Source organism: Streptomyces sp. NPDC101776 (assembly GCF_044766845.1).
Taxonomy (GTDB): Bacteria; Actinomycetota; Actinomycetes; order Streptomycetales; family Streptomycetaceae; genus Streptomyces.
In genome coordinates, this window is record NZ_JBIWMV010000004.1 from 237594 (window position 1) to 294731 (window position 57138).

Annotated in this window: 50 protein-coding genes and 1 riboswitch; of the genes, 29 read left to right on the top strand and 21 right to left on the bottom strand. The window is 68.1% G+C overall.

From position 1 onward, the window contains the following. Positions 1-2269: 2269 nt before the first annotated feature. Positions 2270-3385, top strand: a complete 1116-nt coding sequence (locus ACIRRY_RS16290) for a metallophosphoesterase (RefSeq protein WP_403972720.1) — start codon at positions 2270-2272, stop codon at positions 3383-3385. 192 nt (positions 3386-3577) lie between these two features. After that, entirely contained in the window at positions 3578-4438 is an 861-nt protein-coding gene (locus ACIRRY_RS16295) for a hypothetical protein (protein WP_403972722.1), read from the top strand. Positions 4439-4764: 326 nt separating this feature from the next. Here ACIRRY_RS16295 and ACIRRY_RS16300 read toward each other — a convergent pair whose 3' ends face one another. Beyond that, the gene (locus ACIRRY_RS16300; RefSeq protein WP_403972724.1) at positions 4765-4935 is read right to left on the bottom strand and encodes a hypothetical protein; all 171 of its coding nucleotides are present in this window, start codon (positions 4933-4935) and stop codon (positions 4765-4767) included. Positions 4936-5189: 254 nt separating this feature from the next. Between ACIRRY_RS16300 and ACIRRY_RS16305 the strand changes: the two genes are divergently transcribed. Then, on the top strand, positions 5190-6434 hold the full coding sequence (locus ACIRRY_RS16305; RefSeq protein WP_403972726.1) for a serine hydrolase domain-containing protein: 1245 nt from the start codon (positions 5190-5192) through the stop codon (positions 6432-6434). Here ACIRRY_RS16305 and ACIRRY_RS16310 read toward each other — a convergent pair. Both ACIRRY_RS16310 and thiC read right to left on the bottom strand, forming a co-directional pair. Then, complete coding sequence (locus ACIRRY_RS16310; RefSeq protein ID WP_403972728.1) at positions 6412-7455, bottom strand: hypothetical protein; 1044 nt, start codon at positions 7453-7455, stop codon at positions 6412-6414. The two genes, ACIRRY_RS16305 and ACIRRY_RS16310, sit on opposite strands and share 23 nt — an antisense overlap. 104 nt (positions 7456-7559) lie before the next feature. After that, entirely contained in the window at positions 7560-9452 is a 1893-nt protein-coding gene (thiC, locus tag ACIRRY_RS16315; protein WP_403972730.1) for a phosphomethylpyrimidine synthase ThiC, read from the bottom strand. Then, positions 9445-9634: riboswitch (TPP riboswitch) on the bottom strand. (Overlaps the previous gene by 8 nt.) A gap of 71 nt (positions 9635-9705) precedes the next feature. On the opposite strand from thiC, the gene ACIRRY_RS16320 reads away from it, so the two are divergent. Continuing rightward, positions 9706-11244, top strand: a complete 1539-nt coding sequence (locus ACIRRY_RS16320) for a YibE/F family protein (protein ID WP_403972732.1) — start codon at positions 9706-9708, stop codon at positions 11242-11244. Between the two features lie 220 nt (positions 11245-11464). Here the strand turns inward: ACIRRY_RS16320 and ACIRRY_RS16325 are convergent, their stop codons facing one another. The 4 genes from ACIRRY_RS16325 to ACIRRY_RS16340 all read right to left on the bottom strand — a co-directional run bounded on the left by ACIRRY_RS16325 (position 11465) and on the right by ACIRRY_RS16340 (position 14060). Further along, positions 11465-11902 carry an SsgA family sporulation/cell division regulator gene (locus tag ACIRRY_RS16325; RefSeq protein WP_403972735.1) on the bottom strand — a complete coding sequence of 146 codons (438 nt, stop codon included), beginning with the start codon at positions 11900-11902 and terminating at the stop codon, positions 11465-11467. Between the two features lie 99 nt (positions 11903-12001). Continuing rightward, positions 12002-12736, bottom strand: coding sequence for an IclR family transcriptional regulator (locus tag ACIRRY_RS16330; protein ID WP_403973608.1), 735 nt, complete (start codon positions 12734-12736; stop codon positions 12002-12004). A gap of 585 nt (positions 12737-13321) precedes the next feature. Further along, positions 13322-13534, bottom strand: coding sequence for a DUF5326 family protein (locus tag ACIRRY_RS16335; RefSeq protein WP_019055111.1), 213 nt, complete (start codon positions 13532-13534; stop codon positions 13322-13324). 208 nt (positions 13535-13742) lie between these two features. Continuing rightward, on the bottom strand, positions 13743-14060 hold the full coding sequence (locus ACIRRY_RS16340) for a cupin domain-containing protein (protein ID WP_262060822.1): 318 nt from the start codon (positions 14058-14060) through the stop codon (positions 13743-13745). Between the two features lie 48 nt (positions 14061-14108). Between ACIRRY_RS16340 and ACIRRY_RS16345 the strand changes: the two genes are divergently transcribed. The 5 genes from ACIRRY_RS16345 to ACIRRY_RS16365 all read left to right on the top strand — a co-directional run bounded on the left by ACIRRY_RS16345 (position 14109) and on the right by ACIRRY_RS16365 (position 17867). Next, positions 14109-14486: a phage holin family protein gene (locus tag ACIRRY_RS16345; RefSeq protein WP_403972738.1), complete on the top strand. Its 378-nt coding sequence runs from the start codon at positions 14109-14111 to the stop codon at positions 14484-14486. Between the two features lie 7 nt (positions 14487-14493). Continuing rightward, on the top strand, positions 14494-14985 hold the full coding sequence (locus ACIRRY_RS16350) for a low molecular weight protein-tyrosine-phosphatase (protein WP_403972740.1): 492 nt from the start codon (positions 14494-14496) through the stop codon (positions 14983-14985). Continuing rightward, positions 14982-16139, top strand: a complete 1158-nt coding sequence (locus ACIRRY_RS16355; RefSeq protein ID WP_403972742.1) for a cystathionine gamma-lyase — start codon at positions 14982-14984, stop codon at positions 16137-16139. The genes ACIRRY_RS16350 and ACIRRY_RS16355 overlap by 4 nt, the downstream gene beginning before the upstream one ends. Before the next feature lie 228 nt (positions 16140-16367). Beyond that, positions 16368-17273 (top strand): LysR family transcriptional regulator, encoded by a 906-nt coding sequence (locus tag ACIRRY_RS16360; RefSeq protein ID WP_403972744.1) that lies wholly within the window; start codon positions 16368-16370, stop codon positions 17271-17273. A gap of 111 nt (positions 17274-17384) precedes the next feature. Then, positions 17385-17867: an NUDIX domain-containing protein gene (locus ACIRRY_RS16365; protein ID WP_403972747.1), complete on the top strand. Its 483-nt coding sequence runs from the start codon at positions 17385-17387 to the stop codon at positions 17865-17867. Between the two features lie 16 nt (positions 17868-17883). Here the strand turns inward: ACIRRY_RS16365 and ACIRRY_RS16370 are convergent, their stop codons facing one another. Together ACIRRY_RS16370 and ACIRRY_RS16375 are read right to left on the bottom strand one after the other, a co-directional pair. Further along, on the bottom strand, positions 17884-19542 hold the full coding sequence (locus ACIRRY_RS16370; RefSeq protein WP_403972750.1) for a globin domain-containing protein: 1659 nt from the start codon (positions 19540-19542) through the stop codon (positions 17884-17886). 304 nt (positions 19543-19846) lie between these two features. Continuing rightward, positions 19847-20482 carry an HAD family hydrolase gene (locus ACIRRY_RS16375; protein ID WP_403972753.1) on the bottom strand — a complete coding sequence of 212 codons (636 nt, stop codon included), beginning with the start codon at positions 20480-20482 and terminating at the stop codon, positions 19847-19849. Between the two features lie 194 nt (positions 20483-20676). Between ACIRRY_RS16375 and ACIRRY_RS16380 the strand changes: the two genes are divergently transcribed. Further along, entirely contained in the window at positions 20677-21543 is an 867-nt protein-coding gene (locus ACIRRY_RS16380) for a GNAT family N-acetyltransferase (protein WP_403972756.1), read from the top strand. Positions 21544-21613: 70 nt separating this feature from the next. Here ACIRRY_RS16380 and ACIRRY_RS16385 read toward each other — a convergent pair whose 3' ends face one another. After that, positions 21614-22036 carry a heme-binding protein gene (locus ACIRRY_RS16385; protein ID WP_317770432.1) on the bottom strand — a complete coding sequence of 141 codons (423 nt, stop codon included), beginning with the start codon at positions 22034-22036 and terminating at the stop codon, positions 21614-21616. Positions 22037-22169: 133 nt separating this feature from the next. After that, complete coding sequence (locus ACIRRY_RS16390; protein ID WP_403972760.1) at positions 22170-23378, bottom strand: MFS transporter; 1209 nt, start codon at positions 23376-23378, stop codon at positions 22170-22172. Between the two features lie 141 nt (positions 23379-23519). On the opposite strand from ACIRRY_RS16390, the gene ACIRRY_RS16395 reads away from it, so the two are divergent. Both ACIRRY_RS16395 and ACIRRY_RS16400 read left to right on the top strand, forming a co-directional pair. Next, on the top strand, positions 23520-23978 hold the full coding sequence (locus ACIRRY_RS16395) for a MarR family winged helix-turn-helix transcriptional regulator (RefSeq protein ID WP_403972762.1): 459 nt from the start codon (positions 23520-23522) through the stop codon (positions 23976-23978). A 51-nt stretch (positions 23979-24029) separates the two neighbouring features. After that, positions 24030-24482, top strand: coding sequence for a GNAT family N-acetyltransferase (locus tag ACIRRY_RS16400; RefSeq protein WP_403972764.1), 453 nt, complete (start codon positions 24030-24032; stop codon positions 24480-24482). A 123-nt stretch (positions 24483-24605) separates the two neighbouring features. Here ACIRRY_RS16400 and ACIRRY_RS16405 read toward each other — a convergent pair whose 3' ends face one another. Continuing rightward, complete coding sequence (locus ACIRRY_RS16405; protein WP_403972767.1) at positions 24606-25991, bottom strand: serine hydrolase domain-containing protein; 1386 nt, start codon at positions 25989-25991, stop codon at positions 24606-24608. 149 nt (positions 25992-26140) lie between these two features. Here ACIRRY_RS16405 and ACIRRY_RS16410 point away from each other — a divergent pair, with 149 nt between their 5' ends. Beyond that, positions 26141-26707 carry a dihydrofolate reductase family protein gene (locus tag ACIRRY_RS16410; RefSeq protein ID WP_403972770.1) on the top strand — a complete coding sequence of 189 codons (567 nt, stop codon included), beginning with the start codon at positions 26141-26143 and terminating at the stop codon, positions 26705-26707. Positions 26708-26733: 26 nt separating this feature from the next. On the opposite strand, the gene dnaB is transcribed toward ACIRRY_RS16410, so the two are convergent. Further along, on the bottom strand, positions 26734-28212 hold the full coding sequence (gene dnaB, locus ACIRRY_RS16415) for a replicative DNA helicase (RefSeq protein WP_200683159.1): 1479 nt from the start codon (positions 28210-28212) through the stop codon (positions 26734-26736). A 460-nt stretch (positions 28213-28672) separates the two neighbouring features. On the opposite strand from dnaB, the gene ACIRRY_RS16420 reads away from it, so the two are divergent. Next, positions 28673-30010 carry an MATE family efflux transporter gene (locus ACIRRY_RS16420; RefSeq protein WP_403972773.1) on the top strand — a complete coding sequence of 446 codons (1338 nt, stop codon included), beginning with the start codon at positions 28673-28675 and terminating at the stop codon, positions 30008-30010. 202 nt (positions 30011-30212) lie between these two features. Here ACIRRY_RS16420 and rplI read toward each other — a convergent pair whose 3' ends face one another. The 4 genes from rplI to rpsF form a co-directional block, all read right to left on the bottom strand. Continuing rightward, positions 30213-30659, bottom strand: a complete 447-nt coding sequence (rplI, locus tag ACIRRY_RS16425; protein WP_200683155.1) for a 50S ribosomal protein L9 — start codon at positions 30657-30659, stop codon at positions 30213-30215. Positions 30660-30677: 18 nt separating this feature from the next. Then, positions 30678-30914, bottom strand: coding sequence for a 30S ribosomal protein S18 (gene rpsR, locus ACIRRY_RS16430; RefSeq protein WP_006381652.1), 237 nt, complete (start codon positions 30912-30914; stop codon positions 30678-30680). 57 nt (positions 30915-30971) lie between these two features. Next, complete coding sequence (locus ACIRRY_RS16435) at positions 30972-31586, bottom strand: single-stranded DNA-binding protein (RefSeq protein WP_403972776.1); 615 nt, start codon at positions 31584-31586, stop codon at positions 30972-30974. 77 nt (positions 31587-31663) lie between these two features. Then, positions 31664-31954: a 30S ribosomal protein S6 gene (gene rpsF, locus ACIRRY_RS16440; RefSeq protein WP_006604399.1), complete on the bottom strand. Its 291-nt coding sequence runs from the start codon at positions 31952-31954 to the stop codon at positions 31664-31666. A 276-nt stretch (positions 31955-32230) separates the two neighbouring features. Between rpsF and ACIRRY_RS16445 the strand changes: the two genes are divergently transcribed. From ACIRRY_RS16445 to ACIRRY_RS16455, 3 genes are all read left to right on the top strand, one after another. After that, complete coding sequence (locus tag ACIRRY_RS16445; protein ID WP_403972779.1) at positions 32231-32545, top strand: hypothetical protein; 315 nt, start codon at positions 32231-32233, stop codon at positions 32543-32545. A 194-nt stretch (positions 32546-32739) separates the two neighbouring features. After that, on the top strand, positions 32740-33861 hold the full coding sequence (locus ACIRRY_RS16450) for a lipid II:glycine glycyltransferase FemX (RefSeq protein ID WP_403972781.1): 1122 nt from the start codon (positions 32740-32742) through the stop codon (positions 33859-33861). Positions 33862-33944: 83 nt separating this feature from the next. Next, positions 33945-34976 (top strand): alanine racemase, encoded by a 1032-nt coding sequence (locus ACIRRY_RS16455; protein ID WP_403972783.1) that lies wholly within the window; start codon positions 33945-33947, stop codon positions 34974-34976. Positions 34977-35076: 100 nt separating this feature from the next. Here the strand turns inward: ACIRRY_RS16455 and ACIRRY_RS16460 are convergent, their stop codons facing one another. Then, positions 35077-36585, bottom strand: a complete 1509-nt coding sequence (locus ACIRRY_RS16460) for a glycosyltransferase family 87 protein (RefSeq protein ID WP_403972785.1) — start codon at positions 36583-36585, stop codon at positions 35077-35079. A 90-nt stretch (positions 36586-36675) separates the two neighbouring features. Between ACIRRY_RS16460 and ACIRRY_RS16465 the strand changes: the two genes are divergently transcribed. Continuing rightward, positions 36676-37248, top strand: coding sequence for an SMI1/KNR4 family protein (locus ACIRRY_RS16465; RefSeq protein WP_403972788.1), 573 nt, complete (start codon positions 36676-36678; stop codon positions 37246-37248). A gap of 154 nt (positions 37249-37402) precedes the next feature. Here ACIRRY_RS16465 and ACIRRY_RS16470 read toward each other — a convergent pair whose 3' ends face one another. Continuing rightward, positions 37403-39649 (bottom strand): transglycosylase domain-containing protein, encoded by a 2247-nt coding sequence (locus tag ACIRRY_RS16470; protein ID WP_403972790.1) that lies wholly within the window; start codon positions 39647-39649, stop codon positions 37403-37405. 735 nt (positions 39650-40384) lie between these two features. Between ACIRRY_RS16470 and ACIRRY_RS16475 the strand changes: the two genes are divergently transcribed. The 4 genes from ACIRRY_RS16475 to ACIRRY_RS16490 all read left to right on the top strand — a co-directional run bounded on the left by ACIRRY_RS16475 (position 40385) and on the right by ACIRRY_RS16490 (position 44263). Then, complete coding sequence (locus ACIRRY_RS16475) at positions 40385-41071, top strand: PadR family transcriptional regulator (RefSeq protein WP_403972792.1); 687 nt, start codon at positions 40385-40387, stop codon at positions 41069-41071. A gap of 44 nt (positions 41072-41115) precedes the next feature. Then, a complete protein-coding gene (locus ACIRRY_RS16480; RefSeq protein WP_403972794.1) occupies positions 41116-42198 on the top strand; it encodes an inositol-3-phosphate synthase in 1083 nt (360 codons plus the stop codon). 73 nt (positions 42199-42271) lie between these two features. Then, positions 42272-43549, top strand: coding sequence for an MFS transporter (locus tag ACIRRY_RS16485; protein ID WP_403972797.1), 1278 nt, complete (start codon positions 42272-42274; stop codon positions 43547-43549). Between the two features lie 120 nt (positions 43550-43669). Further along, on the top strand, positions 43670-44263 hold the full coding sequence (locus ACIRRY_RS16490) for a hypothetical protein (protein ID WP_403972799.1): 594 nt from the start codon (positions 43670-43672) through the stop codon (positions 44261-44263). 103 nt (positions 44264-44366) lie between these two features. Here the strand turns inward: ACIRRY_RS16490 and ACIRRY_RS16495 are convergent, their stop codons facing one another. Further along, entirely contained in the window at positions 44367-45833 is a 1467-nt protein-coding gene (locus tag ACIRRY_RS16495) for a CCA tRNA nucleotidyltransferase (RefSeq protein ID WP_403972802.1), read from the bottom strand. A gap of 258 nt (positions 45834-46091) precedes the next feature. Here ACIRRY_RS16495 and ACIRRY_RS16500 point away from each other — a divergent pair, with 258 nt between their 5' ends. The 3 genes from ACIRRY_RS16500 to ACIRRY_RS16510 all read left to right on the top strand — a co-directional run bounded on the left by ACIRRY_RS16500 (position 46092) and on the right by ACIRRY_RS16510 (position 52624). Continuing rightward, a complete protein-coding gene (locus tag ACIRRY_RS16500) occupies positions 46092-48494 on the top strand; it encodes a DUF6049 family protein (RefSeq protein WP_403972805.1) in 2403 nt (800 codons plus the stop codon). 46 nt (positions 48495-48540) lie between these two features. After that, positions 48541-50793 (top strand): murein biosynthesis integral membrane protein MurJ, encoded by a 2253-nt coding sequence (gene murJ / locus ACIRRY_RS16505; protein WP_403972807.1) that lies wholly within the window; start codon positions 48541-48543, stop codon positions 50791-50793. Positions 50794-50911: 118 nt separating this feature from the next. Beyond that, complete coding sequence (locus tag ACIRRY_RS16510; RefSeq protein WP_403972810.1) at positions 50912-52624, top strand: serine/threonine protein kinase; 1713 nt, start codon at positions 50912-50914, stop codon at positions 52622-52624. 80 nt (positions 52625-52704) lie between these two features. Here ACIRRY_RS16510 and ACIRRY_RS16515 read toward each other — a convergent pair whose 3' ends face one another. Continuing rightward, complete coding sequence (locus ACIRRY_RS16515) at positions 52705-53124, bottom strand: hypothetical protein (protein ID WP_403972812.1); 420 nt, start codon at positions 53122-53124, stop codon at positions 52705-52707. Between the two features lie 759 nt (positions 53125-53883). Between ACIRRY_RS16515 and sigM the strand changes: the two genes are divergently transcribed. From sigM to trxA, 4 genes are all read left to right on the top strand, one after another. Continuing rightward, positions 53884-54600 carry an RNA polymerase sigma factor SigM gene (sigM, locus tag ACIRRY_RS16520; protein ID WP_403972815.1) on the top strand — a complete coding sequence of 239 codons (717 nt, stop codon included), beginning with the start codon at positions 53884-53886 and terminating at the stop codon, positions 54598-54600. After that, positions 54597-55568, top strand: coding sequence for an anti-sigma factor family protein (locus ACIRRY_RS16525; protein ID WP_403972817.1), 972 nt, complete (start codon positions 54597-54599; stop codon positions 55566-55568). Before sigM ends, ACIRRY_RS16525 begins: the two co-directional genes overlap by 4 nt. A 171-nt stretch (positions 55569-55739) precedes the next feature. Next, positions 55740-56708: a thioredoxin-disulfide reductase gene (gene trxB, locus ACIRRY_RS16530; RefSeq protein WP_403972820.1), complete on the top strand. Its 969-nt coding sequence runs from the start codon at positions 55740-55742 to the stop codon at positions 56706-56708. Between the two features lie 42 nt (positions 56709-56750). Then, positions 56751-57086: a thioredoxin gene (trxA, locus tag ACIRRY_RS16535; RefSeq protein ID WP_403972822.1), complete on the top strand. Its 336-nt coding sequence runs from the start codon at positions 56751-56753 to the stop codon at positions 57084-57086. Positions 57087-57138: the final 52 nt, after the last annotated feature.

The following is a 57138-nucleotide window of genomic DNA, read 5'->3' on the forward strand; positions in this document are numbered from 1 at the left end:
CGGGGTTGGTCTCGGGGCGGGGTTGGTCTCGGGGCGGGGTTGGTCTCGGGGCGGGGTTGGTCTCGGGGCGGGGTTGGTCTCGGGGCGGGGTTGGTCTCGGGGCGGGGTTGGTCCTGGGGCGGGGTTGGTCCTGGGGCGGAGTTGAGGTCGGGGTCAGCGTTGAGGTCGAGCTGAGACGTAAGCCGGGTTCGCTGTGGGTGCCTTGGGACAGGTGGGCGGTACCGGGCACGCTCCGTAAATTGGCGGTGGGCTGGGTGGTGTTCGGGCTCTCACCGGGTGCGGGGACGGGCGGCGGCGGGGGTCGGGCTTGTTCTCGGTGCCGTTGACCAGGTGGAGCAGGGCCGGATTTGCTCCGGGTGGCGTGGACTGGGTGGAGCAGGGGCCAGGCTTGTTCTGAGGGCCGTGGGACGAGGGGCGGTGGGACGGGGCCAGGCTTGTTCCAGGGGCCCTTGGGTTCAGTGCCGAGGGTGCCGTCCAGTGCCGATGAGGGTTGCTCGCTTCGAAACTCGCCTCGGCGACCGTCAAAGGCAGGGACAGCGCCGGGACTTCCCTCGGGGCGTGGTGGCGGGCGATGCGGTGCTCGGACTCCCAACGGGTGCCGTAGTCCGGCGGGGCAGGGCGCGGACTCGTGCTCTGCCCCCGTGAGGGCTGCTCGGTGTTGAGGCTCGCGGCGAGGCCCATGGGGAGCGGCTCGGGGTCGTAGACCGTGCGCGGTGCCCGTAACGAGGTGCTCCGGGTCGAGCACTTCCTTCGGTGCCGTGGGTGCCGTGGGTGCCGTGGGTGCCGTGATGGGCTGGGACGGCGTCCGGACTCCCACTGGGTGCCGTGGCCGGGCACAGACGAGCGAAGGCCGGATCAGTTCCGGGTGTCCGTGAGGCTCGGTGCGGGGGCTGTCGTCGCGTGCTGCCGGGTGCGCGGGGGCGGGACTCGCCTCGGGCCGTAGTGAGCGGAACGGTGCCGGGATTCCCACCCTCCGTTCCTGGAACTCCCCCCTCCGTTCCTGGAACTCCCCCCTCCGTTCCTGGAACTCCCCCCGCCATTCCCGGAACTCCCACCCCCGCCGTTCCGTTCAGGTCGAGGCAACGCCCTGCGTACTCGCGCCGGGTGCCATGGGCGTGGCCAGGGCGGTGCCTCCAGGCGCCATGAGGGTGGCCGGGGCCGCGCACGGGGACCCCCCTCGGCCCGCAGCGCGCAGGGCACCGCTCAGGCGCCCGTGGCGGGCCGAACAGCGCCGGGACTCCCACCCGGGTGCCGGGGCGGCAGGGCGGGCGGTGAGACCGGCACCATGGCGGGCAGAGCGGGCAGGGTGGGCGGTGAGGACCGGAACCCGGTGCCCTGGTGGGCAAAGCGGCGACAGGAACCGGCAGCAGTGCGAGCGAGGGCGGCTGCCACCAACTCAGGGACAGACGCCCCGCATCGGCGCCAGAGCCGACAGAACGGACCGTAGGGCAAGTGTCGTAGCGCGCAGGCTGTGCAGAGCGCGACCGGCACCAGGCCAGGCAGGACAGTCCGTACGGCCGGACGCGAAGCGGCAACCCGCGCCGAAGCAGGGAACCGCTATCAGCACCGGGATGAGCACCGGGATGAGCGACCAAGGCCGGCGGCGGCCAGGAGGCCGGCACGGGGTCGGGGTCGGTGCCGGGGTCGGGATCAGCGCCCGGTCAGAGTCGGCAAGGCGGCCTGTGGAAACCAGCCCCCGGCCCCACAGGACAAACAACAGAGGCCAACACGACCCCAACCACCCGAGCCGTACACCCAACCCACATCGGCACCGGAGTGATCAACCAGCACCAGCGCCGGACAGACAGCCCGTAACCGAGGCCAAGTCCAAGTCCAAGAACGACAAGGCGGGCAATGAAAACCGCCCCCTGACCGACAGGTCGAGCGCAGCGGAGACCGACGCGACGCAAGTCCCGAACCCCAACCCCCGAAACTCAAACACCGAGCACCGAACCCCAAGCCCCGAAACAACCAACCGGCACCACAGCGATCGTCGCCCCCACGCCGAACAGCCGCCCCACACCCACCCCACCCCCACGCCCCCACAGGCGAAATCCAGCCGCCCTCAAGGCGCGAACCAACCCCCGTCAAGCAGACGGCGACCGACCGAAGCCCGGCCCAATCGGGGCGAAAGCCGCGGTGAAGTGGAGTCCTGCTCTGATTCACCACCCCTGGGTCATCACATGGCGCGATCCGCATTCCTATGATGGGCCCACGACACCGCGGGCCGCTGCGACCAGGCAGTCCGACGCGGTGCAGACGCGGCGCGATGGTGGAGGGGTCGATGACTCAGGGGGCCGGTCAGGGACCCGAGATGGAGCGGACGGCGACGTTGCGCGACTTCCGGGTACCGGCGTATGTCCACGAGACCGGTCCGTACGCCGACAGCGCGCAGCCCGGCGAGACCGTACGACCAGACGAGGAGGCCTTCGAGGAGGCCTTCGACGAGGTCTATCCGGAGGGCTACACACCCACTCAGCGCGATCTCCCCGTCATCAATCGGGGTGACACGCTCCAGGTCGCGGTGGACCCGGCGTCGGTGGCCGCCCCGCAGCAGACGGAGGGCCCCGGTCCGCTGTTCGTCGTAGGGGATGTGCACGGCTACCTCGACGAACTGGTGGCCGCGCTGCGGGAGAAGGGCCTGATCGACGCGGCCGGAAGCTGGTGCGCGGGCACCGCGCGGCTCTGGTTCCTCGGCGACTTCACCGACCGCGGGCCCGACGGCATCGGCGTCATCGACCTGGTGATGCGGCTGTCCGCCGAGGCGGCCGCGGCCGGCGGCTACTGCAAGGCGCTCATGGGCAACCACGAACTGCTGCTGCTCGGCGCCAAGCGGTTCGGCGACACCCCCGTCAACTCCGGCGCGGGCACCGCCACCTTCCAGGCGGCCTGGCTGCTCAACGGCGGCCAGAAGACCGACATGGACCGCCTCCAGGACGTCCACCTGCAGTGGATGGCCCGGCTTGACGCCATGGAGCAGGTCGACGGCCATCTGCTCGTGCACTCCGACACCACCGCCTACCTCGACTACGGCGACTCGATCGAGGCGGTCAACGACAACGTCCGCGAGACCCTCACGCGCAACGACGCGGACGAGGTGTGGGACGTGTTCCGCAAGCTCACCAAGCGCTTTTCCTTCCGTGACGAGGGTGGTGCCGACCATGTCCGCTCATTGCTCGACATGTACGGCGGGACCCGGATCGTGCACGGCCACAGTCCGATTCCCTATCTCCTGGGCGATGTCGGCTCCGAGGACGGCGAGGACAGTTCCGGTCCCGTGGTCGAGGGACCGCACGTCTACGCCGAGGGACTCGCCATCGCGATGGACGGCGGGGTGACCATGGCCGGAAAACTGCTGGTCCAGCGACTGCCCCTGAATATCTGAGCGTTCAGCGGGCAGACGTCCCCCTCGGCGGACCGGCGAGCGACAGCGCTGACCAGGGGCCAATTTCTGGAAACCCCCTGTCACCGTGTGCCGTCGCCGCTCTACCATCGGCTTATCCGTAGCAGGCTCCCCTCCGTTTCTGCCCGACGGCTCGTTGGCATGCGAGCCCCAAGCCCTACGGAGCATCGGGGGATGCACATGAACAGCGTTCCGCAGCACCTGCACAGCGAGGACCGCCAGGAGTACGAGCGGATCCTCGACGAGGCGCTGCGCTCCGCCCCTACCCGCCCGGAACTGGCCGCTGTCGGTAAGCGGCTGAACCCCGAACAGCTGCGCACCATGGCGCTGAACGCCACCGCGCTCATCACGGCGGCCGCGGCGACCGAGTACCAGCACTACGTGAAGGTCCGCGAGGAACTGCGCCAGCCGGCGTCGTCCACCCCGTCGTCCGTCCACGAGACCGACTCCATGGAGCCGGGCGGCGTGGGCGCGATGGGGCTCGCCACCACCCTGGGGGAAGCGGCCGAGGGCGCGGGCGCCGTCGCCGTCGCCGCCGTCCTCACCCCCGTCCTCGCCGGCACGGCCGCGGCGATATTCCTGCTCGTGGGTTACATCCTCAAGATGCTCACCCCCGAGCCCGCGTTCGCGCAGACCATGCTCACCGCCGGCTGGGTGTTCGGCGCGATGACCGCCGCGGCGATCCTCGTCGCCGCCGTCGGCCTGCTGCTCACCGCCCTGCGCAACAGGCCCACGCTCGACACCGGCCCCTACGGCGAGGCGGGCGGCGAGGTGGCCCGCGCCAGGGACGCCTGGCACGACGCCCTTCTGGAACGCGGCATCCTGCCGTTCCTCCAGGAGGCGCTCGCCGCTCCGGGCACGGCGGCACTGCGCCGTACGGCACCACCGGCACCGAGTCGCATGCCGCACCTCGGCTACGACCGCCCGGGCTTCTCCAGCCCCGACGAGGGCCCGAAACCGGGCCACCGCCCGAGCTTCAGCAGTCCGGACTTCTCCAGCCCGGACTTCGGGGGGCCCGAACACCAGCCGGAGTAGCCCCTCGGCTTGCGCCCCCACCCAGGGGAGCGCAAGCCGAATTGCTGCTGCGGAATTCCTATTACCGAATACATATTGCCGAATGCATATTGCCGAATTCTCGGCATTCGGTGAAGTATCTGCACCACGGCCCTTTCCACCGGCCAGTTCCTTCCGCATAGCGCGCCGCGCGACCGCGTACAGGTCCGGGGCGTTCCTGCCGGAGGAGTCGATGTGCCGTGACGTGCCCTCGTTGACGGAAGAGTTCCAGACGTCCGGGGCCATGCGTACCTGGTCACTGTGTTGACTGACGATCAGCATGCCGTCGGCCGTCACGACCGCGATATTCACGCCGAAACCGCATTGCAGAAAATGCCGACCGCCTCCACCGCATATCGCGGTCCGTTCCACAGCGGTGCTCGGCCCTCTGCTTGCAGGCACGTGCTTTCTTCCTCGATCTCGGCCCGCCAGTCGACCATATCGGCGGGCAGCTCGATTTCCTGGTCCAGTATCTGCATGTGGACGGACTGCGCCGATATGGACGACTCCCCGTCACCTTCGACGATCAGAGCGGCCGGGCGACCTTGATCGCGGCACACGTGATCGCGCCTCTTCCGTTACAACGTCCAGCGGGGGCCCCGGCGACGGACTTCCAGGAGGCTACCTCGACCCCTCATGCGGAGGGCAGCCCCATCCTCCCCCGCGCCCGGATCCGGTTGGCTGGTGATCGTCACCGATCAGGACCGGACCAGGAGCAACGGGGGATTCCGCCATGCAGATGCCGTCGTCGAGGAAGACCGGCGCCGCCGTACTGGCAGCAGCACTGCTCGCACTGTGCTCACCCATCGCCGCGACCGCCACCACCGGACACCCGGCGCCGAGCCACCCCTCCCACACGTACGACGAGGCCACACTCCGGCAGGACCTGGCAGCCGTACGGAAGGCCGGCGGCGGCGATGTGAACGTGCTGGCCCGGGTCGACGGACCGAACGGCGCACCCCTCATGGCCCGCATCGGCACCCGCACGGCCGACTCCACCGCCCCGATCCCCTGGAACGCGCACTTCCGCGTCGCGAGCACGACGAAGACGTTCGTGGCGACCGTCGTCCTCCAACTCGTGGCGGAGAAGCGGCTGTCGCTCGACGACACCGTCGAGCACTGGCTCCCTGGAGTCGTCACCGGCAACGACGGCACCCGCATCACCGTCCGCGACCTGCTCCGCCAGACCAGCGGCCTCTACGACTACATCGACGACCCGGAGATCCAGGACCGCCTGATCAACCACTTCGACGAGATCCGCTACGACGCCACCCCGGCGGCCGACCTGGTCGCGGTCGCCATGAAGCACCGCCCGCTGTTCGTACCGCAGCCGGGCGGGGCCACTCAGTGGGCGTACTCCAACACCAACTACCTGCTGGCCGGGATGATCGCCGAGCAGGCCGGGGGCGCGAGCTGGCAGGACCTGGTCGCGCACCGGATCATCGCGAAGCTCGGACTGCGCGACACCTCCATCCCGGGGCTCAACCCGTTCCTCCCCGACCCGCACGTGAACGCCTACCTGACGACCGCCGACGGTCAGCGTCTCGACGTCACCGATCACAGCCTCCAGCACACCGCGGACTCCGGTGTGGTGAGCACCACCGCCGACCTGAACACCTTCTTCCGCGCCCTGGCCGACGGCAGGTTGCTCCCCGCCGCCCAGTGGCGCGAGATGCGGCAGACCGTCGAGCGGACCGACGACCCGGAGGACGTGGCCGAGATGCCCGAGGGCACCTACGGCCTCGGTCTGCGCAGGATCCCGCTCTCCTGCGGCGGTTTCTACTACACCCACGAGGGCGACGGAGCGGGCATCAACACGCGCCCCGCGGTGAGCGCGGACGGCAGCCGCGCGGTGACCGTCTCCCTCACGACCACCACCGCACCGCCGGACCTCGCCGCCCTCAACCGCGCGACAGGCACTCTCGTCGACCACGCCCTGTGCGCGAGGCCCACCATCAAGGACTCACCGCAGAGCTAGGCCACATCCGGTCGCCGTCAGCAGTCGGCAGTTCCGCTTCCTCCCCTTCCGGGAGGGCGATGATCGCGATGCTCTCCGGCTGGGCCACAGCGAGGCGGGTGCCGTCCGGGTGCAGGGCCGCAACGGGCGTCGGAATGTGGGTGACCCCGTAACTGCCTTCTCTCTGTGGCACCTCCACGGTGGGCCATTCCGCCACCACGGCACCCGTCGTGACATCGATCAGCCGCGGATGCCCGTACAGCGAGACGACCGTGTCGCCCCGCGCGATCAGAGTGCCGACGGGGAAATCGACCTTGCCGTGATGGATCCACCGCCTCGCGGAGAACGACCACACGCCCAACCGCCGTGGGCCCAGCGCAGGGCTCTCCTCGTCGTCGACGAGCCCGTCCCCGGTCGCCACGACCAGGCGGTCGTCGTCGAGCCAGCAGGCCGAGACGACCTCCGCATTGACGCCCGGTTCCGAGGGCAGCACGCCATGGCCGTCGAGCACGGCAGGGTCCGTCAACGCACTGGCCAGGTCGAAGACTTCGACAACCCCGTACGGATGCCACAACCAGCCGGCCGACAGTAGATGCGTCCCGCCCGGGCTCATCTCCAGCCGCGAGTGGAAGACGTCCCTCGGATGACGTTCGCCACCGGTGAGCCACTCTCCCGACTCCGCGTCCTCGATCTCGAGGACGTTGTACTCCTCCGGGCAGTGCACCAGAACCTCGCGGCCGTCCCGCAACACCCCGAGTGCCACCGCATAGTCGAAGACCTCGGCGTAGTCGTAGCTGCGGTCCAGCTCGCGGACGATCCGGTCACCGTCGAGCAGCAGCGCCTCGGTGCCACGCTCGGCATAGACAACGCAGTAGCGACCGGACGAGGAGACGACGCTCCGGTCGAAGGGCTCTCCGCGGACGACCGAGGCACCCTGCTCCACACCGTCAGGACCCCACCGGCGGCCACCCACCACATCGACCAGGTCATCGCCGTTCCACACCAGCGACTGCGCCTCGGCCGTCACCTTCAGAACGATCAAGACTCCACCCCCCTCATCCCCGTTATCCCCGTAATCCCCCTACGCACGATGGCGCCGCCGTGCCGAAGCCCCCCGGCCTCCGGCACGGCGCCAACCTACGGACGTCAGTGCGCCAGCGGCAGGTACACCCGGTTCCCGCTCTCCGCGAACTCCTTCGACTTCTGCAGCATCCCCTCGGCGACCTCCTCGGCCGTCGCCCCCGCGGCCGCCGTACCGCCGAACTGCGCCGTGATGCTTTGGCTGATCTTCATCGAGCAGAACTTCGGCCCGCACATGGAGCAGAAGTGTGCCGTCTTGGCCGGCTCCGCCGGGAGCGTCTCGTCATGGAACTCCCGTGCCGTGTCCGGGTCGAGGGCCAGGTTGAACTGGTCCTCCCAGCGGAACTCGAAGCGGGCGTCGGACAGCGCGTCGTCCCACTCCTGCGCACCTGGGTGCCCCTTGGCGAGGTCGGCTGCGTGGGCGGCGATCTTGTAGGTGATGACGCCGGTCTTGACGTCGTCACGATTGGGCAGGCCCAAGTGCTCCTTGGGCGTGACATAGCAGAGCATGGCCGTGCCCCACCAGGCGATCATCGCGGCACCGATGCCGGAAGTGATGTGGTCGTACGCAGGCGCGACGTCCGTCGTCAGCGGGCCGAGCGTATAGAACGGGGCTTCATCACAGATCTCCTGCTGAAGGTCGATGTTCTCCTTGATCTTGTGCATCGGGACATGTCCCGGGCCCTCGATCATGGTCTGTACGTTGAAACGCTTCGCGATCGTGTTGAGTTCCCCGAGCGTCCTCAACTCGGCGAACTGCGCCTCGTCGTTGGCGTCCGCGATCGAACCCGGCCGCAGACCGTCGCCCAGCGAGTACGTGACGTCGTAGGCGGCGAGGATCTCGCACAGCTCCTCGAAGTTCTCGTAGAGGAACGACTCCTTGTGGTGGGCCAGGCACCAGGCCGCCATGATCGAGCCGCCGCGCGAGACGATGCCCGTCTTGCGGTTCGCCGTCAGCGGTACGAAGGGCAGCCGTACGCCCGCGTGGACGGTCATGTAGTCCACGCCCTGTTCGGCCTGTTCGAGGACCGTGTCCTTGTAGATCTCCCAGGTCAGCTCCTCGGCGCGGCCGTCGACCTTTTCGAGCGCCTGGTAGAGCGGCACCGTGCCGATGGGGACGGGGGAGTTGCGCAGCACCCACTCGCGGGTGGTGTGGATGTTGCGGCCGGTGGACAGGTCCATGACCGTGTCGGCGCCCCAACGGGTCGCCCAGGTCATCTTCTCGACCTCCTCCTCGATCGAGGAAGTGACCGCGGAATTGCCGATGTTGGCGTTGACCTTCACCAGGAACCGCTTGCCGATGATCATCGGTTCGATTTCCGGATGGTTCACATTGACCGGCAACACCGCCCGCCCTGCCGCGATCTCCTCACGGACCACTTCGGGCGAAACGTTCTCCCGTACGGCCACGAACTCCATCTCGGGCGTGATCTCACCCCGTCGCGCGTAGGCGAGTTGCGTGACCGCCACGCCGTCCCGTCCACGCCGCGGCTGCCGTGGCCGCCCGGGGAAGACCGCGTCGAGGTTGCGCAGTCCACCGCGCGGCGAGGTGTGCTTGATCCCGTCGTCCTCGGGGCGGACGGGCCGGCCCGCGTACTCCTCGGTGTCGCCGCGAGCGATGATCCAGTTCTCCCGGAGGGGTGGCAGCCCCCTGCGGACCTCGGTGTCGACGAGCGGATCGGTGTACGGGCCGGAGGTGTCGTACAGCGTCACGGACTGCCCGTTGGTGAGGTGCACCTGACGGACCGGCACCCGCAGATCGGGGCGCGAGCCCGCGACGTACCCCTTGTGCCAGCCGATGGACTTCCCGGCATCCGCGGGCTCGGCCGCCTCCGTGGGCTGCTCGGCCGCCGCGGACTCCTCGGCCCTCGTCGGCTGCTCGGCCCGCGCCAATCCCTCGCCCGAAATGAGGCATTCGTCCTGGCTGAAGGCAGACGTGTGTGCGTCCTTGTTGGTCATGAGACCTACTCCCTACGCCGGCATTACCCGGTAACAGGTTCGGCGGTCGACGCAGCGGCTTCCGTCAGCCGATGTTTCATGTGAAACATCACTCGATTCAGGTGACGTTTCCCGTGAAACATCGCAGAGACGAAGGTCAGCGCCCTCTCAGCCCGGTGCTCCGAGCTCCCGCGTGTGCAAAGGTGCCTCCACGCTAGCGCCATAAGTGGCGCGGTGAACAGTGGGCCTCCGGCGTTCTTGCGATGATCGGGCGGTGACCACGACACAGCAGCCCCCGTACCCGCCGACCGGGCCGCCGCATGGCCACGATCACGGTCACGGCTCCGGAGGCGACCAAGGCCCCGGGTCCGGGTCCGGCGACGACCACGGTTCCCATGGGGACGGCGGGCACGGTTCCGGTGCGGGCGGCGGACACGGTCACTCACACAGCCATGGCCCCGCCGCCCCCGTCTCCCGTCACCTCCGGAAGGTCATCGCGGCGATCCTGATCCCGTTCACCGTGGCGGTCGTGGTCGGCATGGTGGTCCTCTGGCCCGGCGGCGCCCCCTCGCACAAGCGCACCGGAGTCGGCTTCGACCGGCAGACCCAACAGGCGACGGTGACCAAGGTCGTCAGCGTGAGCTGCGCGTCGGTGAACGCCTCGGGCGGCAGCGCGACCAGCGACACCTCCACCGCCGAGGGCTCCTCCGCGCAGCAGGAGGCGGGCGGCACCTGCAAGAAGGCCACGGTCACGGTCAGCACCGGCAAGGACAAGGGCCGTACGTTCACGGAGATCGTGCAGCCCGACCAGTCACGGCAGTTGCACCAGGGCGAGAAGGTCGTGGTCGCCTACGAGCCCTCCGCGCCCAGGGATCTCCAGTACTCGGTCACCGATGTGAACCGCAAGTTCCCGATGGCCCTGCTCGCTGGGATCTTCGCACTGGCCGTCGTGGTGGTGGGCCGGCTGCGCGGTGTCATGGCGCTGGTCGCGCTGGCCATCAGCTTCATGATCCTGAATTTCTTCATCCTGCCCGCGATCCTGCACGGCTCGAACCCGCTGATCGTGGCGGTGGTCGGATCGAGCGCCATCATGCTGATCGCCCTCTACATGTGCCACGGGCTGTCGGCCCGTACGTCCGTGGCGGTGCTCGGCACCCTGATGTCGCTGGTGCTGATCGGTGTCCTGGGCTCGGTGTTCATCGGCTGGGCCGCGCTGACCGGCAACACGGACGACAACACGGGCCTGATCCACGGGCTGTACCCGTCGATCGACATGAGCGGTCTGCTGCTCGCCGGCGTCATCATCGGCTCCCTCGGCGTGCTCGACGATGTGACGGTCACCCAGACCTCGGCGGTCTGGGAGCTGCACGAGGCCAACCCCTCGATGGGCTGGCGCGGGCTGTACCGCGCCGGCATCCGCATCGGCCGCGACCACATCGCCTCCGTGGTCAACACGCTCGTCCTCGCCTACGCGGGCGCCGCGCTGCCGCTGCTGCTGCTCTTCTCCATCGCGCAGAGCAGCGTGGGGGCGGTCGCCAACAGCGAGTTGGTCGCGGAGGAGATCGTGCGCACGCTGGTGGGCTCGATCGGCCTGGTCGCGTCGGTGCCGGTCACCACGGCCCTCGCGGCCCTGGTGGTCTCGGCGGACCGACCGGGACGGGAGGCGGTTCCGGCGGGCGCCGGTGCCAGTGCGGGTGCGACGGGTGCCGGTGCGGCTGCGGGGGGTTCGGCCACGTCGAGTACGGCCACGCCGGCGCCGGGCGCCAAGCCCGGCGCGGCGCGAGGCGGGAAGGGCCGTCGCCGCAAACACTGAGGCGGGCGGCGGGAGCGCCGTCGCCTCACAGGCTGAGGAGCGCTGTGGAAGGGCCGTCGCCGCACGGACTGAGACAGGCTGCGGGAGGCGTCGTCCTCCGAAAGCGCTGAGACAGACCCTGGGGAAAGGCCGCCGCACCGAGGCAGACCCGCGAGAACCGCCGTACAGAGCCGCGCAGAAGCGTTACGCCAGCCTCCCACCTCACACTCACGGCATCGCCTCAGCCCGCGCTCTGCTCCTCCGCCAGGATGCGGTCCAACGCCTCGTCGAGGTGGGTGTCGAAGTCCGCGAGGGCGCCCTCCTGACCGAGCGGAACCAGCCGGTCGGTGCGGTCGAGGAACGCCACGAGCGGTGCCGCGCCGGTGCGGAACAGCGCCTGGTCGCCGCCCACCTGAAGCCGGATCAGCACCTCGCCCAGCATCTCGGGATCGACCGGCTCGATCCGGACATCACCTTCCCCGCACGCGATACCCACCCCGTCGATCAGCAGCTCCCGGCCGAAGGTCCAGGTCACCGGGGCGTCTCCCGGCAAATGGAAGGTCAGCCGCACGGCGTACGGATCGCATGTCTCGTAGCCCAGCTCGACCGGGATACGGAAGGAGAGCTCCTCGGAAACGAGGAAGCTCATCATGACCTCTGCCTGTACGGACTCACGCATCGCCTATCCCGTCAACTGCCGTCGTATGGCCGGGAATGATCCCCGTGACACTGAAGGAATATTGCTGAACGTACACGTTAGATCACAAGGAGTAAGTTTTCAGATACTGATAGAGAGTGCGAGCGACCCCAGAAGCCTGCCGACCTCGGTCTCCAACTGCCGCGCCGCGGCCGGCAGCCGATCGGCCTGATGCGCGGGCAGGGAGATGGCCATCGTGGCCGCCATGGCGCCGAGCGTGATCGGAATCGCCGCGCAGACCGTCCCCAGCGCGTACTCCTGACGCTCCACAACCTGCTCCGTCCGCCCCATCCGGTCCAGGCGCCGCACCAGGGAATGGCTGTCGCGCACGGTGTACGGCGTGAGGGACCCCACGGGGTAGCGGTCGAGGTGGTCGCGGCGGACGTCCTCGTCCAACTGGGCCAGCAGACACTGGCCGATCGCGTGCGCGTGCCCCGTCTCACGGAAGTCCGCCCACTCCTCGACCGCCGGATTGCCGGGGGTGTCGGAGACGCACAGGACCTCGATCTCGCCGTCGCGGTACATCGCGTAGTACACCGGCGCACCGATCAGATCCCGCCACTGCGCCAGCGCGTCGACGATCGTGCTGCGACGTTTCTCCCGCGCTCCGCTGCTGCTCAGCCGCTCGGCCGCCTCGCCGAGGAAGAACAGCCCCTTGTCGCGGCGGAGATAGCCCTCGTGCACCAGGGTGCGCAGCAGGTGGTACGCCGTGGGGAGGGCGAGGCCGGTCTCGCGGGCCAGTTGCTTGGCGGGGGCTCCGTGCCCGTGCCCGGCGACGGACTCCAGCAGGCGCATGGCCCGTTGGACGGAGCCGATGAGGGTGGCGGCGGGCTGCTGCGGGTCGGGGGCCGACGCGTTGCGCTGCGGGTCAGGGGCTGCGGTGAAGCGAGGCTGGTCGGTGACCGTAGCCGAAGGCTGATGGTCGGTGACCGTCTCGGAACCCTGATGGGCAATGGCCGTTGCGGAACGCTGCCGCGGCGGGGTCGCCACCGGGCGCTGCTCTGTCACCGGCCGCTGCTGCGCCACCGAACTCGACTGTGACACCGGGTCTACCGGCGCCACCGGCCCCGGCTGTGCGACCGGCCGCAGTTGCGCGGGGACCGCCACCGATCGCGGCCATGTGGACGGAATGGGCAGGACGGGCGGGACGGGCAGGGTCGGGCGTGCGTGTGGTTCTACGGGTGCGGTGTCAACCGTGGCCAAGGGTCACTTCCGGAGCGCGAGGGGGCAGCCCGTGCGGGGAACACGGGGAGGGGGTGCGCCGCCCGCGGGGTTCGTCCCCGCGTCGAATTCCGGACTTTAACCGCCCGCCACCGCCCGCAGACGGCCTGTCCGGAAAACTTCCCCCGCCCGAGGGAACCGGTGATTCCTGTTACCGATCACCGGTTGCCCGACAGGCCCTCACCAGTCGCCGCGTGAGGAGGAGCTCGACGTGAACTTCCGCACCACGTAGATGACTCCGCCGACCAGAGCCACGAAGACAAGCAGCTTGAAGAGCAGTCCGATGACGATGCTCACGACGGTCGCTATCAGCCCGCCGAACACGACCAGGGCGATGACCGGCACCGCGACCCACTTCACCCACCACGGCAGTCCCGCGAAGATCTCTCGCATTGTCCTCGTCCTGTACCTCTCCGCCCGTCGCTCTTACCGGGTTCTGTCGGTGTCCGGCACCCGCCGGATCTCTGATGTCCTGCACTCGATGCTAGAGCGGGCGAAGGCCGAACGGGGGCCCCGCATCCCTTGTCCTCCCCTGACCGTTCCCCTAGGGAACCCTGAGACGCGGCTCGGACTTCGGGTGGAGACGCAGGCCTCCGGAAACTCAGGCCTCCGGAGGCGAGAACACAACCAGCACGCGCAGGTCCTCGCTGATGTGGTGGAACTTGTGGGCCACCCCGGCCGGCACGTAGACGACGCTGCCGCGCGCCACCTGGGTGGTCTCCATGCCGACGGTGATCGCGGCACGGCCGCTCACGACGAAGTACACCTCGTCCTGGTTGTGCGGCTGCTGTCGGTCGTGTTCGCCGGAGTCGAGCGCGTACAGGCCGACCGACATGTTCTTCTCGCGTAGAAACTGCAGGTACGCACCGTCGTTGGCGGCACGCTCCGCCTCCAGTTCATCCAACCGGAATGCCTTCATCGCCCTCGTCCACGCTCGGATTCGATCTCTTCTGTCACGATCAGACACATGAAGAATTTCCTAGTCAAGACGATCGCCAACGCGGGTGCCCTGGCGGTCGCCGTGTGGCTGCTCGACAAGATCACTCTGACCGGTGACAGCACCTTCAAGAAGGTCTGGACACTGCTCCTCGTCGCCCTGGTCTTCGGCCTGGTGAACTTCCTGGTCAAGCCGATCGTCAAGGTGCTGACCTTCCCGCTGTTCATCCTGACGCTCGGTCTGATCACCCTGGTGGTCAACGCGCTGATGCTGATGCTCACCTCGTGGCTGTCCGACAAGCTCGACCTGAGTTTCCATGTCGACGGCTTCTGGACCGCCGTCCTGGGCGGCCTCATCATCTCGGTCGTCTCCTGGGCGCTCAACGTCGTCCTGCCCGAAGGGGACTGAGCGCCCGATGACGTACCGCGTCAGCTTCGTCTGCACCGGCAACATCTGCCGCTCACCGATGGCCGAATCGGTCCTCCGCGTGCGGGTGGCGGAGGCCGGGCTCGACGGCCTGGTCGAGGTCGACAGCGCGGGCACGGACGGCTGGCACGAGGGCGACGGCGCGGACCCGCGCGCCGTCGCCGTCCTGGAGGAGCACGGCTACGGGACCGACCACGCCGCCCGCCGCTTCCAAGCCTCCTGGTTCCCCCGCCTGGACCTCGTCATCGCCCTCGACTCCGGCCACCGCAAGACCCTGCGCCGCCTGGCACCCACCGAACAGGACGCCCGCAAGGTCCACCTGCTCCGCTCCTACGACCCCGCCGCCGGCGACGACCTCGACGTACCGGACCCGTACTACGGGGGCCTGGACGGCTTCGAGGAATGTCTTGAGATGGTGGAGGCGGCGAGTGTAGGGCTGCTCGCCGCGGTACGGGACGAAGTGGAAGGACGAGCGGTATGAGTGATTCCGCTACAGCGGGAGGTATCGGGAGCGGCGCGGGGGACGGCACGCGCGCGGTGCGGGCCGGTCTGCCCGAGCCGGTCAAGTACGAACCGACGCTCCCCGGGCCGGTGTTCGCCGCGCACTTCCACCTCCCGGGCGAGGCGACGGGCCCGTACAAGTACGGCCGTGACGAGAACCCGACCTGGACCCACCTGGAGCGCGCCATCGGCGAGCTGGAGGCGCCCGGGCAGGAGGACGTCGAGACGCTCGTGTTCGCCTCGGGTATGGCCGCCATCTCGTCGGTGCTCTTCTCCCAGCTGCGCGCCGGCGACGTGGTGGTCCTGCCCGACGACGGCTACCAGGTACTGCCTCTGGTACGCGAGCAGTTGGCGGCGTACGACATCGAGGTGCGCACCGCGCCGACCGGCGGGGACGCCCAGCTCGACCTCCTCGACGGCGCGAAGCTGCTGTGGCTGGAGACCCCTTCGAACCCCGGGCTCGACGTGTGCGACATACGACGGCTCGCCGACGCGGCACACGCGCGTGGCGCCCTCGTGGCCGTCGACAACACCCTCGCTTCACCCCTGGGGCAGCGCCCGCTGGAACTCGGCGCCGACTTCACCGTGGCGAGCGGCACCAAGCAGCTCACCGGGCACGGGGACGTCCTCCTCGGGTACGTCGCCGGGACCGACGCCTCCGCGATGGCCGCCGTACGCCGGTGGCGCAAGGTCGTCGGCGCGATTCCCGGGCCCATGGAGGCCTGGCTCGCGCACCGCTCGATCGCCACGCTCCAGTTGCGGGTCGACCGGCAGAACGCCACCGCGCTGATCGTCGCGAAGGCCCTGCGCGAACGGGCCGAGGTGACCGGGCTGCGCTATCCAGGACTGCCCGACGACCCCTCGTACAAGATCGCCTCGCAGCAGATGCGGCGCTACGGGTGCGTGGTTTCGTTCACGCTGCCCACGCGCGCGCATGCCGATCGTTTTCTCGACGCGCTGCGGCTCGTGGACGACGCGACGAGCTTCGGCGGGGTGCGGTCCACGGCCGAACGGCGTGGCCGCTGGGGAGGGGACGCGGTACCGGAGGGCTTTGTTCGTCTCTCGGTCGGTGCCGAGGACCCCGAGGACCTGGTGGCCGATGTGCTGCGTGCGCTGGACGAGTCGGCGCGGTGACCGCTTTACGGACCTGCGACCTGTGTCCGGATACACACAACGGACGGTCCGAGCCTCCCCCCTCGTGGCTCGGACCGTCCTCGGTTCTGCGCGCGAAGAACCGCCCGCACAAGGCTAGTTGACTCTGTGTCAGTGTCCAATCACAGTAGCGACAGCCGCCTATCGACTTATTTATAGTTGGGCCCTGCCCGGGGCCGGAGGAAGGCCGGGGAAAGGAGCGTGCGTGCCATGGATCTGGCCTTGCTGCGCACCTTCGTGACCGTGCACCGGGCCGGCTCCTTCACCCGTGCCGCAGCCCTGCTCGGCCTCTCCCAGCCGGCGGTGACGTCCCAGATCCGCACCCTGGAACGGCAGTTGGGCCGCCCTCTCTTCCTGCGCCAGGCCCGTGGGGTCACCCCCACGACCATGGGCGACGAACTCGCGCACAAGGCCGCACCCCATCTCGACGCCCTCGTGGAGATAGCCGAGACCGGACCCGACAGCGACGCCTCGCTGCGCACCCTGCATCTCGCCGGTCCCCCCGAGTTCACCGCCGAGCGGGCGCTGCCCGCGCTCACGGAGCTGACCGGGGAGGACGGCCAGGGCTTCGCACTGCGCGCGTCCTTCGGGAACGCCGAGGAGACACTGGAGGGACTGGCCGCCGGACATCATGATCTGGCCATCAGCACGGCCCGTCCGCGAGGCGCTCTGCTCACCGCGACGACGCTCTGCGACGAGGAGCACGTCCTGGTCGCCGCCCCGCACCGGGCCGAGCAGCTCGACCCGGAGAAACTCGGCCCCAAGGACGCGCCCGCCCTGGACGACCTCCCCGTGATCGAGGTCCACGAGTCGCTGCCCTTCGTCTCCCGCTACTGGGCCTCCGTCTTCGACTCCCGCCCGGCCGCCCCGGGCACGGTGATCGTGCCGGACCTCCGCGCGGTCCTCGCCTGTGCGATCGCGGGCGCCGGCCTCGCGGTACTGCCCCGCTATCTGTGCGCCCTGGCTCTGGAGCGCGGTGAGGTCGTCGCGCTCCATGAACCCGCGATACCGCCGCTGCGGACGTATTTCCTCGTGGTGCGCACCGGCACTCTCGCGATGCCGCACATCGCCCGGGCCCACGAGTGGCTGCACCGTGCCGCCGCCATCTGGGGCTGACCAGGGATTTTGTCGTCGCTGCGCGGCGAATTCGCCGAATGTCACGCGCTGATTCGCCAAGGTCACGTTTCGCGATGTTTCACGTGGAACCAGCCGGGCCACATTTCTCCCATGACCGTCCGACCCGTGGTCAAGCGAACCGCACGTGCCGTTCTCCTCGACGGCGACGCCCTGATCTTGATCAAGCGCACCAAGCCCGGTGTGGATCCCTACTGGGTCACGCCCGGTGGCGGGGTCGAACCCGGGGACAGCACCGTCGTCGACGCCCTGCATCGGGAGGTGTACGAGGAGCTCGGCGCCAAGATCGCCGACGTGGTGCCCTGCTTCGTGGACACCGTCGAGCACATCGGCGTGGACGCGGCCTCGACCGGCGTGAAGGTGCAGCACTTCTTCGTCTGCCACCTGGAGTCCATGGACCCGGCGCTCCGACACGGCCCCGAAGTGGACGAGCCCCTCGGCGAGTACGAGATCGTCAGAGTGCCGTTCACCCGGGTCGGCATCGCGTCCGTCCACCTCGTACCGCTGTCCTTGCGGCACTACCTGGACGGCAACATCGAAGGGGTCCGCGCGATGCACGCCCCCGACCTGGGCTGATGTCTCCGGCACGGGGTCAGTCCCCGGCGGCCACCAACTCCTCGACCGAGTCGTGCCGTATGCGCTCCGCCGGGATGCCGACGTCCTTCAGGACATCGACACCGCTGCGGATCATTCCGGGCGGCCCCGAGACATAGGCGTCGTACCCGCCCCATGGCCCGTACGTCCGTATGGCGTCCGGGAGTTGGAGATGTGCCTGCTGGTCGACGACCGGCCGGACCGTGAGCCATGGATACGACTGCTGGAGCCGGAGCATCGTGTCGATGTCATAGAGGTCGTGGTCGGTACGGGCTCCGTAGAACACCTCCACCGGTCGCCGCTCGCCGCGTTCGGCGACATCCTCGACCAGGGCCTTGATCGGCGCTATGCCGGTGCCGCCGCCGACGCAGAGCAGTCCGCTGTCGGTGGTGTGGTCCACGGTCATCGAACCGGCCGGCGGCCCGAGCCGGATGACGTCGCCGGGGCGGGCGCGGTGCACCAGCGCGTTCGAGACCCAGCCCGCCGGGACGGCCTTCACATGGAAGGTCAGCAGCCCGTCCGAGCGGGGCGCCGAGGCGAAGGAGTAGTGCCGCCAGATCCGCGGCCACCAGGGCGTCTCCAGGCTCGTGTATTGCCCGGCGAGAAAGGGATAGGGCTGGTCCGGGCGGAGGGTGACCACGGCGACGTCCCGGGTCCTGAGGTCATGGGTGACAACCTCCGCGTGCCACCACGCCGGGGCGCGCAGTTCGTCGGCCGCCGCCGCGTCGATCATGACCTGCGAGATCGTCGTGTACGCCCGCACCCAGGCCGCCTCCGTCTCGGCGCCCCAGACGGCGGAGGCGTACTTGTTCAGCGCGCCGATGAGGCACTCGCCGACGGCCGGGTAGTGCTCGGCCCGGGTGCCGTACTTGCGGTGGCCGCGGCCGAGGTTCTGCAGATACGCGACGAGGACCTCGGTGTTGTCGATGTGCTCGGCGGCGGTGAGCAGCGCCTTGAGCAAGCGGTCCCGCTGGGTGTCCATCGCCGCCGGGAAGAGCGACCGCAGCTCGGGGTGGCGCACGAAGAGCAGCGCGTAGAAGTACGAGGTGACCTTGTCGGCCACCGGGCCGACCTCGGCCATGGTCCGGCGGATGAGTACGGCGTCCGGAGAGGCGGCCTGCTCAGTGCCGGGGCCGGAGGAGCGCTGGGCGGGCACACGCACGGGGGCGAGCGGGGCGACCGGGGCAGCCTCGGCGACAGCCGGAGCGGGGGCGACGGGCACCGGGACGGCGGGCTGCGGTGCGAGAGGCGGGGGCGCTGTCTGCGCGGGTGCGGGAGCCATGGGCCCGGCGGGGGCCGAGGGCTGCGGCACGGTCACGGGCGGCGGTATTCGCTGCTGTGCGGGCGCTACGTCCTGCTGAGCGAGGTACGGGTTCGGATCGGACGCGGCGTCGTCACCATCCTGAACCGGCGGGGTGAATGGCGGCGGCGAGGTGGGTGAGGCCGAACTCTCCCTGGGCGGAAGCTCTTTGCTCGCGGCCGGCGCGGTCCTGCGGACCGGACGCAGCACGGCCGGGCGCCGTCCGCGTCCCTCCCGTGTCCCGCGCTCTTCGCCAGGAGGCACCTCCGGCTGCTTGCGCGGAGTGAACCAGCCGCCTCCGCCGTTGCCGCCGCCGGACGTGCCGTTGTCGGCCGACGCGGTGGTCGGAGCGTCCATGCTGTGCCTCGCCTCGAACATCTTTCGGTCGGTCTGCGCGCTTCCTCAGCCGGAAGCTGTCTGCTTTCCGCGCGGACGGCTTCCTTCTCCCCATTCGATCAAGCTGCCGATACAGCCATATCCAACCCACATTCCCACTGCGTACGGACAAGTAAGGCGAGAGTGTGACATTGCCCGCAGTACTCTCACGCGGTGTCCGGCGCCGGACAAGAACCGGAGTCGACCCTACCGGCCCGCGCTTTGCAGCCAAGTGCCGCCTCGCTTCCCCACGGAGAGGGGAGGGGCGAACCGTCGGTTCCCTCAACTACCGTGCGCCGCGCACCAATTCGTAGGCATCCCACAGATCCCGCCCCGCATAGGAGTGGGTCGCGAGGCCCGCCAGATGCCGATCCGCATTGACCGCGACGGAGACGGGCACGGCGCCGAACAGGTCCTTGTCCGACATCGAGTCTCCGTAGGCGACGCAGTCCGCCCTCGTCACCCCGAACTCCTCACACAGTCGATCCGCGATCACCACTTTGGCGGCGGCGTTGAGAACTCCGGTCAGGTCCATGGACGGCGCGGTGAAAGGCACGGCGGGAAAGAGCGATCCGTGTGCCGCGTGGGCGCCCCAGCCTGTGAGCCGTTCCACAAAGAAGGAAGGCGAGAGCGATACGACGGCGCAGTATTCACCGGCGTTCCTGATCTCGGCCCAGACCTCACGGATCCGCGCCAGCCATGGGGCCCCGTCGAAAGCCGCCGCCACATGCGCCTCCGTGAGATCCGCCCACAGCGTGTAGACACCGGTCGCGTACTCCGGCGGCCCGATCAAGCCCGCCGAGATCTCCTGCTCGAGTTCCACCGTCTCGGATTCCAGGCCGAGTTGACGGGAGATCTCCAGGGGTGCGCTGGTTCCGTGCAGCAAAGTGCCGTCGAGGTCGAAGAGGTGAAGTCTCGCCATGAGCCTGAGGTTAGTCGGAGGACCTGTGGCGCCTTCGGCGAGCCTGCCGGATGCTCGCCGTTCGCCGGTGTTTCACGTGAAACATCCGGCTTCTGCCGATGCGTTGCGCTGTTGATCACGAGATGGCCAAAAGCACGTACGTCTCGCCGGAAACAGGTGGACGCCGACAACGCGTGTCAGACAGCCTGACCTGCGTGCCGACTCCTTCCCTCGCCGCTCTGCCCATCCGCCGGCTGACGCTCCGCGATCGCCTCGCCTGCGCCGACCTGTCCGAGGACCGGGGGTGGCCACGCGAGGAACACAAGTGGGGCTTCCTCCTGAGCGCCGGGAAGGGTTACGGCATCGACGCCCCCGACGGCGGCCTCCTCGCGGCCTGCGTCACCACGGAGTACGGCCCACAGGACCGCCCGGATCTCGTGGCCATCGGCATGGTCCTGGTCGCCGAGCGGTACGCCCGGCAGGGCGTGGGACGCCGGCTGATGCGCCATCTGATCTCAGCGATGAGCACCACACCGCTGACTCTGCACGCGACGCCGAACGGCCGCCCGCTCTACGAGGAGCTCGGCTTCAAGGTCATCGGCCGTGCCGAGATACTGCGCGGCCATTTCACACCTGCCGGACCGGAGTCCCGGATCGCCACCCGCGCGGCGACGGCCGAGGACCTCACCGGCATCCTGCGCCTCGACGAGGCAGTGTTCGGCGCCGATCGCACACCCTTCATCACACGACTGCCCGCCTTCACCGACCAGTTGAGGGTGGCGGAGGAGAACGGCCGGATCATCGGCTACGCGGCCGCCTGGCCCAACATGGACACCCAGGTCGTGGGCCCACTGATCGCACAGGACCCGGAGACGGCGAAGGCCCTCCTGGGCTCACTCGCCGCCCGCACCGACCGTCGGCTGCGCACCGACATCGACGTACGCCACGAAGACCTGCTGTCCTGGGCGAAGGAACGCGGACTCGCCCCCATCGCCTTCAACTCCGTGATGACGTACGGCATCCCGGAACTTCCCGGCGACTGGACCCGGCGGTTCGCTCCCTTGACGGTCGCGGCCGGCTGACCATCCCCGTACACGGAGAACACCGGCTCCCGACCTCATCGGGAAGTGGCGTCTCCATCCCCCTCAGAGGTCAGACGAGTGCCTCTACGGCGGCCTGGGCGAAGCCGTGGTCCTGCGTCGGCGCGCCGCCACCGACGCCGATCGCCCCGATCAGCCGGCCGTCACGGTGCACCGGGATGCCGCCCGCAATGAACAGCAGCGGCCGGTCGAGCGCGGTGGGCAGGGTGTGGAAGAGGCCTCCGGGCTGGACTGCGTCGACCAGGTCGGCGGTGGGCGCGTTGAGCTGGAGCGCGGTATAGGCCTTGCGGGTGCTGGTCTCGCCGGAGATCAGCACGGCCTGGTCGTCCCGCCGGAAGGCGAGCAGATGACCGCCGGCGTCCAGCACGGTGATACTCACGGTGACCCCGGCGGCCTCCGCGGCTCGGCGGGCCTCGGCGACGAGCGCTTCGGCGTCCTGGATGGTCAGCGGGGCTACGGCGGTGGTGGTGCTCATCAGGGTTTCTCCTTGCGGGTGTTGCTGTTACTAGTGTTGGTCGGAGGGTCTGGCATTGGTCGGACGGTGGGAGCCGGCCGGGATGCACGGGGACGGCCCTGGCCCCGCGTCTCCCCGTTCCGGCCCGGCGGGGTCAGTGGTGGACGGCGGCCCGCTGCGCGGTCGGTGTGCCGCCCGCCACGACGGCGCCGTGTGCGCTGGTACGGCGTTCCAGGGCGGCCGAGAGGATCGCGAGGACCAGGGCGGCCGCGGCGAGGACGGCGCCGACCCAGTTCGGGGCGGTGTAGCCGAAGCCGGCCGCGATGACGATGCCGCCGAGCCAGGCGGAGAGCGCGTTGCCGAGGTTGAAGGCGCCGATGTTCACGGCCGAGGCCAGCGTCGGGGCGCCGTGTGCCTGGTCGAGGACCCGCTTCTGCAGCGGCGGCACGGTGGCGAAGCCCAGGGCACCGATGAGGGCGATGGTGACGGCTGCCGCGACCTTGTTGTGCGCGGTGACCGTGAAGAGCGCGAGCACGACGGCCAGGGCGCCGAGCGAGACGTAGAGCATGGGCATCAGGGCGCGGTCGGCGAACTTGCCGCCGACGAGGTTGCCGCCGACCATGCCGAGGCCGAAGAGGACGAGCAGCCAGGTGACGGAGCCGTCGGCGAAGCCGGCGACGTGGGTCATCATCGGCGCGATGTAGGTGATGGCCGCGAAGACGCCACCGAAGCCGAGGACGGTCATCGCCATGGCGAGCAGGACCTGGGTGTTCTTGAAGGCGGCCAGTTCGTGCCGCAGCCGTACGCCCTCCGGCTTGGGCAGGTCGGGCACGAGCTTGGCGATGCCGGCCAGGCCGATCACGCCGAGGCCCGCGACGATGGCGAAGGTGACCCGCCAGCCGACGGACTGCCCGACGAGGGTGCCCAGCGGGACGCCGATGACATTGGCGACGGTCAGTCCGGTGAACATCATCGCGATGGCTCCGGCCTTCTTGTCGGGGGCGACCAGCTCGGCCGCGACGACCGAGCCGATGCCGAAGAAGGCGCCGTGGGCGAGCGAGGCGACCACGCGGCCGATCAGCATCACCGAGAAGCTGGGAGCGACGGCGGAGAGCAGGTTGCCGAGGATGAACAGGCCCATCAGCAGCATCAGCATCCGCTTGCGGGGGACCTTGGTGCCGAGCACCGTCATCAGCGGGGCGCCGATCACCACACCCAGCGCGTAACCCGTGACCAGCAGTCCCGCGGTAGGGATGGAGACCCCGAAGTCGCCCGCGACCTGGGGCAGCAAGCCCATGATCACGAACTCGGTCGTGCCGATTCCGAAGGCCCCGATCGCGAGGGCCAGAAGCGCGAGAGGCATGTGGAGGTACCCTTCCCAGAAGATTGCAGGAGCGCTTTACGTGCCTTCACAATAGTTGCAGACGCGGGCTATTGGCAAGCGCGGACTATTTCATCTGTGCTCTATCCTGGGTTCAGCCGCTCCTGGACGGAGGAAACGTCAATGACAGCGACGGACCCCGCACTCACCGCCCTGGCCCAGGGCTGGTGCGCCCTCTCCTTGCTGCACGGGAGGATCGAGGCGCACATCGAGCGCGCCCTGTCGGCCAAGCACGACCTGAGCATGCGCGAGTACTCGCTGCTCGACGTGCTCAGCCGACAGCACGACGGCGAGGGAGGGCATCTGCAGATGCGGCAGGTCGCCGACGCGGTCGTCCTCAGCCAGAGCGCCACCACCCGGCTGGTCACCCGGCTCGAGGACCGCGGTCTGCTCGCGCGGTATCTGTGCCCGACCGATCGCCGGGGCATCTACACGAACGTCTCCGAGGCAGGCCTCACACTGCTCGAAGAGGCACGCCCGACCAACGACACCGCACTGCGCGAAGCCCTCGACGCGGCGGCCGCGAACCCCGAACTGGCGCCACTGGTCCGGGTCGTGGAGTCGATGAACGTGCCCGCGTAGGTTCCCGTGCAGGTCCGTCCCGCACCGCGCGCCGCTGCCTAAGGTGTGGCCATGGGAGATCTTGAGATACGAGCCGCGGTCACCGAGGACGTCCCCGCCATCGTCGGCATGCTCGCCGACGACCCCCTGGGCGCCCAACGCGAGTCACCGGACGACCTGACGCCCTACCTCGCCGCGCTGGACCGCCTGACCGCCGACCCGAACCAGCACCTCGTCGTCGCCGTCCGCGAGGGCCGCGTCGTCGGCACCCTCCAGCTCACGGTCGTTCCGGGGCTGTCCCGCAAGGGCGCCACGCGCTCGATCATCGAGGCCGTCCGCATCCACGCGGACGAGCGGGGCAGCGGCCTGGGCACACAGCTCATCGAGTGGGCGATCGCCGAGTCGCGTCGGCAGGGCTGCCAACTGGTCCAGCTGACTTCCGATGTCACCCGCACCGACGCCCACCGGTTCTACGAACGGCTGGGCTTCACCTCCTCACACGTGGGTTTCAAGCTGCCTCTCTGAAGAGACCTCCTGAAGCGACCTCTCCCTAGAGGGGCCTCTTCCTCGAAGAGAACGAAGCGCCCGCCCGACAGCGGGAGGCGCCATGTTTCACGTGAAACACAGCGCCTCCCCGACCGCGGGCGGCTAGCGGATCCCCCGCCACCCCTCCGGGTCCACCCCACCCGGCACAGAATCGCTCTCGTCGTACGGCTGACGGGTGAAGACGAACGATCCGAGGTCCAGGTGGCTCAGGGACCCGTCCGGGCGTCGTACGGGCCGCAGGAGCTCTCCGGCGTAGTACCCCTCCAACCCGGTCCACGTGCCGTCGCCGTTGGCCCGGAACCGCGAGCGACGGCCCTTGCCCGCCAGCGGCTCCAGCGAGGCCCCGCCATCAGCCGTCAGCCGCAGGGCAAAGCCATGCGTACCCCAGTACCACTGCCCCGCCAACTCCAGTACGGCGGCGTCGACTTCGGGCAGCGGGCGCCATGGCTCGGGAATCCTCGGCTCGGCCTCGGCGACGATACGGACGAGATCGGCGCCCAACGTTGCCAGCAGCGGTCCGGAGGTGCAGTTGGCCAGCACCACCGCAGAGACGTCGTCCTCCAGGCTGATGCTGAGGTTCGCCAGGAAGCCGGGCAGCGATCCGGAGTGGCCGATGAGCAGTCGGCCGTCACGGTGCTGGACCTGTAGGCCGAGACCGTAGGCGGAGCCGTCCACGACGTCGGCGGCCTCCGCCGGTGCCGCGGGGGTCCGCATCTCCCGCACGGAATCCGCGCTCAGCACCCGGTCGTCCCCGCTGGCCAGAAAGACGGCGAACCGCGCCAAGTCGCCAGTAGTGGACCAGAGTTGACCGGCAGGCGCCATCAGACCGAGGTCCACGGCGGGTTCCGGCAGCAGTGCGTCGGCCCACGGATGCACCGCCCAGGCACCCGCGTGCGGCGCTTGTGGCTGCGCACTCGTGCGATCGAGGCCCAGAGGTTCGAGTACTTCCCGCCGGAGTACGTCCTCCCAGGGCGCACCCCGGAGCTCCTCGACGAGCGCGCCCAACACCGTGTAGCCGGGGTTCGAGTAGTGGAACCGGCGGCCGACCGGATGCAGCTGGGGCTGATCGCCCAGCACATCGCGGAGTTCGGGGCGCAGCGAACCGGGTGTCCGCTCCCACCAGGGTGCGGGTGACTCGGCCGCCAACCCGCTTGTGTGCGCGAGCAGTTGGGCGATGGTGGCCTCCCCCGCGCCGGTGCCCGGCAGATGCTTCTCCAGCGGGTCACCCAGGTCGAGGACGCCCTCGTCGCGCAGCCGCAGCACCAGGACGGCGGTGAACGTCTTGGTGATCGAGCCGATCCTGTACTGCACGTTCTCGTCCGGCCCGTGCCCGTCCACCGAGGTCCGCGCACCGTGCCACACGGTCCGCCCATCCCGCACCACCGCCGCGACCAACGACGGCGCCCGCCCCTCGGCCTGGGCCACGGCGATCCGATGCAGCAACGCCCGGCGGGTACCGGGAAGCAAGTCGTCCTGAGATGTCGTCATGCCCCCAGTCCACCGGCGGGACGGCCGTACGTCGAGCACATTTCTCGGGATCCGACGAGGACTGCATGCGAGCTCGGATCACGCACCGCTGAGTTTCCCGCGCCGCGCCGGTCTGTACGCGTGGGACCGACTCACGGAAGGCTGGCACCATGCGGAAACTGATCTACGGCATGAACGTGACCCTGGACGGCTACATCGCCGCGCCCGGCGACGACATCGGCTGGGGCGGACCGCCGAGCGACGAGCTGTTCCAGTTCTGGTCCGACCAGTTGCAGGCGACCGACCTGTCGCTGTACGGGCGCAAGCTGTGGCGGACGATGAGCTCCCACTGGCCCACCGCCGACCGGCAGCCGGGCGCCACCCCGGCGGAGACCGAGTTCGCCCGCCGCTGGCGCGACATGCCGAAGGTGGTGTTCTCCTCGACGGTCGACAAGGTCGACTGGAACACCCGCCTGGTCACCGGTGACGCGGTCGCCGAGATCACCCGGCTCAAGGCCGAGGACGGCGGCCCGATGGACATCGGCGGCGCGACACTGGCCGCGGCCGCCCTGCGGGCCGGGCTGATCGACGAGTACGTGCTGGCCACCGCCCCGGTTCTGGTGGGCGGCGGCACACCGTTCTTCACCGCACTGGAGAACTGGGTGAACCTGAACCTGGTCGAGACCCGGACGTTCCCCGGCGGCGTGCTCCTGACCAGATACGAGACGAGGCGCTGAGCAGCGCCACCCACCCACATCGCCGGTCAGGTCTGTGCCATGTCCACGAAGCGCGAGTAGTGGCCCTGGAAGGCGACGGTGATCGTCGCCGTCGGGCCGTTACGGTGCTTGCCCACGATGATGTCCGCCTCGCCCGCGCGCGGGGACTCCTTCTCGTACGCGTCCTCGCGGTGCAGCAGGATGACCATGTCGGCGTCCTGCTCGATGGAGCCGGACTCACGCAGGTCGGACACCATCGGCTTCTTGTCGGTGCGCTGCTCGGGACCACGGTTCAGCTGCGAGAGCGCGATCACCGGGACCTCCAGCTCCTTCGCCAGGAGCTTGAGGTTTCGGGACATGTCCGAGACCTCCTGCTGACGGCTCTCCTGGCGCTTGGAGCCACCGGCCTGCATCAGCTGCAGATAGTCGATGATCACCAGCTTGATGTCGCTGCGCTGCTTGAGCCGCCGGCACTTCGCGCGGATCTCCATCATGGACAGGTTCGGGGAGTCGTCGATGTAGAGCGGCGCGGACGACACCTCGGGCATCCGGCGTGCCAGCCGTGTCCAGTCCTCGTCGGTCATGGTGCCGGAGCGCATGTGGTGCAGGGCGACGCGGGCCTCGGCGGACAGCAGGCGCATCGCGATCTCGTTGCGCCCCATTTCGAGGGAGAAGATGACGCTCGGCAGATTGTGCTTGATCGATGCCGCGCGGGCGAAGTCGAGCGCGAGCGTGGACTTTCCCATGGCGGGACGGGCCGCGATGACGATCATCTGGCCCGGGTGCAGTCCGTTGGTGAGCGAGTCGAGGTCGGTGAACCCGGTGGGCACACCGGTCATCTCGCCGCTGCGTGAGCCGATCGCCTCGATCTCGTCGAGCGCGCCCTCCATGATGTCGCCGAGCGGGAGGTAGTCCTCGCTGGTCCGCTGCTCGGTGACCGCGTAGATCTCGGCCTGTGCCCGGTTGACGATCTCGTCGACGTCGTCGTCGGCCGCGTATCCCATCTGCGTGATGCGCGTACCGGCCTCGACCAGGCGGCGCAGGACGGCACGCTCGTGGACGATCTCCGCGTAGTACTCCGCGTTCGCCGCCGTGGGCACGGTCTGGACGAGTGTGTGCAGATACGATGCGCCGCCAACCTTGTTGATCTCACCACGCTTGGTGAGTTCAGCGGCGATGGTGATCGGGTCGGCCGGCTCGCCCTTGGCGTAGACGTCGAGGATCGCCTGGTAGACGGTCTCGTGCGCCGGCTTGTAGAAGTCGTGGCCCTTGAGCACCTCGACGACGTCCGCGATGGCGTCCTTCGACAGGAGCATGCCGCCAAGTACGGACTGCTCGGCATCGAGATCCTGCGGCGGCACCCGCTCGAAGGCCGAACCCGCGCCCTCCCACTCGCCGCCCTCGCGGCCGCGGTCGTGCTGTTCGTCGCGGCCCCGCCCTCCGTCACCGCGCCGTCGGGAAGCGGGCAGACGATCACTTGGACCGCTGTCGGCCCACGGGTCGTCCAAGGGCTCGGAAATACTCAACCGAGCCACCTCCTCCCGTCCGCCGAGCGGACCTCGCCGTGCCCTTTATTTCTACGGCACGGCACTGACAAATGAAGCGCCCAACTCCGGTACGGGCGCGTCGGTTTTGTGATGGTTCTCAGGCCGACGGACGGAGCGCGTGCCGGTCCACCGTAGGCCCGCGGGCACCGTCAGCCAATCTGGTTATCCACAGGCCATGTGGACGACGGCCCTGATGCTGTGGAGAACCCGGCAAAACCTGTGCACGACCCGGTGGACAGCCCTGTGAACAAGACCTCGCCACTTCGATCGCAACCAATCTGACCTGCGCCTTTCCCATCCACCGGCTGTGCAGAAGAAAAACTTTCCACATCCGACCAAGATCGCTTCGAACAGTGCGCGAGAGGACGCGAGGCGAGATCAGAGGTAAGGGTCACAATGCAATTGCATCTCTTACCTGTGGACGATTAGATTAGTGCTCATGACACAGGCTCCCGCGGCCACCAAGGCCACCCGACGACAGCACGACCGAGAGATCGTCATGCTGGCCGTCCCGGCCTTCGGCGCGCTCGTCGCCGAGCCCCTCTTCGTCATGGCCGACAGCGCGATCGTCGGCCATCTCGGCACGGCACAACTCGCCGGTCTCGGAGTGGCATCCGCCCTCCTGACGACAGCCGTGAGCGTCTTCGTCTTCCTCGCCTACGCCACCACGGCGGCCGTCGCCCGACGTGTCGGCGCGGGTGACCTCCAAGCCGCCATCCGCCAGGGCATGGACGGCATCTGGCTCGCTCTGCTGATCGGCGCCACCGTCATCGCCGTCGTCCTCCCCTCGGCACCCGCTCTCATCGGCCTCTTCGGCACCTCGGACACCGCCAGCCCCTACGCGACGACCTATCTGCGGATCTCCTCCATCGGCATCCCGGCCATGCTGATCGTGCTCGCAGCCACCGGAGTCCTCCGCGGACTCCAGAACACCAAGACACCGCTGTACGTCGCCGTCTCCGGCTTCGTCGCGAACGGTGTCCTCAACGTCGGGCTCGTCTACGGCGCCGACCTCGGTATCGCCGGCTCCGCCTGGGGCACCGTCATCGCCCAGTGGGGCATGGCTGCCGTCTATCTCGTCGTGGTCGTCCGTGGAGCCCGCCGACACGGCGCCTCCCTCAGTCCGGACGCCGCAGGGATCAGAGCCTCGGCACAGGCAGGCGCGCCACTCCTCGTGCGCACGCTCTCCCTGAGAGCGATCCTCCTGATCGCCACGGCTGTCGCGGCCCGCCTCGGGGACGCCGACATCGCCGCACACCAGATCATCCTGTCCCTGTGGTCCCTGCTGTCCTTCGCCCTCGACGCCATCGCGATCGCGGGCCAGGCGATCATCGGCCGCTATCTCGGCGCGGACGACTCCCAGGGCGCCCGAGCCGCATGCCGCCGCATGGTGCAGTGGGGCATCGCCGCAGGAGTGGTGCTCGGTTTCCTGGTGATCCTGTCCCGCCCGCTCTTTCTCCCCTTGTTCACCAGCGACCCCACCGTCAAGGACACCGCCCTGCCCGCCTTGATCATGGTGGCGCTCTCCCAACCGATCTGCGGTGTCGTCTTCGTCCTTGACGGGGTGTTGATGGGCGCGGGAGACGGGCCGTATCTCGCAGGGGCGATGGTGGTGACGCTGGCGGTCTTCGTCCCTGTGGCCCTGCTCGTACCGATCCTCGGCGCCGGACTGACCGCACTCTGGGGAGCGATGACCCTGATGATGGCGGTGCGGATGCTGACGCTCCTGCTACGCACCCGCTCGGGGCGCTGGGTCGTCACGGGCGCGACCCGCTGACCGTTTCACGTGAAACACCGCGCACTGGCATGTTTCACGTGAAACATGAGCGCCATGGCGTCTCCCCGAACGCACAGCATGGGCCGGGCCCCTTCTCGTTCCGAACGGACCGCACGCAAGGGCCGCATCCCGTCCCGAGCACAGCAGAGGGGCCACACCCCAACGGGTGCGGCCCCTCTCTCAGCTATGCCGAGCGCAGCGGTCAGGCTGCGATGACCTCGATGTTGACCTTGGCGGCAACCTCGGGGTGCAGACGCACGGACGTCTCGTGGGCGCCGAGCGTCTTGATCGGAGCAGACAGCTCGATGCGGCGCTTGTCGACCTCGGGGCCACCGGAAGCCTTGATCGCCGTAGCGATGTCGGCCGGGGTGACGGAACCGAAGAGACGACCGGCGTCGCCGGAGCGGACGGCCAGACGGACCTTGACGCCCTCGAGCTGGGCCTTCACGGAGTTGGCCTGCTCGATGGTCTGGATCTCGTGGATCTTGCGAGCGCGACGGATCTGCTCGACATCCTTCTCGCCACCTTTGGTCCAGCGGATAGCGAACTTCCGCGGGATCAGGTAGTTGCGAGCGTAACCGTCCTTGACGTCGACGACGTCGCCGGCGGCACCGAGGCCAGAGACCTCGTGGGTGAGGATGATCTTCATTAGTCGGTCACCCTTCCCTTATCGCGCGGTGGAGGTGTAGGGCAGCAGCGCCATCTCACGGCTGTTCTTCACAGCCGTGGCGACGTCACGCTGGTGCTGCGTGCAGTTGCCGGTCACGCGGCGGGCACGGATCTTGCCGCGGTCGGAAATGAACTTCCGCAGCATGTTCGTGTCCTTGTAGTCCACGTACTGGACCTTGTCCTTGCAGAATGCGCAGACCTTCTTCTTCGGCTTGCGCACAGGCGGCTTCGCCATGGTGTATCTCCTGTGTGATCAAGAAGTGTGGGTACGACCCACCCTCGGCCCGAAGGCCTAGAAGGGGGGTTCGTCCGAGTAGCCGCCGCCACCGCCGCCAGCGCTGGCGCCGCCGGAGTTTCCACCCCAGCCGCCGCCACCGCCGCCGCCCTGGTTGCCACCGGCGGGAGTGCCGGTGGCCCACGGGTCGTCGGCGGGAGCGCCGCCGGCCGGCTGACCGCCGCCGGAGTTTCCACCCCAGCCGCCGCCACCCTGGCCGCCACCACCGCCACCGCCGAAGCCGCCGCCCTGGCCACCGCGAGCACCACCGGCGGTCTTGGTGACCTTGGCCGTGGCACTGCGCAGGCTGGCGCCGACTTCTTCGACGTCCAGTTCGTAGACCGTGCGCTTGACGCCCTCACGGTCCTCGTAGGACCGCTGCTTCAACCGGCCCTGCACGATGACGCGCATGCCTCGCTGGAGCGATTCGGCGACGTTCTCCGCCGCCTGCCGCCAGACCGAGCAGGTGAGGAAGAGGCTTTCGCCGTCCTTCCACTCGTTCGTCTGACGGTCGAAGGTGCGGGGAGTGGACGCGACACGGAACTTCGCGACCGCCGCACCGGAAGGGGTGAAGCGCAGCTCGGGGTCGTCGACAAGATTGCCGACGACCGTGATGACGGTCTCGCCTGCCATGGGGGAACCTCTCGGCGGGTTTGCTGCTGGCTGCTTGGTGCTGCTACTCGAATCCCGAGATCAGCTGAGCAGGATGCTCAGTGGGTCTCGGGGCGGAGGACCTTGGTCCGGAGGACCGACTCGTTCAGGTTCATCTGGCGGTCGAGCTCCTTGACGACCGCAGGCTCGGCCTGCAGGTCGATGACCGAGTAGATGCCCTCGGGCTTCTTCTTGATCTCGTACGAGAGACGACGACGGCCCCAGGTGTCGACCTTCTCCACCTTTCCGTTGCCCTCGCGGACGACGGAGAGGAAGTTCTCGATCAGGGGGGAGACGGCGCGCTCCTCCAGATCGGGGTCGAGGATGACCATCACTTCGTAGTGACGCATGTGGAACCCACCTCCTTTGGACTCAGCGGCCACGGTCGTTCCGTGGCAGGAGGGTTGTGATGCGTAAGCAACAGTGTGTGCCAGTAAAACAGCCGCCACTGACATCGGGTGGTCCTTGAGGGGATTCCGAGCCGTGGCATGGGCAGACACCAGTGCAGAGGGTACAGAGTACCCGCACACCGGCTTCCGGTTGAAATCCGGTGGCGGAGAGCGTCAATCTGTACACATCGGGTGTGTCCGGCGCGACGATGCGCCGCCTTCCGCAGGAGGTGCCACATGGCACAGGCATTGCGACCCAACACCGCCGGCTCTCTCTTCGCCACCGACGGCAAGCCCCATCCGCTCCAGGACACGCTGCTCGCGGTGACCCTGGTGCTCGGGCTGACGGCGTTCACCACCTCGTTCTTCCACAGCCTTCATCTGCTCAGCTCCTGGACCGGCCTGGTGGGGATCCTCACCGGCGCGTACGGGCAGTGGATCTCCGAGACGACGAGGGAGCGCTTCGGCCTGATCCTGGGTCTCGGTGCCGCGGGTGTCGGATTCTTCCTCGGCATGGCACACGGCGGCCTGTTCGGCGGCATCATCAGCTGACGGCCCGGAAGACGACAACCCGGACGCCGTGGTCCGAACTCCCCGTAAAACAGCACGGAACGCCTTGGCGGCCAACAGGCCGAGGCGAAGGTTGCATACGCCCAGTCGGGGCGCTCGCAAGGCGCAGTAGGCTTCGGCGCGAGAGCCGGAGCCCCTGTACCCATGGGGACACCCCAGCCCGAGGAGCGCCCCGAATGAGCCTGACCCTGAGGACCATCAGCCGTGAGCAGCATCTGGCATTCATCCAGAGCCTGCCCTCGGCTAGCCACATGCAGGTCCCGGCATGGGCTGATGTGAAGGCGGAGTGGCGCTCCGAGAGCCTGGGCTGGATCGACGAGAAGACCGGCGAACTGGTCGGCGCGGGTCTTGTCCTCTACCGGCAACTCCCCAAGATCAAGCGCTACTTGGCCTATCTGCCCGAGGGCCCGGTCATCAACTGGTTCGCGCCGAATCTGGACGAGTGGCTCCAGCCGATGCTGGCCCACCTGAAGCAGCAGGGCGCTTTCTCGGTGAAGATGGGCCCGCCGGTCATCATCCGGCGCTGGGAGGCTGTCTCCATCAAGGCCGGCATCCAGAACCCGGACGTGAAGCGACTGCGCGACATCGAGGCCGACTTCATCGAACCGCGCGCCTTCGAGGTGGCCGACAAGCTGCGCCGTATGGGCTGGCAGCAGGGTGAGGACGGCGGCGCCGGCTTCGGCGACGTCCAGCCGCGCTACGTCTACCAGGTGCCACTGGCGAACCGCTCCCTGGAAGAGGTCCACAAGAACTTCAACCAGCTGTGGCGCCGGAACATCAAGAAGGCCGAGAAGGCCGGTGTCGAGGTCGTCCAGGGCGGCTACCACGACCTTGAGGAGTGGCAGCGGCTGTACGAGATCACGGCGCTGCGCGACCACTTCAGGCCCCGCCCGCTGTCGTACTTCCAGCGCATGTGGACGGCCCTCAACACCGAGGACCCCAACCGGATGCGGCTGTACTTCGCCCGGCACGACGGGGTGAACCTGTCGGCGGCGACGATGCTCGTGGTCGGCGGACACGTCTGGTACTCCTACGGCGCCTCCGACAACATCGGGCGTGAGGTCCGGCCCTCGAACGCGATGCAGTGGCGGATGCTGCGCGACGCCTACGCGCTCGGCGCCACCGTGTACGACCTGCGCGGCATCTCCGACTCGCTGGACGAGACCGACCACCTCTTCGGTCTGATCCAGTTCAAGGTGGGCACCGGTGGGCAGGCCGCCGAATACCTCGGCGAGTGGGACTTCCCGCTCAACAAGCTGCTCCACAAGGCGCTCGACATCTACATGTCGCGCCGCTGACCTGACGGTCCGCGCTTCGATAACGTCGACAGCTCTCATACTCCTGATACACCGCAGCCACCCGAAAGGTTCCAGGTCCGGCCATGGCGCTCACGCTCTACGTCGACACTGCTCGCTGGCGGGCGCATCACAAGCACGTTGCCGGGCAGTTCCCGGGGCTCGTCCCGGTCTGCAAGGGCAACGGCTACGGCTTCGGGCACGAGCGGCTGGCGGAAGAGGCGACGCGGCTCGGCGCGGACGTCCTCGCCGTCGGCACGACGTACGAGGCCGCCCGGATCAAGGACTGGTTCGGCGGTGACCTGCTGGTGCTGACGCCGTACCGCCGCGGCGAGGAGCCCGTGCCGCTGCCGGACCGGGTCATCCGCTCGGTGTCGTCCATCGACGGTGTCTACGGCCTCGTGGGCGCCCGTGTGGTCATCGAGGTGATGTCCTCGATGAAGCGTCACGGCGTCAGCGAGCAGGAACTGCCGCAGCTGCACTCCGCCATAGAGAACGTGCGCCTGGAGGGCTTCGCCATCCACCTCCCGCTGGACCGCACCGACGGCTCGGACGCCGTCGAGGAGGTCATCGGCTGGATGGACCGTCTGCGGGCCGCCCGGCTGCCGCTGCACACGATGTTCGTCAGCCACCTCAAGTCCGAGGACCTGGCCCGGTTGCAGCAGCAGTTCCCGCAGACCCGCTTCCGGGCCCGGATCGGCACGCGGCTGTGGCTGGGGGACCACGAGGCCACCGAGTACCGCGGCGCGGTCCTGGACGTCACCCGGGTCTCCAAGGGCGATCGCTTCGGCTACCGGCAGCAGAAGACGGCCTCTGACGGCTATCTGGTGGTCGTGGCGGGCGGTACGTCGCACGGAGTGGGCCTGGAGGCCCCCAAGGCGCTGCACGGCGTCATGCCGCGGGCCAAGGGCGTCGCCCGCGCCGGCCTCGCCACGGTCAACCGGAACCTTTCTCCGTTCGTCTGGGACGGCAAGCAGCGCTGGTTCGCCGAGCCTCCGCACATGCAGGTCTCGATCCTGTTCGTACCGGCGGAGGCGGCCGAGCCGAAGGTGGGCGAGGAGCTGGTGGCCCATCTGCGGCACACCACCACGCAGTTCGACCGCATCGTGGACCGCTGAGCCCTTCCGCAGCAGCCGAAAGGCCGTACACGGGACCTTCCGTGTACGGCCTTTTCGCGTGGTGTCTCCGTCTTTCGTGGGCTCTAGGCGCCCTGTTCGCTCAGAGCGAACGGTCGGCCGTTCCCTCGCTGCCCCACTCCACCTGCGGCCCGTCGAAGGGGGCCGCGTGTCGTCCGGGGCGGGCGGCGGCCCCGAACACGAACACGTCCTCCGCCCGGTCGAGCACCCCGCCCGAGGGGTCGTCGTCGCCCGCCAGGCGCACCACGTCCCGTTCCGGCATGAGGATGTCGCGCACGATCACGGCGCACAGGTAGAGCGTGCCCAGGATGTGCAGGCCGATGGCCCAGTGGTAGCCGTCGGTCGGCAGACCCTTGTGTGCGTCTCCGCTGGTCGTGTACGCGAGGTACATCCAGATCCCCAGGAAGTACGCCACCTCGCACACCTGCCAGATCAGGAAGTCCCGCCACTTCGGCCGGGCCAGCACGGCCAGGGGGACCAGCCACAGCACGTACTGCGGCGAGTAGACCTTGTTGGTCACGATGAACGCCGCGACGATCAGGAAGGCCAACTGCGCGAAGCGCGGCCGGCGCGGAGCGGTCATCGTGAGTGCCGCGATGGCTCCACAGCACAGCAGCATCAGCAGGGTGGCGAACGTGTTGACGGTGTCGGTGCTGAGCGGGTCGGTGGAGTTCTGGGCGAGGATCAGCCAGAACGACCCGAAGTCGACGCCCCGCTCCTGGCTGAACGTGTAGAACTTCGACCAGCCGTCGAAGGCGAAGAGCATCACCGGCAGGTTCACCGCGAGCCAGGCGACGGCGGTTCCGCCCAACGCCTTCCCGAAGTCCCGCCACTTGCCCGCGCGCCAGCACAGCAGGAACAGCGGGCCGAGCAGGAACACGGGATACAGCTTGGCGGCCGTGGCAAGGCCCAACAGGACGCCGAACGCGAGGGAACGGCCCCGGGACCACATCAGCATCGCCGCGGCCGTCAGAGCGACCGCCAGCAGGTCCCAGTTGATGGTGGCGGTCAGCGCGAAGGCGGGCGCCAGGGCGACCAGCAGGCCGTCCCAGGGCCGGCGGGCGTGCGTACGGCTGACGCATACGACGATGACGGCCGCGCACACCATCAGCATCCCGGCGTTGACCATCCAGTACCACTGTTCCTGGTGCTGGATGCTGCCGCTGCCCGGCGTGAGCCAGGCGGCCACCTCCATGAACACACCGGTCAGCACCGGGTATTCGAGGTACTGCATGTCGCCGGGAAGCTTGTCGAAGTACGGCACGAGCCCGTCGGCGAAACCGCGCCCCTGGTAGAGGTGCGGGATGTCCGAGTAGCACGCGTGCGTGTACTGCGAGCTGGCGCCGAAGAACCAACCCCCGTTGTAGCAGGGCGCTTTCTGGACCAGGCCGAGGGCGAAGACGCCGATCGCGACCAGCGCGATGACCCGTACGGGAGTCCACCAGGACGTCCCCAGGAGAGCCCGCCGGCCGATGGGGCCACCGATCAGTTCACTACCGGCGGCGGCGACCTCATCGTCCTTGGTCGGCAGTACCGGATCGGGCTCGTGCACGCTCGTGGGCGTCAGTTCTGCACTGGGCATGGGGCACATCCTGCCGTACGGACCTAGGAGTACGCCGGGGGACGTCGTACGCGGCTCAGCACGGACCTACCATCCGGCGACGGAGAGAGGGGATCCCCGATGACGACCGAAGCCGAAGCACTACGTCGAGCCTGGGGCCGTGTGGTGCGGTGGCTGGAGCGGAACGCACCGAAGAACGCCGCGACATTGCAGACGCCCACGACACCGGAGCGGATCGCCGACGCCGAGGCCAGGCTGAAGGTGGCCTTCCCTGAGGAGGTGCGGACGTGGCTTCTCACGAACGGCGGGGTGGAGATGGAAGACACCGGGCACGATTGGAAGTCCCCGGGGCCGGACAGCAGCTTCATCCCCAACGGCTGGCACCTTCTGTCCCTGGACGACATGGTGAGGGTGCATGAACGGCGCCTGGATCTCCATCAGTCGAGTGGGATTCCTGACGACGGCGAAGACGCGGTACTGGCATGGCGTCGCGAGTGGCTTCCGTTCGTCGTCGAGCGAGACGAACTGTATGGACGGTTCGTCGACACCAGGACGGGGATGGTGGGGCGATGGAGCGACGGGGACGTCAATAGGTTCGGGATGCACGATTCGCTGGCCGAGTACTTCCAGGTACTGGCCGACACGATGGAAACGCGCGCCCACTTGGTCGACGGCAGGATCGAGTGGCGTTAGCCAGCCGCCTACAGCCCACCCGGGACGCATCCAGCGCCCGCCCGGATATACGCCGAGGGCCGCCGCACCTCTGGGGTGCGGCGGCCCTCGTTTCACGTGAAACATCCCGTGAAGGGTGTTTCACGTGAAACACCCTTCACGAGCGATATGGCAGCTAACCGGTTGAGCCTCCGAAGATGCCTCCATTGTCACTGCCTCTGTTACTGCCGCTGGTTTCCGTGGCAGTGGCCGTGGCCGATGGTGAGGTCGTCGTACCTCCGTCGGTGCCACCGTCGTCGCTGCACTGCCAGCTGAACTGGCAGGACTCGGTGGCCGAAGGCGTCACGCTCGGCGTCGTCTCGATGGGCGTCTCACTCGGCGTCGCACTGGGCGTCTCACTCGGCGTCACCACGGGCGTCGGAGTGGGAGACGGTGCGCCGGACTCGTCCTTGACATTGTCGATCTTGGTGGCGTCCGGGAAGCCGGGGTCGGACTTCCCCTTGAGGGCGGCCTCCATGTACTCGGTCCAGACCGCCGTCGGGATGTCACCACCGTGGATGGACGGCACGCCTGCCGTGCCGTTCATGGACAGCAGTTGGGCATCCTTGGGGTTCTCCCTGAACATCGCGATCGACGTCGAGAGCTGCTGGGTGTAGCCGACGAACCAGGCCGACTTGTTGCTGTCGGTGGTACCGGTCTTGCCGGCTGCCGAACGGCCCAGAACCTTCGCGTTCTCGGCCGTACCGTTCTGGATGACGTTCTCCAGGGTGTTCGTGACGTTGTTCGCCACGTTCTCCGGCATCGCCTGCTTCACGGTCGGCTTGGTGAAGCCGGACACCGGCTGTCCGCCCTCCTTCACGGCGGTCACCGAGTAGGGGTCCGCCTGCTTGCCGGACGCGGCGAACGTCGCGTACGCGTCGGCCATCCGGATCGCGCTGGGGGTCGAGGTACCGATGGCGAAGGACGGGTTCAGCGTGGCGAAACTGTCGTCCAGTATCCCGGACGCCTTGGCCACGTCCCGCACCTTCGAGTTCCCCACGTCCATGCCCAACTGCACGAACGGCGTGTTGATGGACTGCTCCATCGCCTTGCGCAACGAGATGTAACCCCAGGGGTATTTGCTCTCGTTGTTCTGATAGAAGATCGAGTTGTCCTTGTTCAGGACGTACGTGCCGTCCTGGTTTCTGACCTTGAGATGGTCGTCGCCGTTGTACTTGCTGAGCGGCGAGATACCGACGCCGTCGGTCTTGTACGTGCCGTACTCCATGGCGGCGGCGAGCACGAACGGCTTCCAGGTCGAACCCACGGGGACACCCGAGGTGTCGGCGTTGTTGGTGAAGTGGCCGTTCTCGTAGCCGTCACCGCCGTAGAGGGCGACGATCGCCCCGTCCTTGGGCACCACCGACGCCGCGCCGAACTGGACGTACTTGTCCAGGTCACGCTTCTTCGGATCGATCCGGTCCTTCTGGATCTTCTTCACGGCCGCGCTCAGCTCGTTGACCTTGTCCTTCTGGAAGGTCGTGTAGATCTGATAGCCGCCCTGGTCGAACTCGGTCTGCGAGATGTCCGAGTGGTTCAGGACGTACTTCTTGGCCGTGTCCACCAGGTAGCTGATCTGGCCGGTCATGCCCTTGGTCGCCTTGAGTCCCTGGGGCATGGGGTACTTCTTGACGGCCGTCTGGTACTCGGCGTCCGTGATGCGCTTGTCGTCGTGCATCTGCTCCAGGATCCAGGCCCAACGCGCCTTGGAGCGGGCGGTGTTGGACTTGGCGTCCGCCGCCGGGTCGATGTTCGTGGCGCCGATCGGGTCGTAGTACGTCGGACCCTTCAACAGGGCCGCCAGGAAGGCGCACTGGCTCGGCGTCAGCTTGACCGCGTCCACGCCGTAGTAGGTCTGCGCGGCGGCCTGTATGCCGTAGGCGCCACGGCCGTAGTACGAGGTGTTCAGGTAGCCCTGCAGGACCTGCTGCTTGCTGAGCTGCGTGCCCACCTTGATGGAGATGAACATCTCCCTGAGCTTCCGGGTGACCGTCTGTTCCTGGCTCAGGTAGGTGTTCTTGACGAACTGCTGGGTGATCGTCGAGCCACCCTGCGTCTGACCGCCCCGGGCCATGTTGGCCAGGGCACGGGCGATGCCCATGGGGTCGACGCCCGAGTCCGTGTAGAAGCTCTTGTTCTCGGCCGAGATCACCGACCACTGCATGGCCTTGGGGATCTGCGCGATGTTGATGTTCTGGCGGTTGGTACCGGTGCCCGTGGCGACCATCTGGTCACCGTTCGACCAGTAGTAGACGTTGTTCTGCGACTTGGCCGCGGTGTTCTCGCTGGGGATGCCGACCATGGCGTAGCCGACACCGACCGCGGCCACGAGGCTGCCGAAGAAGAGCAGACACAGGCCGGAGACAAGCTTCCAGGAGGGCATCCAGCGACGCCATCCGTACTTGTCGAAGCGCGGATAGTCGATGATCCGCTTCTTGCCGGGCGCGGGAGCGCGTCCTCTGCCCCGACCGGGCCCGTTCGGGCCACCGGGACCTTGGCCGGCGGGCTCTCTGCGACGGCCGCCGCCTCTCTGGGCAGCGCGGCGGGCTTCGGCCCGGCTGCCGTACTGGCGGTCTTCACCCCCCGACTCGGCGGGGTTGGACCCATAGGAATCAGATGGAGACCCGGTGGTGGCGCCTCGCGGTGCCGCGCGGCGGCCGGAGGTCGGTCCGGGCTGGCCGCGTCGGTCCGCGGCACGTCCGCCTCCCTGCGGCTGCGGCGGTTTGCGACGGTGCTCGCTCATCGAACGATTACTCCTCGGGCAGGCGCACCCGTGCGCGCCTGGAAACGGCGGCTGGTTTCCGGTCCCCCCGAAGTACGGATGTGGTCGGTTCTGCATTCATCCGTACCGCACCGGGGACGTTGACGCCCCCACGCGTCACATGGTTCCCGGTGGTGTGCATGCCGCACAGACTACGCACCGTCAAAACCTGCTTAGCCCCGAAGTTCACCCCAAATCAGGCAACTTGATTCCAACGAATCAGTGATGTGACGGCGGTCACCATCTCCCCACTTGTCGCATCCGGAAGGCCGTTCTATCGTCTGGATGTATCGAGTCGATACATCAGCTCGGCATAAAGGCCGTCACGGACGGACCACGGACAGGAAGGGGGCGACGATGAGCAGACGCTCCGGCATCCTCGAGTTCGCCATCCTCGGCCTGCTCCGCGAATCTCCGATGCACGGCTATGAGCTGCGCAAACGACTCAACACGTCACTGGGTGTGTTCCGTGCGTTCAGCTACGGGACGCTCTACCCCTGCCTCAAGACGCTGGTCGCCAACGGCTGGTTGATCGAGGAGACGGGGAACACCCCTGAGGACGCCCTTACCGCGACCCTCGCGGGACGCCGCGCCAAGATCGTCTACCGGTTGACGGCGGAAGGTAAGGAGCACTTCGAGGAACTGCTCTCGCAGACGGGGCCCGACGCGTACGAGGACGAACATTTCGCCGCTCGTTTCGCCTTCTTCGGGCAGACGTCACGCGACGTACGCATGCGCGTACTGGAAGGTCGCCGCAGCCGGCTGGAGGAGCGTCTGGAGAAGATGCGTTCCTCCCTGGCGCGGACCCGGGAGCGCCTCGACGACTACACGCTTGAGCTGCAGCGCCACGGAATGGAGTCCGTGGAGCGCGAAGTGCGCTGGCTGAACGAGCTCATCGAGAGCGAGCGGGCCGGACGGGACCTGACGGGTCCCGCTTCGGACCGCTCCGCTCAGCAGGACAGCACATCTGGGGAGTCGGGCGGCCTGCCCCGGCTCGGGGGCGCCACCCCCGGGCCGGATCCGTCCGACGAAACCACCACATGAGGTCCAGTCAGGGCCTCACCTCGCACACACAGGGAGCAACCGGAATGGGTTCGGTTCGCGTAGCCATCGTCGGCGTGGGCAACTGCGCCGCCTCACTGGTACAGGGCGTCGAGTACTACAAGGACGCCGACCCGGCGGCCAAGGTGCCCGGCCTGATGCACGTCCAGTTCGGCGAGTACCACGTCGGTGACGTCGAGTTCGTCGCCGCGTTCGACGTCGACGCGAAGAAGGTCGGCCTCGACCTCTCCGACGCCATCGGTGCCAGTGAGAACAACACCATCAAGATCTGCGACGTCCCGAACAAGGGCGTCACGGTCCAGCGCGGTCACACCCTCGACGGCCTGGGCAAGTACTACCGGATGACGATCGAGGAGTCCGACGAGGCGCCGGTCGACATCGTCCAGATCCTCAAGGACAAGCAGGTCGACGTCCTCATCTGCTACCTGCCCGTCGGTTCCGAGGACGCGGCGAAGTTCTACGCCCAGTGCGCCATCGACGCCAAGGTCGCCTTCGTCAACGCCCTCCCGGTCTTCATCGCCGGCACCAAGGAGTGGGCGGACAAGTTCACCGAGGCCGGCGTCCCGATCGTCGGCGACGACATCAAGTCGCAGGTCGGCGCCACCATCACGCACCGTGTGATGGCGAAGCTGTTCGAAGACCGCGGTGTCCGCCTCGAGCGCACGATGCAGCTCAACGTCGGCGGCAACATGGACTTCAAGAACATGCTGGAGCGCGACCGACTCGAGTCCAAGAAGATCTCGAAGACGCAGGCCGTCACCTCGCAGATCCCGGACCGCGACCTGGGCGAGAAGAACGTCCACATCGGCCCGTCGGACTACGTCCAGTGGCTCGACGACCGCAAGTGGGCCTACGTCCGCCTTGAGGGCCGCGCCTTCGGCGACGTCCCGCTGAACCTGGAGTACAAGCTCGAGGTCTGGGACTCCCCGAACTCCGCGGGTGTCATCATCGACGCCCTGCGCGCCGCGAAGATCGCCAAGGACCGCGGCATCGGCGGCCCGATCCTCTCCGCGTCGAGCTACTTCATGAAGTCCCCGCCGGTCCAGTACTTCGACGACGAGGCCTACGCCAACGTCGAGAAGTTCATCAAGGGCGAGGTCGAGCGCTAAGCCCCGCCGTTCGGTCGTCGAGGGTCCCCGGGGCATCCGCCCGGGGACCCTCCTCGTATGTGAGGCTGTGCCCATGGCCGTCGTCCGTGACCTGCGCATCCTCCTGCGCTTCCAGGGCTTCCGGCGCCTGCTCGCCGTACGCCTCTTCTCCCAGGGCGCGGACGGCGTCTACCAGGTGGCACTCGCCGCCTACGTCGTCTTCTCCCCGGAGAAACAGACCTCGGCCGCCGCGATCGCCTCCGCGATGGCGGTCCTGCTCCTCCCGTACTCCCTCATCGGCCCCTTCGCCGGCGTCCTCCTGGACCGCTGGCGCCGCCGCCAGGTCTTCCTCTACGGCAACCTGCTGCGCGCCCTGCTGGCCACGCTGACCGCCGTCCTGATGGTGAGCCACGTCCCGGACTGGCTCTTCTACGTCTCCGCCCTGTGCGTCACCGCCGTCAACCGCTTCGTCCTCGCCGGCCTGTCCGCCGCGCTCCCGCGTGTGGTCGACGACGAACGGCTGGTCGTCGCCAACTCCCTTTCCCCCACGGCCGGAACACTGGCGGCGACGCTGGGCGGCGGTCTCGCCTTTCTCGTCCGGCTGCTGGTCGCGGACACCGACGCCGCGGTGGTGCTGCTGGGAGCGGCCCTCTACCTGTGCGCGGCCCTCACGTCCTTGCGCATGGCCCCCGAACTCCTCGGCCCCGACCAGGCGTTGACCAAGACCCGCCTCGCCACGGCCCTCGCCGGCACCGCCCGGGACCTGACAGCGGCGGTACGGCACCTCGCCGCGCCGCAGCGCCGGGAGGCAGTCTGGGCGCTCGCCGCGATGACACTGATGCGCTTCTGCTACGGCGCCCTGACCGTCCTGCTGCTGATGCTCTGCCGGTACGCCCTGTCGTCGACCCCGGACGGCGGACTGCGCCTGCTGGGGCTGGCGTTGGGGGTCTCCGGCGCCGGCTTCTTCGTGGCGGCCGTGGTGACCCCCTGGGCCGCCGGACGACTCGGCCCCGGCCGCTGGATCGCCGTGTGCGCCGCGGGCGCCGCCCTCCTGGAACCGGCCCTCGGCCTTCCGTTCACCACCGCTCCCATGCTGGCGGCGGCCTTCGTCCTCGGCCTGACCACCCAGGGCGCGAAGATCGCCACGGACACCATCGTGCAGTTCTCTGTGGACGACGGCTTCCGCGGCCGGATCTTCTCCGTCTACGACGTGTTGTTCAACATCGCCTTCGTCGGCGCCGCCGCGATGGCCGCGCTGATGCTTCCCCCTGACGGCCGCTCAGCGGTGCTAGTGGTCACGGTGGCCGTGGTCTACGGAGCGGTTGCTGCGACTATGGCCCACTTTGAACGCCGGAAAGTGTCACATCACTGACACGGAGTCCAACTGGGTCTCAGCTGTGTCAGTGGAGGCCGGTAGCTTACGTGCGTCTTACTTCGCACCATGCCGCGTGCCATGCCGCGCCATGCGTCCACGTTCCAGGGGGGACCCCGAATGACAACTCCGCCGCCTCAGAGCCAGAACCCATACGCCCAGGATCCGAACCCGTACGCGCAGGGCCAGCAGCCCTACGGCGGCCAGCCTCAGGCGCAGGCTCCGTACCCGCCTCAGGCCCAGCAGGCGCCGCACCCGCAGCAGCCCCAGGCCCCGTACCCGCCGCAGGGCGGTTACCCGCAGCAGTCCGGTCAGCCCGGTTTCCCGCCCCAGGGCGGTGCTCCGTTCGCTCCGGTTCCGCCGCAGCCGAGGCGCAGGTTCAGCTTCAAGATGATCCGGATCGCCGTCCTCATCGTGATCGCTGCCGGCGTGGCGATCTTCGGCTACATATCGAGCCAGGACGACGCCGACACCGCAAAGGTCGGCGACTGCATGCACCGCGGCAGCACCAGCGACACCAACCCGGACCTTGAGGTCGTGAAGTGCAGCGACACGAAGGCCCAGTACGTAGTGCTGGCCAAGATCAGCGGCACGTACTCCGAGACCGCGGCCGACGCCAAATGCACGGCAGCCGCAAAGGACTTCCAGTACTCGTACACCGAGAGCGGCGACGGCAGTAACTTCCTGCTCTGCCTGAAGGACTACTCGAAGTAAGGCAGACATGGCGAGGGGCGGTGTCTCATGTTTCACGTGAAACACCGCCCCTGATGCTGTCCGGGGTCATGTTTCACGTGAAACATGACCCCGTTCCACGACCTCAGCTCTCCGAGGCCCACCACTCCTTGAGCGCGGCCACCGCCGCCTCGTGCTCCATCGGCCCGTTCTCCAGCCGCAGTTCCAGCAGGAACTTGTACGCGCGACCGATGACCGGCCCGGGCGTGACACCCAGGATCTCCATGATCTGGTTGCCGTCGAGGTCGGGTCGGATCGAGTCCAGCTCCTCCTGCTCCTGCAGTTGGGCGATGCGATCCTCCAGACCGTCGTACGCACGGGACAGGGCCGCGGCCCTGCGCTTGTTCCGTGTAGTGCAGTCCGAGCGGGTCAGCTTGTGGAGGCGGTCCAGGAGCGGACCGGCGTCCCGGACGTAACGGCGGACGGCCGAGTCGGTCCACTCGCCGGTGCCGTAGCCGTGGAAGCGCAGGTGGAGTTCGACGAGCTGCGAGACGTCCTTCACCAGGTCGTTGGAGTACTTGAGCGCCAGCATGCGCTTCTTGGTCATCTTCGCGCCGACCACCTCGTGGTGGTGGAACGAGACCCGGCCGTCGTTCTCGAACCGGCGGGTGCGCGGCTTGCCGATGTCGTGCAGCAGCGCGGCCAGGCGGAGGGTGAGGTCGGGACCGTTCTCCTCCAGTTCGATCGCCTGCTCCAGAACGATCAGCGTGTGTTCGTAGACGTCCTTGTGCCGGTGGTGCTCGTCGCTCTCCAGGCGGAGGGCGGGAAGCTCGGGCAGGACATGATCGGCGAGTCCGGTGTCGACGAGCAGCGTCAGTCCCTTGCGGGGGTGCGCGGAGAGGATCAGCTTGTTCAGCTCGTCCCGCACCCGCTCGGCCGAGACGATCTCGATTCGCCCGGACATCTCCGTCATCGCCGCGACGACCTCGGGAGCGACCTCGAAGTCGAGCTGAGCGGCGAAGCGTGCCGCCCGCATCATCCGCAACGGATCGTCCGAGAAGGACGCCTCGGGGGTGCCCGGGGTCCGCAGCACACGAGCCGCGAGGTCGTCGAGGCCGCCGTGCGGGTCGATGAACTCCTTCTCCGGGAGCGCGACAGCCATCGCATTCACCGTGAAGTCGCGCCGGACGAGGTCCTCCTCGATCGAGTCGCCGTACGACACCTCGGGCTTGCGGGAGGTCCGGTCGTACGCCTCCGACCGGTAGGTGGTCACCTCGATCTGAAAGCTTCGGTCAGTGTCTCCGACACGGGCATCCTTCTGCGCTCCCACGGTGCCGAAGGCGATCCCGACCTCCCACACGGCGTCCGCCCACGGCCGGACGATCTTCAGTACGTCCTCGGGGCGTGCGTCCGTCGTGAAGTCCAGGTCGTTGCCAAGCCGGTCGAGCAGCGCGTCCCGGACCGAACCGCCGACCAGGGCGAGGGAGAACCCGGCCTCCTGGAAACGGCGGGCGAGGTCGTCGGCGACGGGAGCCACCCGCAGCAGCTCGCTCACCGCGCGGTGCTGCACCTGGCTCAGGGCACTGGGGTTGTCTTCGTTGGCGTTCGGCACAACAGAAAAGGGTACGTGGCCCCGGCCACCGCGAGCGCCCTCTTTAAATGTGCGCGGACACGTCCGCTGATACCCGCGCAAGCGCTGCCCTTGCGACGTAACCGAGTGCTTCCCTTTATACGGGCGCATACGGGACGGTCCGGCGCTGTTCTCCGATCTTGTGGAGCAGACCGCGGCACTTCCCCTCAGCGCGCATCGTTACCATGCGTGGACGCACATTGCGACGACCACTGACGATGACGAGGGACGGGCGAACGCGTGGCCGAGGCGGCAGACTTCCAGGGGACGTGTCCCTCACCTGCCCGCCGGTGGCTGCGGCGCACCGGCACACTGCTCGCCGGGGCGCCTCTGCTGGCCGGCCTCCTCCAGCTGTCCGCCGTCGCCCCCGCCGGTGCGGCCGAGCAGACGTCCGCGAAGGCCGCCTCCGGCTCGCAGACGGTGTCCGTCTCGCTGGACACACTCAGCCCCAGCATCCCCACCGACGGGGACACCCTGACCGTCTCCGGCACGGTGACCAACAACGGCAAGCAGACGGTCACCGGCGCCCATGTGGGCCTGCGCCTGGGGCAGGCGCTGAGCACCCGCTCGGCGATCGACAGCGTCGCCAAGCGCACCGACTACGTCCAGGGTGTCGACGGCTCGGAGCTCGACGACAAGTACACCGAGCAGTTCTCCAAGCTCACTCCGGGCGTCGCCGAACCCTTCACCCTTTCCGTACCGGTCGACAAGCTGGACCTCGGTGACGACGGCGTCTACCCGCTCGGTGTCTCGCTCTCCGGCCAGACCTCGGCGCAGCCGTGGGAGCAGGTGCTGGGCATCCAGCGGACGTTCCTGCCGTGGCAGCCCGACGACGCGGACACGAAGACGAAGACGACGTATCTGTGGCCGCTGGTCTCCAGCGTCCACATGACGGCACAGACGGGTTCGAACGAGCAGCAGACGCCGGTCTTCCTCAACGACGACCTGGCCAAGGAGATCGCCCCGGGCGGGCGCCTCGACCAGATGCTGTCGCTCGGGAAGGATCTCGACGTCACCTGGGTGATCGACCCGGACCTGCTGGCCTCCGTCGACGCGATGACCCGCAGCTACAAGATCCAGGGCGAGGGCGACACCACGACGACGGGCACCCACCAGGCGGTCGCCAAGGCATGGCTCGCCGAGCTGCAGTCGGCGGTGACCGACAAGGAGGTCGTCGCCCTCCCCTTCGCCGACCCCGACCTGGCGTCCCTCGCCCACAACGGCACCAGCGTCACCGGCTCGCTGAGCCACCTCAAGGACGCCACGGACGTCGCCGCGACCACCGTGGAGACGGTGCTCCACGTGACCCCGACCACGGACTTCGCGTGGCCGGTGAACGGCGCCGTGGACCCGTCGATCATCAAGGTCGCCACCTCGGCCGGCGCCGACAAGGTGATCGCCCGCAGCGACAGCCTCCAGGAGACCGGCGGCCTGTCGTACACCCCCTCCGCCGCCCGCCCCATCGGCGGCGGTACGACCGCGGTGGCCGCGGACTCGCGGCTCTCGACGGCGTTCCAGGGGGACCTGACGACGGCCGGGGCCGCCACACTCGCCGAGCAGCGGTTCCTCGCCCAGAGCCTGACGCTCGACCTGCAGACGGACAAGCAGCGCAGCATCGTCGTAGCCCCGCAGCGTATGCCGACCGCGAGCCAGGCACAGACGATGGCCGAGGCGCTGACGACCCTCCAGGGCAGCACCTGGAGCGAGCCGCAGGATCTCGCCGCGGCGGCCAAGGCCAAGCCCGACCCGAACGCCACCACGAAGATCCCGTCGCCCTCCGCGTACCCCTCCTCGCTGCGCAAGCAGGAGCTGCCGAAGTCGGCCTTCGAGCAGATCGCGGCCACTCAGGACAAGCTCGACAACTTCCGGGTGATCCTCACCGACGAGTCCCGGGTCGTGACCCCCTTCGGGCGGGCCATGAACCGTGAGATGTCCACGTCGTGGCGGGGACAGGCGGGCGAGGCGGCCAACTTCCGCCAGGGCGTGCTGAACTACCTCGACGACCTCACCAACCAGGTGAAACTGATCGACAAGTCCGAGACCAAACTCTCGGGCCGCAGCGCCACGATCCCGGTGACCGTGCAGAACAATCTGGTGCAGGGCGTCGAGCACCTGGTCCTGCGCCTCACCTCGACGAGCCCCACGCGCCTGAAGATCGACGGCAAGGCCTACACCGAGCAGCGGGTCACGGTGAACGGCGGGCACAGCCAGTCCGTGAAGTTCCCCACGTCGGCGAACGCCAACGGCGAGGTGGGCGTGACCGCCCAGCTGTACACGGAGGACGGCCAGCAGTACGGACAGGCCGTCAACTTCGACGTGAAGGTCACCGAGGTCACGGCCACCGTCATGCTGGTCATCGGCGGCGGTGTCCTGCTGCTCGTCCTCGCCGGCTTCCGGATGTACACCCACCGCAAGCGAGCCGTGGCCCGCCAGGCCGAGGAGGGTCCCGACGGGCCCGACGACGACGGGGCGGCCGAGGAACCCGGCGGGCCGGAAAACCCCGAAGGCCCCCAGGACCGTCTCAAGGAGGAGTCCGGCACTCCGTCCCGGGCAGACGACCCGGAGCACCCGAGTGACCCGACACCGGACACCGCACCGGAAAGCGCCGACCCGTCCGGCACGGGTGAGAGAGTGGACCGTTGAGCGATGTCGTGGCCGGTGGGCCCGGGGACGATGAGGTGGGGTAACCATGAACGCGCCGTACGACGGTGACCGCGGTCAGGGCGCGGGCGGCTCGGGCTACCCCGAGAGTCCGCCGCCCGAACACGGCCAGGTGCCGCCGCAGCCTCCCGCCGACATGTACCTCCAGGACGCCTACGACCAGGACCCCTACCGGGCGCAGGATCTCTCCGCCCAGGACCCGGTCGCCGAGGCGCTCTACGACCGTGCCGCCCACCCCCCGCCCCCTCCGGGCACCTACCAGCCGCAGCCCCCGCTCTACGCACAGCCGCCCCAGTCCCCGTACGCCCCGGACCCCCGTGTGTGGGCGCAGCCCCCGGCCCCCGAGCCGGAGGGCCCGACCCAGTACCTGCCGTACGGCGACGACGCCCGGACGACCCAGTTCGTGGGCGTGGACGACCTGGTGACCGGCGCCGGCGAGGAGTACCACGAGCCGGACGCCTTCGCTCATCTCTTCCGGGACCAGGGCCAGGGCGGCGGACGCCCGCCGACGGACGCCCCGGCGGTCCCCGGCCCGTCCCCCGCACCGCCCTCGGGCCAGGCACCCGTCGCGCCCTCCCCGGCGCCGATGTCCGACGCCACGATGCAGCTCACTCCTACGGCGCCGGCGCCCGCGGCCGCTCCCAAGAAGGGCGGTAAGGCCACCGGTCTGCTGAAGTCGAGTGCCGTGATGGCGGCGGGCACGATGGTCTCCCGCCTGACCGGCTTCGTCCGCTCCGCGCTGATCGTCTCCGCGCTGGGCACGGCACTCCTCGGTGACACCTTCCAGGTCGCCTACCAGCTGCCGACGATGATCTACATCCTGACCGTGGGCGGCGGCCTGAACTCCGTCTTCGTGCCGCAGCTCGTGCGGGCCATGAAGGAGGACGACGACGGCGGCGAGGCGTTCGCCAACCGTCTGCTGACCCTGGTCGTCGTGGCGCTCGGAGCACTGACCGCGCTCGCGATGGTCGCGGCACCGCTCCTGGTCCGCCTGCTGTCGGTGGAGGTCGCCAGGAATCCCGCGGCCGACAGTGTCGCCATCACCTTCACCCGTTACTTCCTGCCCTCGATCTTCTTCATGGGCATCCATGTGGTGATGGGCCAGATCCTCAACGCCCGCGGCAAGTTCGGCGCGATGATGTGGACCCCGGTCCTCAACAACGTCGTCATCATCGTGACGCTCGGCATGTTCCTCTGGGTGTACGGCACCTCGGCGGACTCCGGCATGAAGGTCGACAACATCCCGCCGGAGGCCCAACGCCTCCTGGGTGTCGGTGTGCTCCTCGGTCTGGTCGTCCAGGCGCTGGCGATGATCCCGTACCTGCGCGAGACAGGCTTCAGGCTGCGGCTGCGGTTCGACTGGAAGGGCCACGGCCTCGGCAAGGCCGCGATGCTCGCCAAGTGGACCGTCCTCTTCGTCCTCGCGAACCAGGCGGGCGCCCTCGTGGTCACCCAGCTCGCCACGGCGTCGGTCGCGGACACGAACATCCCCGGAACCGGATTCAGCGCCTACGCCAACGCCCAGCTCATCTGGGGTCTGCCGCAGGCCATCATCACGGTGTCCCTCATGGCCGCCCTGCTGCCGCGCATCTCACGGTCGGCAGCCGAGGGCGACGGCGGAGCCGTCCGTGACGACATCTCCCAGGGGCTGCGTACGACCGCCGTCGCGATCGTGCCGATCGCCTTCGGCCTGCTCGCCCTCGGCATCCCGATGTGCACCCTGATCTTCGGTTCCTCCGGGACCAAGTCGGCCACCAACATGGGCTTCATGCTGATGGCCTTCGCTCTCGGCCTGATCCCGTACTCGGTGCAGTACGTCGTCCTGCGTGCCTTCTACGCCTACGAGGACACCCGAACGCCCTTCTACAACACCGTCATCGTGGCCGCGGTCAACGCGGGCGCCTCGGCGGTCTGTTTCTTCGTGCTCCCGGCCCGCTGGGCCGTGGTCGGCATGGCGGCCTCGTACGGCCTCGCGTACGCGATCGGTGTCGGAGTCGCCTGGAACCGGCTGCGGAAGCGCCTGAACGGCGATCTGGACGGCGCACGCGTGCTGCGGACGTACGCTCGGCTCTGCATCGCCTCCGTGCCGGCCGCATTGCTCAGTGGTGCGGCTTGCTACGGGATCGGACATACGCTCGGCCAAGGGGTCGTCGGCTCGTTCGCCGCCCTTCTGGTGGGCGGTGCCGTACTGCTCGGAATCTTCTACGTCGCGGCCCGCCGCATGCGCATCGAGGAGCTCAACTCCCTCGTGGGCATGGTGCGCGGGCGCTTGGGGCGTTGAGGCGGGGGCACACGCACAACCATCGTCCGCCGCTGTGTGTCGTGCATAGCGGCAGACTGTGGGCACAATTGATTTCGGCGTCGAACAGCGTGCAACGGATGGGGAGGCAGGAGCGACGGTGGCGGAACGGAGCACGGCTGCCGTCGACGTGGCAGACAACAGCGGCGACGAGCCGCTGACCGCCAAGGCGGACCAGTCCACGGCCGACGGGGTGGCCCAGAACCCGGAGCGGGACACGGAGAGCGACAAGGCACAGGGGAGCGGCGGGATCGAGGAAACCGAGAAGGCCTCGCCTCCCGAACTGCACAGCGGTCACAAGCTCGCCAGACGCTATCGCCTCGAAGAGTGCGTCACCCGTCTGGACGGCTTCAGCAGTTGGCGCGCGGTGGACGAGAAACTCCGCCGTGCCGTCGGCGTCCACATCCTGCCCGCGGACCATGCGCGGGCCCGCTCGGTGCTGGCCGCGGCCCGCTCCTCGGCGCTGCTGGGTGATCCCCGCTTCGTCCAGGTCCTGGACGCCGTGGAAGAGAACGACCTCGTCTACGTCGTGCACGAATGGCTGCCCGACGCCACGGAACTGACGGCGCTTCTGGCCCCCGGCCCGCTGGAGGCGCACGACGCCTACCAGATGGTCAGTCAGATCGCCTCGGCCATGGCCGCCGCGCACCGCGAGGGCCTCGCCCATCTGCGCCTGAACCCGAACGCCGTGCTGCGCACCTCGTCCGGCCAGTGGCGCATCCGTGGTCTGGCCGTCAACGCGGCGCTGCGGGGCATCAGTTCGGACACCCCGCAGCGCACGGACACGGAGGCGATCGGCGCCCTGCTGTACGCGGCGCTCACCCAGCGCTGGCCGTACGAGAGCGACGCCTACGGCCTGTCCGGGCTGCCCAAGGGCGTCGGCCTCATCGCCCCCGACCAGGTGCGCGCGGGTGTCCACCGAGGTCTGTCGGAGCTCGCCATGCGGGCGCTCGCCAACGACGGTGCCACGGCCTCCCGGCACGAATCGGCGTGCACGACACCCGAGGAACTGGTGAAGGCGATCGGCGAGATGCCCCGCATCCGCCCGCCGGAGCCCGCGTTCACCGCACCGCCCGAGTACCAGCGCACGACCTACCAACAGGGCACGTACGGCCGCCCGTCACAGCATCCCGGTGCCACCCGGGTCGTGCCGACCCCGCCGCCCCCGCTGCAGAGCCGCACCGGCAGGGCCCTCAAGTGGGCCGTGTCAGCGTTGCTGATCGCCGCGCTGGGCCTGGGCAGTTGGCAGCTCGCGGACGCGCTCATGGACCAGGGCAACAGCGACAACAGCAGCCCCACCGAGGGCACTCACGAGGGAACTGACAAGAAGCAGCCCGCCAAGAGCGTCCCGCTCAAGATCGATGGCGCAACCGAATTCGCACCGAGCGGGTCAGGAATAAAGGAAGACGAAGTCTCCCTTGCCATCGACGGAAAAACGAGCACTTCTTGGATCACTCCGCAGTACAAGGGCTATTCGAATTTCGGCAACCTGCCGAATCGAAAAGATGGCAGCGGCATCATCGTGGACCTCGGGAGTGTCAAGACAGTAAATGGCTTCGATATCACCATGTATCGAAGTGGACAGACTGTCGAAGTACTTGCGGCACCCAGTGGGGGATCATCCCCCACAGAGCTGTCCGACTTCTCCCAGCGCCTTACTCCGTTGACGACGTCGGGCAAAGAAATAAAGGGATCACTGAAGAATTCTTTGCGGACACGATACGTACTGATCCATATCACTGAACTGCCCACGGACGGCTCCACAGAACTATTCCGAGGTGGCATTTCGGAGATCAATCTCACCGGGTCCTGAGTCACGACAAGACCTGTCGGTAACTCTTCTGGGATCGTTGTTCACCTCTCACATGTCTTTGTAGTCATGCCCGAATCCCTTCATGCATGTGCCCAGTCGCTCATGGCTCTCCGAATCTCAGCTTCTCGACTGGCCACGACGAAGGAATTCTCGTGATACGAAAGCAGATACTGAAGAGCCGGCTTGAGCCCCTCCTTACCGAATATTTGAGAGCGCGCGCTTGCTGCGCAGCTTCCCGTTCCCCCTTTGAGGGCTTTTCCAGTCTTGGCGGATCTTCCGGTATAAGCTTCGGTCTCACCAGGTGACTGCTTGGCTTCGTCGCTTCCGTTGTCTGTTTCGGAATCATCCGAAGGCTCCGGGGGATGGTACCCCCACTTCCGCGCCGTAGAAGTGTCGATAACTTCGCGTCTTCCCCCGTTCACGGCCTGGTCTGTGCCAAGAAGCGCCACAGCCGAGTCGCTTATGTGCGCCTGCTTTGGAGACTCGATGTACGCGTCCATGGGGAGGACGATGTCATTTTCTTCCGCACGGGCTTATATCCCACTGCGTCGTCGCCATTTATCGGACCGACGACAGCAGGGCCGGCGGTGTCTTCTTCATCAGCCTGTTCCGAATCATATGAGCAAGCCGCCAAGGACAGGCAAGCGATGGACACCCTGACCCGGCGATTGATTTTCTCGTCATGTGGTTCCCGTTCTCGGAATATGCGCCATCCAAATAACGCGTCACCCGGGGCAGTCCGATCGAAACCCCGAGCGGCGCGACACATTCTCAGAGACTTCACTATCCGAAGTTGTACACAGTGCCGCAGGTTCGGTTGAAGTGGTGCGAATTCATGTTGCCATTCGCACTGCGCCCATTCATCAGAACGATGCGCGCGAAACCACCGATCTGACCACCTGCGGCAACAGCGAAACATATGCCGTGGTAGTTCGAGTTGCAGTAAAATGCCACCCGACTGTTGAGGTCCCAGTTGATCGCCGCACTGACATTCTTCAGAACACCGTCACCGAAATAGAGACAGCGGCTTGAGTTGTCGTTCTGCAGCGAGACTCAGCACTCCCGCGATCGCAGCCCCCAAAACCACCAATGCAGTGCTCTTGCGCACACACGTGAATATAAATTTTCACATATCACCCCAAAATGGGGCACAGAAATGCGCCACCCCTTTCCTGAAGACGTGGCACTGAATTCTCTCGTTTACATTCACCCAAAACTCTTATACGGTATATTCGCCGAGCGGAAGGAGGTGAGGGTGTTTGCCACTCAGCCTCGACGGTGTTCCCGATGACGAACTCCTGGCCCGCCATGTGGAAGGCGACCCGGATGCCTTCGGCGAACTCGTACGCCGACACCGTGACCGGCTCTGGGCCGTGGCCCTGCGCACGCTGGGAGACCGCGAGGAGGCCGCTGACGCGGTTCAGGACGCCCTCGTCTCCGCCTACCGGGCCGCCCACACCTTCCGTGGCCAGTCGGCCGTCACGACCTGGCTCCACCGGATCACGGTGAACGCCTGCCTGGACCGTGCCCGCAAGGCCGCCTCCAGGAAAACGTCTCCAGTCGACGACACCGAGCGCCTGGAACAACTCCTGGAACCGCACGAGTCGGCCGCGGCTCCGGCGGAACGCAACGACCTGTACCGCCAACTGCTGGAAGCCCTGGGCACCCTTCCGCCCGACCAGCGTGCTGCTCTCGTTCTGGTGGACATGCAGGGCTACCCCGTCGCGGAAGCGGCCCGGATGCTCGATGTGCCGACCGGCACGGTGAAGAGCCGCTGCGCCCGCGGAAGAGCGAGGCTGCTGCCGCTGCTCACTCATCTACGGCCGGAAAGAACCGGTGACGGCAAGGAACCGGGCGCAGGACGGAACCGGGCGCAGGGGACATCCGTCCCACCCGCAGCGGGACCGAGCGACGGGCCCAAGGATGCAGGGCCGAGCGATTCAGCTGCTGTGAAGGGCGGAGGTGGGCGAGCGTGACATCCACGACAGACACGGCCGGGCACCCGGACGTCGCGGAGATCTCCGACCTCACCGAGGGCCTTCTCCCGCCGTCCAGGACGGCGGAGGTACAACGGCATCTGGACGAGTGCGAACTATGCGCGGACGTTCACGACTCACTCGATGAGATCCGGGGTCTGCTGGGCACCATGCCCGGGCCGCCGCGGATGCCCGCCGAGGTCGCCGGCCGGATCGACGCGGCCCTCGCCGCGGAGGCACTGCTGAGTGTCACCACTCCGGAGTCCCTGGCCGCACCGACATTGGTGAGCGCGTCGCGAGTCACGTCGGATGAGAACAGCGAGGACAGGGAGCACGCCGGGGCGCATGTTTCACGTGAAACATCGCCCACGGCAGCTCGTCCGTCGGGACACGCACATGCGGCGACCGGTCCCGGGCGCAGGGATCGCAAGGAGCGGAATCGCGGCGGACGTCGCGGAAGGATCGTCCTGGGGGCTGTATTCACCGCGGCCGTTCTGGGTGCCGGCTCTCTGTTCATCCAGTCGCTGGGCGACCACAACTCGTCCGACTCTGCTCACGGGAACCCGACCAGTTCGGCGGACACCTTCTCCAAGGGGAAGTTGGAGAGCCAGGTCTCGGATCTGCTCTCCTCCAAGTCGGCCACAAACCAGGGCGTCAAGAGTGGGGGACCCTGGAACGCCGCGACGGAACCCAGCGGAGCCGAGTCTTCCATCAAGACTCCCAAGACCCTGATCGAGCCTTCCGGCTCCATCCCGGACTGCATCCGGCAAGGCGTGGACCGTGGCACCACGAATGTCCTCGGTTTCAAGAAGGGCACCTACAACGGGACCGCCGCCTATCTCGTCGTGCTGCCCGATGCCTCCGACAACAGCCGGGTCACGGCCTACGTCGTCGACGCGGCCTGTGTGAGCCGACAGACGTCGACCCCCGGCAAGGTCCTTCTGACGCAGTCGTTCCCTCATTCCTGACTCCGGACGCCCTCTCTCCATCCATCGTGGCGCCTCCCCACTGCGTGCCGTCTTCGTGTGCCCGGACACAGCGGGAATGCGGGCCCCGTAGGATCCGTTGGGTGGGGTGGAGGCTCTGAGAGGAGCTCCCACCGGTCGTACTGACGCAGTCCAGAGACGAGGAACCAAGCCGTGAGCGACGTCCGAAACGTGATCATCATCGGCTCCGGGCCCGCCGGCTACACGGCGGCGCTCTACACCGCGCGCGCGTCGCTGAAGCCGCTGGTGTTCGAAGGTGCCGTCACCGCCGGTGGCGCGCTGATGAACACCACCGAGGTCGAGAACTTCCCGGGCTTCCAGGACGGCATCATGGGCCCCGAGCTCATGGACAACATGCGCGCCCAGGCCGAGCGCTTCGGCGCCGAGCTGATCCCGGACGACGTGGTCTCCGTCGACCTGACCGGTGAGATCAAGACCGTCACGGACACCTCGGGCACCGTGCACCAGGCGAAGGCCGTCATCGTCACCACCGGCTCGCAGCACCGCAAGCTGGGCCTGCCGAACGAAGACGCGCTCTCCGGCCGGGGTGTCTCCTGGTGTGCCACCTGTGACGGGTTCTTTTTCAAGGACCAGGACATCGCCGTCATCGGCGGTGGCGACACGGCGATGGAGGAGGCGACCTTCCTCTCCCGCTTCGCCAAGTCCGTGACGATCGTCCACCGCCGGGACAGCCTGCGTGCCTCCAAGGCGATGCAGGAGCGCGCCTTCGCCGACCCGAAGATCAAGTTCGTCTGGGACAGCGAGGTCGCCGAGATCGAGGGCGACCCGAAGCTCGCCGGCCTCAAGCTGCGCAACCTGAAGACCGGGGAACTCTCCGACCTCGCGGTGACGGGCCTGTTCATCGCGATCGGCCACGACCCCCGCACGGAACTCTTCAAGGGCCAGCTGGACCTGGACGGAGAGGGCTACCTGAAGGTCGAGGCGCCCTCGACTCACACCAACCTGACCGGTGTCTTCGGCGCCGGTGACGTTGTGGACCACACTTACCGCCAGGCGATCACCGCTGCCGGTACTGGCTGCTCCGCCGCTCTGGATGCCGAGCGTTTCCTCTCCGCCCTCGCGGACGAGGAGAAGGCAGAGCCCGCGAAGACCGCTGTCTGACCCCCATCCTCCCCACCGCACGATCAAGTTAAGGAGCCCGCCGTGGCCGGCACTCTGAAGAATGTGACCGACGATTCCTTCGAGGAGGACGTCCTCAAGAGCGACAAGCCTGTCCTGGTGGACTTCTGGGCTTCCTGGTGCGGCCCGTGCCGTCAGATCGCTCCGTCCCTCGAAGCCATCGCCGCCGAACACGGCGACCAGATCGAGATCGTCAAGCTCAACATCGACGAGAACCCGGCCACGGCCGCCAGGTACGGCGTCATGTCCATCCCGACCCTGAACGTCTACCAGCGTGGCGAGGTCGCCAAGACCATCGTCGGCGCCAAGCCGAAGGCCGCGATCCTTCGCGACCTTGAGGACTTCATCGCCGCCAAGTGATGTTTCACGTGAAACACGAAGGGGCCGACTCTCCGGAGTCGGCCCCTTCGCT

Coding starts and splice junctions, on each gene's coding strand:
- ACIRRY_RS16290 (WP_403972720.1), top strand. CDS start 2,270: ATGGTGGAGGGGTCGATGACTCAGGGGGCCGGTCAGGGACCCGAGATG.
- ACIRRY_RS16295 (WP_403972722.1), top strand. CDS start 3,578: ATGCACATGAACAGCGTTCCGCAGCACCTGCACAGCGAGGACCGCCAG.
- ACIRRY_RS16300 (WP_403972724.1), bottom strand. CDS start 4,935: ATGCAGATACTGGACCAGGAAATCGAGCTGCCCGCCGATATGGTCGAC.
- ACIRRY_RS16305 (WP_403972726.1), top strand. CDS start 5,190: ATGCAGATGCCGTCGTCGAGGAAGACCGGCGCCGCCGTACTGGCAGCA.
- thiC (WP_403972730.1), bottom strand. CDS start 9,452: ATGACCAACAAGGACGCACACACGTCTGCCTTCAGCCAGGACGAATGC.
- ACIRRY_RS16325 (WP_403972735.1), bottom strand. CDS start 11,902: ATGCGTGAGTCCGTACAGGCAGAGGTCATGATGAGCTTCCTCGTTTCC.
- ACIRRY_RS16335 (WP_019055111.1), bottom strand. CDS start 13,534: ATGCGAGAGATCTTCGCGGGACTGCCGTGGTGGGTGAAGTGGGTCGCG.
- ACIRRY_RS16340 (WP_262060822.1), bottom strand. CDS start 14,060: ATGAAGGCATTCCGGTTGGATGAACTGGAGGCGGAGCGTGCCGCCAAC.
- ACIRRY_RS16345 (WP_403972738.1), top strand. CDS start 14,109: ATGAAGAATTTCCTAGTCAAGACGATCGCCAACGCGGGTGCCCTGGCG.
- ACIRRY_RS16350 (WP_403972740.1), top strand. CDS start 14,494: ATGACGTACCGCGTCAGCTTCGTCTGCACCGGCAACATCTGCCGCTCA.
- ACIRRY_RS16355 (WP_403972742.1), top strand. CDS start 14,982: ATGAGTGATTCCGCTACAGCGGGAGGTATCGGGAGCGGCGCGGGGGAC.
- ACIRRY_RS16360 (WP_403972744.1), top strand. CDS start 16,368: ATGGATCTGGCCTTGCTGCGCACCTTCGTGACCGTGCACCGGGCCGGC.
- ACIRRY_RS16365 (WP_403972747.1), top strand. CDS start 17,385: ATGACCGTCCGACCCGTGGTCAAGCGAACCGCACGTGCCGTTCTCCTC.
- ACIRRY_RS16370 (WP_403972750.1), bottom strand. CDS start 19,542: ATGGACGCTCCGACCACCGCGTCGGCCGACAACGGCACGTCCGGCGGC.
- ACIRRY_RS16375 (WP_403972753.1), bottom strand. CDS start 20,482: ATGGCGAGACTTCACCTCTTCGACCTCGACGGCACTTTGCTGCACGGA.
- ACIRRY_RS16385 (WP_317770432.1), bottom strand. CDS start 22,036: ATGAGCACCACCACCGCCGTAGCCCCGCTGACCATCCAGGACGCCGAA.
- ACIRRY_RS16390 (WP_403972760.1), bottom strand. CDS start 23,378: ATGCCTCTCGCGCTTCTGGCCCTCGCGATCGGGGCCTTCGGAATCGGC.
- ACIRRY_RS16395 (WP_403972762.1), top strand. CDS start 23,520: ATGACAGCGACGGACCCCGCACTCACCGCCCTGGCCCAGGGCTGGTGC.
- ACIRRY_RS16400 (WP_403972764.1), top strand. CDS start 24,030: ATGGGAGATCTTGAGATACGAGCCGCGGTCACCGAGGACGTCCCCGCC.
- ACIRRY_RS16405 (WP_403972767.1), bottom strand. CDS start 25,991: ATGACGACATCTCAGGACGACTTGCTTCCCGGTACCCGCCGGGCGTTG.
- ACIRRY_RS16410 (WP_403972770.1), top strand. CDS start 26,141: ATGCGGAAACTGATCTACGGCATGAACGTGACCCTGGACGGCTACATC.
- ACIRRY_RS16420 (WP_403972773.1), top strand. CDS start 28,673: ATGACACAGGCTCCCGCGGCCACCAAGGCCACCCGACGACAGCACGAC.
- rplI (WP_200683155.1), bottom strand. CDS start 30,659: ATGAAGATCATCCTCACCCACGAGGTCTCTGGCCTCGGTGCCGCCGGC.
- rpsR (WP_006381652.1), bottom strand. CDS start 30,914: ATGGCGAAGCCGCCTGTGCGCAAGCCGAAGAAGAAGGTCTGCGCATTC.
- ACIRRY_RS16435 (WP_403972776.1), bottom strand. CDS start 31,586: ATGGCAGGCGAGACCGTCATCACGGTCGTCGGCAATCTTGTCGACGAC.
- rpsF (WP_006604399.1), bottom strand. CDS start 31,954: ATGCGTCACTACGAAGTGATGGTCATCCTCGACCCCGATCTGGAGGAG.
- ACIRRY_RS16445 (WP_403972779.1), top strand. CDS start 32,231: ATGGCACAGGCATTGCGACCCAACACCGCCGGCTCTCTCTTCGCCACC.
- ACIRRY_RS16450 (WP_403972781.1), top strand. CDS start 32,740: ATGAGCCTGACCCTGAGGACCATCAGCCGTGAGCAGCATCTGGCATTC.
- ACIRRY_RS16455 (WP_403972783.1), top strand. CDS start 33,945: ATGGCGCTCACGCTCTACGTCGACACTGCTCGCTGGCGGGCGCATCAC.
- ACIRRY_RS16460 (WP_403972785.1), bottom strand. CDS start 36,585: ATGTGCCCCATGCCCAGTGCAGAACTGACGCCCACGAGCGTGCACGAG.
- ACIRRY_RS16465 (WP_403972788.1), top strand. CDS start 36,676: ATGACGACCGAAGCCGAAGCACTACGTCGAGCCTGGGGCCGTGTGGTG.
- ACIRRY_RS16470 (WP_403972790.1), bottom strand. CDS start 39,649: ATGCCCTCCTGGAAGCTTGTCTCCGGCCTGTGTCTGCTCTTCTTCGGC.
- ACIRRY_RS16475 (WP_403972792.1), top strand. CDS start 40,385: ATGAGCAGACGCTCCGGCATCCTCGAGTTCGCCATCCTCGGCCTGCTC.
- ACIRRY_RS16480 (WP_403972794.1), top strand. CDS start 41,116: ATGGGTTCGGTTCGCGTAGCCATCGTCGGCGTGGGCAACTGCGCCGCC.
- ACIRRY_RS16485 (WP_403972797.1), top strand. CDS start 42,272: ATGGCCGTCGTCCGTGACCTGCGCATCCTCCTGCGCTTCCAGGGCTTC.
- ACIRRY_RS16490 (WP_403972799.1), top strand. CDS start 43,670: ATGACAACTCCGCCGCCTCAGAGCCAGAACCCATACGCCCAGGATCCG.
- murJ (WP_403972807.1), top strand. CDS start 48,541: ATGAACGCGCCGTACGACGGTGACCGCGGTCAGGGCGCGGGCGGCTCG.
- ACIRRY_RS16515 (WP_403972812.1), bottom strand. CDS start 53,124: ATGGACGCGTACATCGAGTCTCCAAAGCAGGCGCACATAAGCGACTCG.